Source organism: Haloarcula amylolytica JCM 13557, from assembly GCF_000336615.1.
Classification (GTDB): domain Archaea; phylum Halobacteriota; class Halobacteria; order Halobacteriales; family Haloarculaceae; genus Haloarcula; species Haloarcula amylolytica.
Window position 1 is genome coordinate 1 of the sequence record NZ_AOLW01000023.1, and the last position, 55,897, is coordinate 55,897.

Sequence of the window (55,897 nt, forward strand, 5' to 3'; positions counted from 1 at the left end):
GATGTGTATAAGAGACAGGAGCTGTGGGTACTGGGTGTGGTTGCGGGCCGCGACGTTCTCCGCGCCCGCGAGTTCGATGAGCGACGTGACGAAGGTATTGTTCGCCGCCACGTACCCCCCGCCAAGTGGGTACAGCGCCGTCGGTCGGTCTTCGGCGTCCGCGGTGACCTGCCGAACGGCGTCGACGTTCGCGTCCATCCAGGCGTTCGCTTCGCTCGCGCCTTCGCAGTTACCGGTCAGCCGACCGATAGTCGCCGTCTTCGCTCGAATATCCTCAATAGTTGTCGCAGCGGGGAGGTGATACACTGTGAGCCCGGCCTGCCGGAGCGGTGCCACGTCACCGGCGCTGGCGTTCGGCGCGATCACCAGGTCCGGGTTCGTGCCGACGACACGCTCGACGTTGACGCCGAAGCTCGCTGAGACGTTCGTTCGGCTCTCAGCACCGTCGAGATAGCCCGCATACTGTGTGAGTCCGACGACCTGAGAGCGGCCGCCGATCTCCCACATCGTCTGGGCGGCCGAGGGATTGGTCGTCGTCACCCGTTCCGGGCGCTCCTCGATAGTGACCTCGGTCCCGGTCGCGTCAGTCATCGTTACGGGAAACGAGCAGTCGTCCGCCTGCGTGTCGGCCGTTGCTGCGGCCGGAGCGACACCCGCGAACGAGCCGACGAGCAGGACAAAGACGCAGACGAGAGAAAGTCGTCGCATGCCCTATGCGGGTGTCAGGAGCAATAAATACTTATCTACTGCAACTGGGCTTTCATACATGCGTTTCGCGGGTCGGACCGTCGGGTGGTCGGTGGGACTCGTCGCCGTCCTCTGTGCCGTGGTGACGACGAGCGCCGGCATCGGTCCGGTGTGGATTCCGCCCGGAGTCGTCGGGAAAGTGCTGCTCAACGCCGTCGTCGTCCCGACGGGTATCTCGGTCTCCGGCCCCGCCGTCGACGTGACCACGGCCCATGTGTTTTCCTACGCCGTGAGCGACCTCCAGACACAGATCGTGATGCAGGTCCGGCTCCCACGGATACTGCTGGGCGCGGTTGTCGGCTTCTCGCTCGCCGCCGCGGGGACGATCATGCAGGGGATCTTCCGGAACCCGATGGCCGACCCCTCTATTATCGGCGTCTCCTCCGGCGCGGCGGTCGGCGCGGTCGGCTTCATCGTCGCGCCGGTCGTGATCCCGTTCGGACTCGGCCTCCGCGGCGCGGCCTTCGTGGGTGCGCTGGTCGCGGCCTTCGGCGTCTATCTCATCGCGACGCGAAACGGCCGCACGCCGGTCGCGACGCTGTTGCTGGCCGGCGTGGCGATACAGACGTTTCTCGGCGCGGTCGTCTCCTTCCTGTTGCTCCACAGCGGCGAGAGCATCCGCCGGGCGCTGTACTGGCTGATGGGCCATCTCAAGGGCGCGTCGTGGCCCGAAGTGACCAGCAGCGTCGTGCTCGTCGCCATCCCGTTCGTCGTGTTGCTCGCCTACGCACGCGATCTGAACGTCATGCTGCTCGGCGAGGAGGACGCTCAGAGCCTCGGTATCGAGGTCGAACGGACCAAGCGGGTCCTGCTCGCGCTGTCGGCAGTCATCACGGCGGCGGGCGTCGCCGTCGCCGGCATCGTCGGCTTCGTCGGCCTCATCGTCCCCCATGTGATGCGGCTTCTCGTCGGCCCGGACCACCGGATACTCCTCCCGACAGCGGCGCTCGCCGGCGCGTCGTTCCTCGTGGCGACGGACACGCTGGCACGCTCGGGCAGCGCCGAGGTCCCGGTCGGCATCGTCACCGCCGTCCTCGGCGCGCCGTTCTTCCTGTATTTGCTCCGGAAGCGGGAGGTACACGAGCTATGAGCGAGCAGCCCGCAGCCGACGACACGAACCCGGGACAGGACCGCACTGGACCGATGCTCGACGTGTCCGACCTCGCGGTGTCCTTCGGCGGTCAGTCGGTCGTCTCGGGTGTCGATTTCAGCGTCGACCGGGGCTCGCTCGTCGGTCTCGTCGGCCCCAACGGCGCGGGCAAGACGACCGTCCTGCGGACAATCAAGGGGACGCTCGACCCGGACATCGGAACGGTTCGCGTCGACGGCGAACCCATCCACAGGAAGTCCGCGAAAGCGGTGAGCCGCCTCGTTGCGAGCACGCCACAGGGCACTGCGCTGTCGTTCGACTTCAGCGTCAGACAGACCGTGGAGATGGGCCGGACACCGCATCTCGGCCGGTTCGACCGTATGGACGAGGCCGACCGGCGCGCCGTCGAGACGGCGATGGAGCGCGCGAGCGTCACCCAGTTCGCCGACCGGCCGTTCACCTCGCTCTCGGGCGGCGAGCGCCAGCGGGTCCTCCTCGCCCGGGCGCTTGCACAGGAAACGCCGGTCCTCCTGCTCGACGAGCCGACGGCGAGCCTCGACATCAACCACGCCGTCCGCACGCTCGAACTGGTCCGAGCGCTCGTCGACGACGGGAAGACGGCCGTCGCCGCGATACACGACCTCAATCTGGCCGCCCGGTACTGCGACGAACTGGTGTTGCTCGCCGGCGGCGGTATCCGCGCCGCGGGCCGCCCCGCGGACGTGCTCACGAGCGACACGCTCGGTGACGCCTTCGACGCGGAGACGCTGGTGACGACCCAGCCCGGCACCGACGCACCGCTCGTGACGCCGCTGCCCGAGCAGGAGTCGGTCGCCCGTCGCGTCCACGTCGTCGGAACCGGCAAGCCGGCGGCAGCCGCCGTTTCAAAACTCGTCGGGGCTGGCTGCCGGGTCAGCATCGGCGTCGTCCCCGCCGGAGATATGGCCGCCGAGCGGGCGGCAGACCTCGACTGCGAGGCGGTCACGGTCCCGGCCTTCGCCGGTATCGACGACCCAGCCCGACAGCACGCCGTCGACCTCGCCAGTGCCGCTGATGCCGTCGTGGTAGCGGGCGAAACCGGTGATGGAAACAGCACGGTTCTCGAAGCCGGCAACGCCCGACTCGCCGTCGAGACAGATGAGAGCGCTCCCGCGAGCAACGCTCGCGACACCGTGCCGCTGACTGCGCTCCCTGCGGCAGTCGCGTCCCTCCCATCCGCGGAGGAACGCGACGCGACACGGCTGCCCGCGCAGTCCACGACTGACTGAAAACAGCAACACCGATACTTCTCGTCCACGTACCCCGCCCGTGGACGACACGATCGCGTGGCTCCGGGACCGTCCGTACTACGAGGGACAGATCGTCGACCAGCGGACGATACCCGGTCAGGACGCGAAAACCGCGGACTGTGAGGTGACTGACCGCCTCGCCAGCGTTCTCGACGACCAGGGCATCACGGACCTCTACGCTCATCAGGTGGACGCAATCGAAGCGGTTCGGTCCGGTGACAACGTCGTCCTCGCGACCGAGACGGCCAGCGGCAAGAGCCTCGCCTACACCGTGCCGGCGTTCGAGCGGGCGCTGGACCGACGGGCCACGACGCTGTATATCGCGCCACAGGTCGCGCTCATCAACGACCAGACCGAGACGCTATCGGAACTGGCCCAGGGGCTCGGCTTCGCCTCCGGGGTCTCCGTCGCCCAGTACACCGGTCGGCAGTCGAAATCCGAGAAGGAGGCCATCCGGGAGCGCCAGCCCACCGTGTTGCTGACGACGCCGGACATGCTCCACTACGGCATCCTCCCCCACGCCCACCGGCTGTGGGACTGGTTCTTCCAGCGCCTCGAAACCGTCGTCATCGACGAGGTGCACGGCTACCGGGGCGTGTTCGGCAGCCACGTCTCGCTGGTGATGCGTCGCCTCCAGCGGGTCGCCGAGCGGTTCGACGCCGGCGGCGATAGCAGCGAAAGCAACGGCAGCAGAGGCGACAGCGCAACAGCGGGCGGCCCGGAGTGGGTCTGCTGCTCGGCGACCATCGGCAATCCGGTCGAACACGCGGCGGCCGTCACCGGCCAGCCCGAGCAGTCGTTCGCGCTGGTCGACGAGGACGCCAGCGCCAGCGGGCCGCGCCACTGGCTGCTGTGGAACCCGCCGGAGTACGAGGGCGACGGCTGGGGGAGCGGCCGCCGGAAGTCGAATCACGTCGAGACGAAACAGCTGTTCGTGGACCTCGTCGAGCGGGGCCTCCAGACGGTCGTCTTCGCCGGGTCGCGCCAGACCGCCGAGCGGTACGCCAGCGACAGCGCGGATGAACTCCGGAGCCGCGGCGAGCACGCCCTTGCCGACAGCGTCGGCGCGTACCAGGCCGCGCTGACCGACGACCGCCGACGCGAACTGGAGCAGGGCCTCCAATCGGGAGACCTGCGGGGCGTCTGGTCGACCAGCGCGCTCGAACTGGGCGTCGACGTGGGCGGCTTAGACGCCGTGTTGCTGGACGGCTACCCGGGAACGCGGATGCGGGCCTTCCAGCAGGCCGGACGGGCCGGTCGCGGCACCGACCCCGCGCTGGTCGCGCTGGTCGGCGGCGAGGACCAACTGGACCAGTATGTCCTGCGCAATCCTGACGCGCTGTTCGAGACGGGGGCCGAGCAGGCCGTGACCAACCCCGAAAACGAGCAACTGCTTCCGGATCACGTCCATGCGGCCGCCTGCGAGAACTGGCTCTCGCCGACCGACGACCGCTACTTCGGCGAGACGTTCCCCGACGTGGTCGCTGACCTCGAATCAGCCGGAAAGCTCGACCGACGCCAGACCGACCAGGGGATGCGCTGGCTCGGCAACGGCAGCCCCCACCACGACATGAACCTGCGGACCGTCGACGACGGCGAAGTGAAACTCGTGGCGAACGGCGACGTGATAGCGAAGCTCTCCGTCGAAGACGCGCTGCGGGACGCTCATCCCGGCGCGATCTATCACCACCAGGGCCGGCGCTACGAGGTGACTGACCTCGACCTCGATGCGGGCGTCGCCGAACTCGACCGGACGTGGGCCGACTACTTCACCCGCGTCCTGCACGACAAGACCATCACCGTCGAGGCGGACCTGGCGGAGCGGCGACTGCCGACCCGCGAGGACGTGCCGGTCCGGTTCGCGTCCGTGACGATGCGCAAGCAGATCACCGGCTACGAGCGCCGCGACGGCTCCTCCGGGGAGGTACTCGGCCAGCGTTCGCTCGACCTGCCCGAGACCACACTGGAGACGAAGGCGCTGTACCATACGGTGCCGTCGGACCTGGAGAGCGAGATACGGCAGGGAGCGTACGGAGCCGAAAGCGACTCCGGTGGCGAGAGCGAGAGCGGAAACGATGGTGGAGGCAGTAGCGGCGGTCAGCCCGGCAATGCAGCGCCCGACGGCGGCGGCGAGCCTGGCGACTTCCCGGGAGCCATCCACGCCGCCGAGCACGCCATGATTTCGATGTTCCCCTTCGAGTACCTCTGTGACCGCGGCGACATCGGCGGGCTATCGACGCCGCGTCATCCCCACACCGGCGAGCCGACCATCTTCATCTACGACGGCTACCCCGGCGGCATCGGCCTGACACGAGCCGGCTACCACGACATCGGGCCGCTGATGGACACCACGCTGTCGATGCTGACTTCGTGTGACTGCGCCGACGGCTGTCCGGCCTGCGTGCAGTCGCCCCACTGCGGGAACGCGAACGACCCGCTCGACAAACACGGCGCGATACATCTACTGGACGGGCTGGTAGCGCAGTAGCGTGACCGCCCGGTGGAAAAACCGCCTCAGGAGCCGTCCGTTGCCGTCAACAGCGTAACCCCGACTACCGTCCCCGTCGGCTCGTTGTCCTCAACCCACACGTCGCCGCCGTACGCGTCGACCAGCGTTCGGACGAGGTAGAGGCCGACCCCGGTACCGTCACTGTCCGGGCGTTTCTCCCCGCGCTCGAACACCGCCTGTTTCTGCTCGTCCGGGATTCCCGGTCCGTCGTCGGCGACAGTGACGTGGACCACGTCACCGTCGTCGATCACGTCGACGACAACCGACGGTGTTGCCGAGTCGTTGTGCTGGACGGCGTTGGTCAGGACGTTCCGAAACACGGAGGACAGGAGTTCGTCGGCTTGTATCCGTATCGACGAGTACTCGTCCGGGACGGTGACCTGTGCGTCGCTGTACGTCGCTGTGATATCCTCGGTCACCGAGGACAGTACTGGTCCAAGCGCCACCGGCTCGGTCTCCCAGTCCGTCTGTCGCATTACCGTCGCGAGATCCCCAGCCGTCTCAAGCAGTTCCGCGGCTGCCTGGCTACTTTCCCGAATCCCGTCGACGTGTTCCAAAGCGTCGCCGCTGCACTGGTCCCGGAGCAGTTCCGCCCGGCCGCTGATGGTCTGTAAGTGGTTCGTGAGGTCGTGGCGGACGATCTGGTTCAGCAGGTCGAGGTTGTCGCGCTGCCGTTTCAGCTCCTGCTCGCGCTCGATCCGTTCGAGGGTCGAGAGCACGTTCTTCCCGAGGATGTCGGCCAACTGCGTCTCCCGCTCGGTCGGTTCGGATCGCTCATCCGTCCCGGCTGTCAAGAGCCCGTACTCCGCGAGTGGGACAGTAATACCGCCGTGGAGTGGCGCGTCGGACGCCGCTTTCTCTTCATCAACGAGGACCCGCTGCGTCTCGTCACTCTCGTAGTGGTCCCACAGCCAACTCCCGCGCTCGTGTCGCAGTACCTGTCCCGGATCATCCGGAACCTCGACGTGCTCTCGAAGCGGGTCAGAGATCGCCTCTGCTTTGAGCCCGCTATCAGTTGCCTCCCAGAAGACACTGAACGGGAAGTCGAGAATCGCTGTCGCAGTCTCGACAGCGGTAGTCGCGACTTCGGACTGGTCCTCGGCAGTCATCAGCCGTCGCGTCGCCACGTACAACTCCCCGATCTGGTCGTCCGGAGCCACCGGACAGGAGGGGAAATCGGAGTCCATCCCCATTTTCACCTAGTTAAATTGACCTGAATATAAATGTTCGTCTCGTGTGTGACAGAGACACACCCCGGCGCGGCCGTCGAGACCTGTCCCTCGCAAACCGCCCATTTGCGTTCGATTTCCGGCCCCGATCACAGCGGCTAGCTGAAGTCTTCTAGTCGTAACTGATCGGGGTGGATACCGTCCGGTTCGCTCGCGCCGAGCAGACGAGGGAGTGCTGTGTTCGCGAACGTCATGCCGACGACGAGCAGTATCGGGGCGAAAAAGAGCCCGTAGAACCCCAGCACGACGGGGCCGAGCGTGTACGCGAGCATCAGGAGTCCGACGTGCGTGCTCTCGCCGCTGAGCAGCGGCCGAAGCAGCAGGTCCGGAATCGTGTCGACGACGACCACCGCGACGAGGAGGAATCCGAGCACGTACGCGAGCAGCGAAGACTGCCCGTCGAGCACCACCGGGAGCGCGGTGAAACCGGTCAACGGGAGGTAGATTATTTTCATCCCAACGACGGGAATCAAGCTCGCGATACCGGTCAGCGCGCCGGCGAGCGTCGGATACGGGACCTCGACAGCCGCCGGCGCTACGACGTTATAGCCGGTGAACGCGGCGATGGCGATGAGCGAAATCGCCAACACGTTCAGGAGATTGCCGAACAGTACCGCTTCCAGTTCCTCGTCGACAGCTTCGAGGTACTCGCGGATGATAGCACCGTCGTCGAACCGGAGCAACCACTCACGAATGCGCCGCCCGTCCACCAGAAGGTAGTACGTGACGATGGTCGTGATGAACAGATTGAGCACGAACTGGGAGGCGACCGAGGTAAGCACCATCGCGTTCTCGCTGAGGAAGTCGACGAACGGCGAGAGCTGTCCCGACTGGTAGGCGCTGTACAGCCCCTCGACGGTGAGGTCCGGCACGGACTCCGCGCCGTCAAGCCAACTGACGTGCGTCGCGGCCACGTCGACGAGCGCGTACTGGGTGACGAACTGCCGGGCTTCGACAATGAGGAGGACGGCCGCATAGCTGACGAGCAATAGGAGCGGAATCGCCAGCGATGCCATGACGATGACCGCACGCACCCGCGCTGGAAGGCGGAGCCTGCGCAGGGAACTGTAGTACCGTCGCGTCGAATAATAGAGGAACACGGAGACGGTCAGCGCCGCGATGAACTGATATGCGAGTACGCCGACCACCACCGCGACAGCGAGGCCGAAGAGGGCAACGACGAAGCGCTTCTCGTTCATATACGTACCAGATTATGAACAGTTATAAATATACGGGCGCTGGGAACCTCGCAGACAACGCGGGGCCGGACACGGTCCCGAGCGGTGGCTACTCGGTTCGCTCGTGCGCCGGCCCGACGCTGTCGTGGACGCCGATGTCGCCGGAGAGTTCGTGCTGGCTCGTGTCGCTGAGATCGATGCCCTCGGCGCGGCAGTCGGTCTGTACCTGCTGGATGAACGCAGCCCTGACTGACGCGAGTCGGTTCCGCCGTTCGTTGGGGATCCAGATCCGGCCTGTCAGGATGACCGCCGTCGACGCGAGGTCGCTGACTCTAGCTGTCGGAGCCGGCTTCTCCGAGACGTGGTCGAGGTCGCGGGCGGCGTTCTCGATGATGGCCTGCGCGGTTTCGATGTCGTCGTCGTAGCCGATACCGAACTGATAGGAAATTCCGATAGGCCCAGTCGAGGTCTGGTTCGTCACCGCACTCGTCGCCAGCGCCGTGTTCGGGACGATGATGCGCTCGTTGTCCAACGTCCGAATCCGGGTTACCCGCAGGTCGATGTCGACCACTGTGCCCTGCATCCCGTTCCAGGCGATAGTGTCGCCGACGTTCAGGTCCGGGTCCGTCACGATGAACGCGCCGGCGACGAAGTTCCCGAGGACGTCCTGTGCCGCCAGCCCCACCGCAAGCGTGATGCCCGCCGCCAGCAGGGTCGACCCCGCGAGTGCACCCCGGAAGCCCGCGACGCTAGCGCCGATGACCACCGCGAGGATGACCGAGATTAGGTGGACGGCGCTGGTCAGCGCACTGGCGACTGTCTTGTTAGTCTCGGTTCGTGACAGCAGCCATCGGACTGCTGGCACGACGACTAGCCGGCCGATAGCGTAGAGGAGCGCCGCGACGGCGAGGAACTGCGCCCCGTCTATCGCGAGTTGTCCGTACGCCGAGACGATGTCGGTATCCAGGCCCACCGGGAACTGCATACCGTCTGTCGTAGCCCAACGGACATGAAATCAGGGTGTCACGTCGGTGCTGGTGGGGACCACGGCTCCGCCTGCTGTTCGGAAGTCCGGGGACCTTGACCATAGGGGAGGGGCCCTTGCTCACGGTTCCTGTCGTCACCGTTCACATAAAACGAGGCCTCTCACTCCGTTCGAGCCCTCGCTGCTCACGGTCCCTGTCGTCACCGTTCACATAAAACGAGGCCTCTCACTCCGTTCGAGCCCTCGCTGCTCACCCGACGCGCTCGTTCAAAATCAACCTCACTCGGCGAATTCCGATTCACCGAGTTGGCTCGCGCGGCGGTGCCGCGCGTTACCCAACTCGTTCGTTCAAAATTAGCCTCGTCTTCGTCCCCACAACTTCCTCCAACTCACGCGCCTGCGTGATGAGCCCGTTGACTGCGTCGGTGTCGGCGGCGTCGACGACGACGACGATATCCTCCTCGCCGGAGACTTGCCACACGAAATCGACCTGCTGCCAGTCAGCGATGCGGTCCGAAACCTCGGCCGTGTCGACGTTGACATCGACGCTGACCTCGATCATCGCTTTCACGTTGCCGGTCCGCGTCGCGACAGTGAAGCGTTCGATAACACCGTCCTCGACCAGTCGTTCGACGCGGTTTCGCACGGTCCCTTCCGACGTGCCGACCCGGTCCGCGATCTCAGTATACGGGGTTCGGGCGTCCCGGCGGAGTATCGAGAGTATCTCTCTGTCGAGGTCGTCCATCGAGATGTGACAGTATCACCGGCCGTGACTTGAGGATTACGAAATTCGAAACTCGTCTTCGAAAGCAACCCTTATGGCCGACTATAGTGTACGCATCTCGTAATGGCTGACGCATACGTGGCAATCGAGGGCGACCGCGTCATCGAGGCGCGCGCTCGCGCTCCGGGCACCGCCCGTGGCGAACTGGTCTTTACAACAGCGTACACCGGGTACGAGGAGAGCCTCACCGACCCGTCCTACGAGGAGCAGGTCCTGACGTTCTCCTACCCGCTCATCGGGAACTACGGCGTCCGAGAGGAGCGCTTCGAGTCGGACCGCGTCCACCCGCGTGCGGCCGTCGCTCGCGAGATGACCGACGACGTAGCCGAATGGCTCGAATCGGAAGGCATCCCGGCCGTCGACCACCTCGACACGCGCGATATCGTGACCGAAATCCGTGACGAAGGGGCGATGAAATGCGGGATCGCCGCTGGCCCGGACGTGACCGAGCAGGACGCGCTCGACGCGCTCCACGAGTGCAAGCACATGTCCGACCACACCGACATCGGCGCGCAGGTCTCTGTCGACGACGTAGAGGTCCACAACGAGGGCGGCGACGGTGCAACGGTCGCGCTGGTCGACTGTGGCGCGAAAGGCTCCATCGCCGAGTCACTCGTCGAACGCGACGCCGAGGTTCACGTCTTCCCATACGACGCCAGCGAGGACGACGTGGCCGCCGTCGCCCCAGACCTGCTGTTCATCTCGAACGGCCCCGGCGACCCCGAGAACTTCGAGCAGGCCGGCGAACTCGTCGAGACCTACGTCGGCGACGTGCCGCTCGCGGGCATCTGTCTCGGCCAGCAGGTCGTCGCCAACGCGCTCGGCGGCGAAACCGAGAAGATGGAGTTCGGCCACCGCGGCGTCAACCAGCCTGTTCGTGACCTGCGCTCCAATCAGGTCGTGATGACGACCCAGAACCACGGCTACACCGTCGCCGACCCCGGCGACAAACTCGACGTGACCCAGGTCAACGTCAACGACGACACGCCGGAAGGGCTGGAAAACGACGACCTGAACATCATCACGCGCCAGTACCACCCCGAGGCCAACCCCGGCCCGCACGATTCGCTCGGCTTCTTCGATGATGTGCTAGGGATGGCGGGGGAGTAGGGAGAGCCCGAGCGTAGCGAGGGGTCTCCGGACACCCGAACGGTGAGTGGTAACGAACCGTGAGGAGAGCGAGGGGCGCGACTGAAAGGAGCGGCCCTCGGAATTGCGAGCGGCGACGGTAGGAGCCGTGAGCAGGGAGAGCCCGACCGTAGGGAGGGGTCCCCGGGCTTCCGAGCGAGGGCTCGAACGGAGTGAGAGGCCTCGTTTTATGCGAACGGTGAGCGATAGCGAACCGTGAGCGGCGCGGTTCGGAGCGAGCGTAGCGAGTGAGAACCGGGTAATTCAGTCGCTGTCGTCGTCGATTGGCTGCCCGCGATAGTACGTCGTCTGGTCGCTGTCAGTAGTTTCGGTCGTGGTATCCTGCGGCGCGACGGGGCGGCCGCGGTACATGACCCGGTTGGCGGTGTCGTCGCCGTCGATGGCGTCCGGGCTGTCCTGCTGATGGTTTTCGATGAACTCGGCGGCCGCGTTCAGGGTTGTCTTGTCGGTCTTGCGGTGCACCCAGCAGTGATACATCTTCCGTGGGGTGCGGAGCGCGAGGCGGTGCGCACGGAACCCAGTCTTGGTGGTAACGTCGGCAACCGCCTCGTGTGGGACCTCGATGACTTCGTCGTCCTCGTCTTTCCCGATGAGGCAGAGCGTCCGGCGGCCGGTAATCAGAATGACCGTCCGACGGTCGCCGACCGGCGAATCAGTCTTGCGTTTCGTCCCGCGCCCGATGCCGCGCTTCCCGTTGGTCAGGAGATACGCCGGGGCTTCCGCGCCGTCGAGGTACGTCAGCGGAGGGTTGTTCAGTGGTGGTGACTCGGAGAACCGGCTCTCGTGTCCGGCGAGGACTGCCGTCGTTACCGAGCTACCGGGAGCCATCTCCGCAACTGTCTCCGCCCGCTCGGTGACGTCTTCTATCATCGGCTTCCCGGAGCGGCGACAGCGATTGCAACGCGATCCATACAGCTAGTGCCACAGCCCCGGAAATGAGTGTTACGAACGTGCCATTATTGACCCAGAACAGGACAGATAGGCACCAATATATGAATATTGATTATCTATAGCCAGTATATCGGTGCGATAGTACAGAGTTGTAATGGTGGAGGGGAGGGCGTTCACGGCGAGCAGTCATCACACCCCCACGGCTCAGAACTCCTGTCTGACGCCGCTGAACTCGAACCGTGCGCCGCCAGCCTCGCTCTCGGTCACGGATACCGACCAGTCGTGTGCCGCCGCGATCTCCTTGACGATAGCGAGCCCGAACCCGGTGCCACCGTCAGTGGTGGTGTAACCGCTCTCAAACACCGTTTCGTGTTGTTCAGCCGGGATACCGCCGCCGTCATCGGCGACGTAAAAGCCCGAATCGGTGAGATCACCGACCTCGACAGTGACGGCCGGGCCGCCGTGTGTCACGGCGTTGTTGATGAGGTTCTCGAGGAGTTGGCGAACGCGGCTCTCGTCGGCGTAGATCGTGCTCTCGGCAGTGACTTCGAGAGTGGCATCAGACGTCTCGACGGCATGCCAGCAGGACAGCGCAGTCGATTCGAGGTCGAGCGGCTCCGTTTCGGAGACCGTGTCCCCCTCACGGGCCAGAGTCAGCAGGTCCTCGATGAGTTCCTTCATGCGGTCGATGGCACGGAAACAGCGGTCGAACTGCTCGTCGTTGCCGGTGTCTCTGGCGAGGGCGAGCGAGCCTTCGAGGACGCTGAGCGGGTTCCGGAGGTCGTGGCTGACGATGCTCGCGAACTCTTCGAGCCGGTCGTTCTGCCGCTCCAGTTGCTCGCGGTACTCGATGCGGTCGGAGATATCCCGGGAGATAGCAACGAGTCGGTCGATCTCCCCGTCAGCGAAGATCGGTGTCACCTGTGTCTCCCAGACGCCGGTCGGGTGGAGGTCCCGCTCCTCGAACGTGATGGTTTCGCCGGCCGAGACACACCGCTCGTAGTGGTCGGCGATTCGACGGCCGGTGTCCGGGCTGGCAGCCTCGATTGGGGTCTGACCTGTCAGTGACTCGGTTTCGAATCCGCTCTGTCGTTCGTAGGCCTCGTTCGTCCGGACGTAGCGGAACGTCGGATCGTCCGCCGGGTCCTCGATGTCGACGAGCGCGATGGCGTCGTTCGTGTTCTCGAACACCGCCTCGTACTCGTCGGTGAGGCGGGCCAACTCCCGCTCGCGCCGTTTCTGTTCGGTGATGTCGGTCGCAACGACACAGAGGGCGTACGGCTCGCCGTCCTCGTCGAGTATCGGCGTCTTCCGCGTCAGATGTGTCCGCTCCGTCCCGTCGACAGGAATCACTGTCTCGACTTCGACGGTCTCTCTCTGTTCGAGGGCCCGCTGATCGTCGGCGTGGGTCTGCTCCGCGATGTGATCCGGAAGAATATCGTAATCGCTCATGCCGACGACGGACTCGTCAGCGTCGACCCCGTAGAGCTCACGGGCCGCGCTGTTGATGAAGAGAAAGCGACTGTCGGTGTCTTTCATCAGGATGTACGTCGGCGCTGTATCGAGAATGACCTGCAGTTTGCGGCTCGTGTCTTCGAGGGCCTGTTTCCGTTCTTTGTGGTCGGTCACGTCCTGATGGATCCCCACCGCACGTACCGGGTCGCCGTTCTCGTCGCGTTCGAACACCTTGCCGATGTCGCGGATCCATCGGTAGTCGCCGGTATCCGTCTTGAGCCGGTGGTCGNAGCCCGCTCAGAGATGTGTATAAGAGACAGCCGTCTCACCATCGAAGTGGGCGTTCAGTGCTTCGTAGGTCCGCTCGCGGTCTTCGGGGTGGATCAGTTCGTCCCAGGTGTCTGCCGACGGCTCGAGTTCGTCGAGCGAGTAGCCGAGCATATCGGCCCAGCGCTCGTCGAAGGTGACCTCGTCCGTCTTGACGTTCCAGTCCCAGACGCCGAGTTCGGCACCTTCAAGCGCGAGTTCGTGGCGTTCCGTGAGCGTTCTGAGCTCTTGCTGCCGGTCGAGTCTGGAAAGCGCCTCTTCGGTGTTGGCAGCGAGAGTCCGCATCAGTGAGATCGATGCGTCCTCGAATGCATCGGCATCGGTCGATGCGGCGATCAGCACGCCGTGGTCGCCCAGTGGGATCAGAATCTCGCTGCTGATGTCGGTGTCGGGGTTGTAGCGGCCGGGGTTAGTGGAGACATCGTCGAAGACGCGCAGTTCGCCGGATTCGAACACCTCCCAGACGAGGCTGTCGCCCTCGCGAAACGTCGGGTGCTCGTCGATGATCGCCTGTGCCTGGTCGGTCACTGCAGTCGGTCTGAGAGCGTCGGCCGACTCGTCGGCGAGAAAGACAGCGCTGAGCGGCAGCCCGAGCAGGTCGCGTGCGGTTTCGACGACCAGTTCGGCGACAGCCTCGCGTGACTCAGCGTGCATCAGCTTCCGGGTCGTGTCGTGCAGCGCCTCGATACGCTGCTGTCGCTGCCGGCGCTCCGTTATCTCCCGAAACTGTGAGAAGATCGCGACGGTCTCCCCGTCTTCTCGGATGGTGCGGTTGTGCCACTCACAGACGATCTGCTCGCCGTCGCCGGTCTCGATATCGAGCACGGTATAGTAGCCACCGCTGGCTTCCTGTAGGGCCGTGATCGTCTCTTCGACCGCATCCAGCGCCGAGTCCGGAACGAGCGTCTCGAACTCCTTGCCGACGAGGTCCGCTTCCCCACGCCGGAGAATCTCCTCGCCTTTCTCGTTGACCTGAACCACCTCGAAGCTCTCGTCCCATTCGATGACGCCGAGCGGTGACTTATCGATAAACAGCGAGAGCCGCTTCCGGCTCGCATCCAGTGCCCGCTGTGACCGGTACTGCTCGACCGCGTTGGCGATGCGGTTGGCCAGAATCGTGTACTGGTCAGTGCCTTGCTGCTTCTGGAGGTAGTCCGTCACACCGGCCGAAATCGCCTCGCTGGCCACTTCCTCGGAGCCTTTCCCGGTAAAGAGAATGAACGGGAGGTCTTCGTCGACGGCCCGGACGGATTCCAGAAACTCGATGCCGTCTTGGCCGGGCATATCGAAATCCGAGACGACGCAGTCGATGGGCTCCTCGCTGAGCCGGGTGAGCCCCTCGCTCGCCGATGTTGCCGAAATCACGTCGAAGCGGTCGTCGGTACGGCTGAGAAACGCCGCCGTCATCGACGCGAACTCGGGGTCGTCCTCGACGTGTAGGACACGTACTGCATCGGCCATGGAGAGTATATGAGCGTGTCCAACGAATAAGTATTTGTGCCGATCTGTTCGAGTGACAGGAATCGGTGCCGCCGCGGTGAGCGGTCTGCTTCCGCGGCTAGCCGGCGTTACTCAGCGCCCCACTCGCGCTGGGTCTTTGGCCGTTCGTCGATGGCCTGGACGGCGAGTGGCTGGTCGGCGGAGTTGATGGCTTCCAGCGCCGCTTCGGCGCTCTCGTGGGTCGAGAAGTACGTCACGGTCTCCTCGACGCAGGCTTCCAGCACGTCGCGGTCGCGGGAGAGGACGAGGTCGACCTCGCCGCTCTGGATGGCGTCGATGATAGCGTCGGTGTCCTCGTAGTCGTCGAAGTCCTGCACGTCGAAGTGCTCCTCGAAGCCGAGGATGGGCAGGTCGACGATGGCCGTCCCCTCAAGCGGGATTGCCTTGCCGACGGCCATCTGGGCCTTCTGGTAGGCCTTGCCGAAGGAGCCGGCGGTCCCCATGACCTCGCCGGTGGATTTCATCTCCGGGCCGAGACGCGGGTCCGAACCCGGCAGGCGGTCGAAGGGCAGCACGACTTCCTTGACGGAGACCTGCTCGGGAATCTGCTCCTGCACGTCGAGTTCCGACAGCGTCGCGCCGGACATCACCTTGGCGGCGATCTTCGCGATCGGGACGCCGGCCGTCTTGGAGATGAACGGAACGGTACGGGACGAGCGCGGGTTCGCTTCGAGGACGAACACCTCGCCGTCGCGGACGGCCAGCTGGACGTTCAGCAGACCGACGGTGTCGAGCGCGTCGGCGATGTCCTCGACGACCTCGCGGATACGTGGCATCACGTCCTTGATTTCCTGTGACCGCGGCGGAATCATACAGGCGGAGTCGCCCGAATGGATACCCGCCGTCTCGACGTGTTCCATCACGCCGCCGATGAGGACGTCGTCCTCGTCGGCCACGGCGTCGACGTCCAGTTCGACGGCGTCGGCGAGGAACTCGTCGACGAGGATCGGCTTGTCCGGGCTGACGCGGACGGCTTCCTCGATGTACGTTTCGAGGTCGTCGTCGTTGTACACCACGTCCATCGCACGGCCGCCGAGCACGTAGCTCGGGCGCACGAGGACGGGGTAGCCGATGTCGTGGGCCAGGTCCAGGGCTTCCTCCTTGGAGGTCGCGGAGCCGCCTTCGGCCTGTGAGATGCCGAGTTCGTCCATCAGCTTGTTGAACCGGTCACGGTCCTCCGCGAGGTCCATCGCGTCGACGGAGGTTCCCATGATCTCGCAGTCGAGGTCGCGGCGCTGGAGTTCCTGTTCGAGCGGGTGACCGATGTCGACGGAGGTCTGGCCGCCGAACTGGACCATCACGCCGTCGGCTTCGGTCGCCTCGATCACGTCGGCGACTTCCTCGGCGGTGACCGGCTCGAAGAACAGCCCGTCGGAGGTGTCGTAGTCCGTCGACACCGTCTCGGGGTTGTTGTTGACGACGTGGGCGTCGATGCCCAGGTCCTCCAGTGCGCGGACCGCGTGGACCGAGCAGTAGTCGAACTCAACGCCTTGCCCGATACGGATGGGGCCGCCACCGACGACCACGACGCTCTCTAAGTCGGGGTCGATCTGGAGTTCGTCGCGGTCGATACCCGACAGCGGGTCCCGCGTCGAGTAGTAGTACGGCGTCGTCGCCTCGAACTCACCGGCACAGGTGTCGACGAGCTTGAAGTCGCGGTCGGTCGTCTCCGTCTCGACGGTGTCGACCGTGACACCGGAACCGTCCGTGGCTGCCTCGACTTCCGGTTCGTCGCCGCCGTCCTCGTCAAGGTCCGCCGGGAGCCAGGAGACGTGCGTGTCGTTGAACTCACCGCCGGCCAGCGCGGTGATCTCCTGGTCGGTGAAGCCGGCCTGTGCGGCGGTCTCGTAGTCGCCCTCGCGGGCGGCGTCGGCGGCGTCGGCGACCTCTTTGAACCGCTCGACGTACCACTCCTTGATGTCGGTGATATCGACGACTTCCTCGACGGTGTAGCCGCGGCAGAACGCCTCGAACATCGCGTAGGGGCGGTCCGGCGTCGGCTTTTCGAGGTACTCCGTTTCGAGTTCCGCGTCGTCGATTTCGTCGAAGTCGGCAGCCGGGTTGTACTCCGAGGAGCGAAGCGCCTTCAACAGGCTCTCGGGGAAGGTCCGGCCGATAGACATCGCCTCGCCGGTGGATTTCATCGCCGTCGAGAGTTCGAACTCCGTGTCGCGGAACTTGTCGATGGGCCAGCGTGGGACCTTCGTCACGACGTAGTCGATAGCCGGCTCGAAGGCGGCGGTCGTCTCGCCGGTAATCTCGTTGTCGATCTCGTGGAGACGCTTGCCGAGCGCGACCTTCGCCGTGACACGGGCAATCGGATAGCCGGTCGCCTTCGAGGCCAGCGCCGAGGAGCGGGAGACGCGCGGGTTCACCTCGACGACGCGGTACTCGCCGCCGGGCGTGCCGTCGTCGTGCCAGGCGAACTGGATGTTACAGCCGCCCTGGATGCCCAGATCGCGAATGACTTTCAGCGCGGAGTCGCGCATCTCCTGGTGGCCCTCGTCAGGGATGACCTGCGAGGGGGTGACGACGGTCGACTCCCCGGTGTGGATGCCCATCGGGTCGATGTTCTCCATGTTGCAGATGATGATACAGGAGTCGTCGGCATCGCGCATCACCTCGTATTCGAGTTCGACCCAGCCGGAGATGGACTCGGTGATGAGGACCTCGTTGTTGCGCGAGAGGCGCAGGCCCTTGCGAACGCGTTCGATGAGTTCGTCCATCTCGTCGACGACACCGGAGCCGGAACCGCCCAGCGTGTACGTCGTGCGTGCGATGACGGGGAGCCCGCCGACCTCGTCGACAGCTGTTTCGACGCGGTCTACGAGCGATTCCTCATCCAGGTCGGTGACCGACTCGCCCTCGTCGAGCGTGATGGTCGTCGAGCGCGGCACCGGTTCACCGATGTCCTCCATCCGCTGTTTGAACAGGTCGCGGTCCTCCGTCGCGTAGATGGTGTCCAGCGGCGTCCCCATCACGTCCACGTCGTACTCGTCGAGGACGCCCTCCTCGGCGAGTTCGGCCGTGACGTTCAGGCCGGTCTGGCCGCCAAGGCCGGCGATGACGCCGTCGGGGTCTTCTTTCCGGATAATCTCAGAGATGGCTTCGGTGTTGATGGGTTCGAGGTACACCTTGTCGGCCATCTCCGGGTCAGTCATAATCGTCGCCGGGTTCGAGTTCACGAGCACGACGCGGGCACCCTCTTCCTGGAGGGCGCGACACGCCTGTGCGCCGGAGTAGTCGAACTCGGCCGCCTGTCCGATCTTGATCGGGCCACTGCCGATGAGCAGGATTGTACGGTCCTCGTCCGCTGTCATTGTACGAGCGGAGTCTATACATCGTAATAAGCCCGGCGAAACAATGCGAAGCTCGAAGCCTAATTTCGAATATCGTAACGTATGTGTGTCACACGATTGGCTGTCTCACAGCGGAGCCACAAGTTAGAATTCCGACGGCAGCGGTGCTGAGAGCCGTCAGTTGTCGCGGTCGGGAACGCGATACCGGTAGGGCTGGCCCTGAATGACCTCGACCTCGCCGGACTGCGCACGGCGACCCAGGACTGTCGCGACACGGTGGGCGCTCCCGAACGCCTCGTCGTGTTCTTCGAGGAGGTCACATATCTCGCGGGCCGTCAGCGTGCCGTCGGCGTCGGCTTCTTCGAGCACTGTCAGGATGCGCTCGAACTCTCCCTCACGTATAGCCATACACAGTTACAACACCGCAACCATCATATAACACCGTCAGACAACAGTCAGACGGCTGATTTCGGGAAATCGACCGACAGCGGCGTGTCACTGGCTGTCGGACAGTTCGAGGTCGCTGTCTGTCGCGTTCCCCCAGCGCTTTCGGACCCACGTCGGTCGGGAGACGGTTGTCTCGCCGACTGCAGAGTACCGGATTTCGTAGCTCACCAGGGAGTTCCTGGAGCGGTCCCAGTACGATACCGTCAGCGACTGGACGAGCCCGTCCGGCCGCACAATCGCCTGCACGCTGTAATTGTCGGCTGGTTCGAACGCCGCCGGTGGGTCCGTGGCCGTGAGTATCACGGGGCAGGTGTCGCAGTTGTCCCTCGGGCGCTCGGCGCTGACGTTCGTTGCGAGGTAGGCTTCGATGAGTCGCGCAGGGTCGGGGTCGAGTACCCCGCTGACCGGGGTTGGCCGCCTCGCTGCGGTCCAGGCTCCCTGTGCTCGCTTGTCGTAGACGTAGCGTCGGTTCCCGTTGGTGTACACCCGCCTGGTGTAGTTCTGGTCGACGATTTCGGTCCGAAACTGGTAGTGATACCTGTCGTCGACGACGAGCGAGACGATCTGCGTGCCCCATTCCAGCGACAGCCGCATCCCCAGCACGTACGAGCGGGTCCGCGTCGCGCGCCGGTGGGCCGCCGCGAGTCGCCTGGCGTCGACGGCGTCCTCGGTCAGGGCGGGTTCGACCCGGCCGTCCTGAGACTGCTCGGGGACCGGAACTGGCGTCACCGTCTGTCGCTCCGCCCCGCCGAAAGCTCCACAGCCCGCAAAAAGCAAGAGCACGAGCAGGATCACCACACGACCCGCCATGCATGGGTGTGCGAGCCAGACCCACTAAGTACTCAGGTCGCAGTCGGCCTCAGATTGCGGTGTCCGACCGGCCGTCGAAGTTCCGCTCGTCCCGGTACTGCTCGACGAACGCGTCGACGTCGAACTGAAGCATCTGCTCCTCGAACTCCGCCATCACGTCGTCGTCCTCGGCGTGGCTGATAGCGTGTTCCATCAGTTCCACGAGCAGTTCGACGACGATTTCGTGGAGGCGGCGGGAGTCGAAGTCGCTCACCCACGCCAGCGAGAAGCCGACCGACCCGTCCTCGCTGGTGTCGGCGGCGACGACTTTCTCCGGGAACTCCTCCATCACGACACCCATCAGGTGAACGGTGGTGAACTCGTCGTAGTCGTCGTTGGTCTCGATGGTCGCGTGTAGCACCTCGGTGAGAAACTCCGGAACGAAGCGTGCCAGCGGGTGTGGGTCCAGCACAACGGCGTGTGTCTTCCCGCAGTCACACGCGAACTCCCGCATGCCCAGATGGAGGTCATGCGTGTCGACGCGTTCGCCACAGGCCAGTTCGAGTTCGGACTCGCGCCCGCCGGGCACGCGCGGTTCAGCCATTATCCGTAATTGGTCGCTCCCGTGGTTAAAGGCCGCGATACGAACCGCAGCGGCCTAGAGCCCGCCGACGGACTCCGTCTCGTGGGCGACATCGTGGTCAGACTCAGTCGCTTGGAGATATGCGACAGTCGTCACAGCAATCGAGAACACGCCGACGACACTGGAGAGAACCGTCGATACCGTCGTCAGGACCATCGGTGGTAGCGATATCGGGAGGAGGCTGAAAGCCCCCCCAAGAACGAATCCGAGCACCGCGAGCACAACGGCAAGGACAAACGCGGCGAGGAGGTTGTCGGTGACGATACTGACACTGTTGCTGATTGATTCGATAATTCCGCTGTCGTTCAGCGCAATCTCCTGTCGGACAAAGAAAAACAGGAGTGCAAACACCAGTCCGGGGATAATAAGCAGAACAAGGCCGACGCCCACTGCGATAGTAGTGAGAATGCCGGCTGCGATCGCGATCCCAACAGTTTTGCCCAGTCGCCGGCCCACGTTGTCGGGAATCGGTTCACGGTCATCGCTGGCAAAGGCACGAATCGCGACGATGTTCAGCGCTTCGTTGACCACAAACAGCACGAGCGCGCCGACGGCAGCAACTGCAAGCGGGAGGTCGAGTGCCAGTGGCGTCCCGCCAGCCATTGCCGCCTGATTGACCTGTGCATCGCTCGGCAATTGCCCCAGGAACAGTTCTGTGAACGCCTGTGAAAGCGACGCCCAGACGACAGAGCTGAGCAATCCATAGACGATGAATACGCCGGCAAACACCGCCCCGCGCTCACTGAGTAGTTCGTCGATACCGTCTTGGAAGGCACGGCCGATTTGGAGGGCCATACACACCACCCATAACCGGGAAAATATAAAACTACTCGACTTGTTGTCAGCCGGAGATGTCCGCGCCTACGGCCAGTCGTCGCGCTCCTCGTCCGCGTCGGTTGTCGCGTCCGGCGTCTCCGGTTCGCCGAGGTCCCAGTCGGCCGCCTCCGCGGCCTGCGTGACGGGGAGGTACTCCCAGCCCGCCGTCTCGGCGAGGTCGGCGTCCTCATCGGTTCCGCCGACGAAGACGTGCCGGTCGGTGTCGAACTGCTCTTTGACGTTTTCGAGGCTCTCCTCGCGGCCGCGCGGCCCCGAGAAGAAGTCCTGTCTGATCCGGTGTTTCCGGGTGAAGTTGGTCACGACGTAGGTGGGCTGTTCGGAGATGACGCCGACGTACTCGGACCACTGGCGCGCGTCGTTGAACACGCTGTCGGGGTAGGCCAGTTGCTTGAGGGCGTCGAGGTCGAACGCGAGTGTCATATCGCCGCTGCCGCCATCCATACGCGACTCTCCGCCTTAGGGCGAAAAAAGAGCGTCGTTCTCCTGCTGGCAGTTACTCGCGGTGCTGGTCCGCCTGTGCGAGGCGGTTGGCCTCTTCCTGCACTGCGGCCATCTCGCTAGTGGCCTGACGGTCGCTCTGGCCGTGACTGTAATTGACCGACGCATCGAGCAGCGAGCCGGCGAAGCTGGCGTTGTCATCGGCTGCCGTGTCTGCCCCACCCGACTGGCCGTCACGACGGGTGAGCCGGGCAACGATGCTGGAGAGGGCGTCACGCATACGCGTCACTACGTCCGCAGCGCTGAAAAAGATCGGTGTCGGCGGGCCTTATTCGGCCGGGGCGGGCGTCTGTGCCTTCACTTCTTCGAGGTCCACTTCCTTCTCCAGCAGCAGTTCCTTCTTCTCCGCGACCTGACGCTCTTCGCGGATGAGCTGTTTGAACGCCGACTGCTGTGAGAGGTCGCCGATCAGCACGCCGCCGATGAGCTGTCCGTCCTCGAAGGCGAGACGCCGCCACTCGCTGTCGGAGTACTTCCGTTCGGCCTCGTCGTCGCCGCGGGTCGGGTGCCCGAAGGAGAGGAACGGGAAGTCGAAGTGCGTGATGGAGTACGAGGAGACCCAGCGGAACTCCTTCTCCTCGGCGTCTGCGACCATGTTGGTCCCGGCGACCGACCCCTGCTCCTTGGCCGAGCCCCACGCGCCGTTTTGCGCCTGGGAGTCGAGGATGGTGTCGTAGAACTGGGTGAGGTCGCCCGCGGCGTAGATGTCCTCGATGTTGGTCTGCATATACTCGTCGACGACGACGCCGTCGTCGAGTTCGAGCCCGGTTCCGTTGAGGAACTCGGTGTTGAAGTTCAGGCCGATAGCGACGCCGGCCCACTCGCCGTCGTAGTGGTTGCCGTCGGGGTCGACGGCACCGGTGACGTGGCCGTCGTCGTCGACTTCGAAGTGGTCGACGCCGGACTCGAAGACGGGTTCGACGCCGTTCTCTTCGAGGGCCTCGTGGATGATCTCCGCGCCGTCCTCCGAGAGCGCGTAGCGCCACCAGCGGTTGCCACGCATCAGGTACTTCGCGTCGATTTCCTGTGCGGCACAGACCGCCGCGAGGTCGATCCCGAGCAGTCCCGCCCCGACGATGATGCCCTGGTCGGACTCGTCAGCGTGCTCGCGGATGCCACGCGCGTCCTGGAACGTCCAGAAGTGGTGGATGCCGTCGGCGTCGCTGTTCTCGACCGGGAGCTGTGCCGGCGTCCCACCCGTGGCCACCAGCAGCTTGTCGTACTCGTAGGTATCCCCCTTGTGGGTGTGGATCTCGTGAGCGTCGGGATCGATGTCCGTTACGTGGGTGTTCAGCTGCAGGTCGATATCACGCTCGTCGTACCACTCCGGCTCGTGGATGGAGATCGGCGCTTCCGGCAGCTTCCCCTTGGCGAACTCCTTGATGAGGATCCGGTTGTACAGTGCCTCCCCCTCGTCGGTCAGGACTGTGACCGACGCGTCCGGGTCCGCTTCCCGGATTGTCTCGGCTGCGGACGCACCCGCGATGCCGTCACCGATGATTACGTGCGACGTGCTCATGTACGGGCGGTACGAAATCAGGCTTAATGTGGATTGCTATCTGCGTATCGTTTGCGATAGCGCACTGAAGACACCGATAGTCGGGGATTTGAAGGCGCTGTAGCCCGTATTCGTGACTGAAATGAAAATATACCAGAACCCGCGCCACTGGGCGAGCAAGAAGGCGCTGACCACACCCGGCGTCCGGTCGGTGGCCAACTACGGGCTGGTGAAACTCCACACAAAGATCTTCCTCGGGAAGGCCGACGAGGCCCACCGGGAGGAGCGGCGTGACCACCTCGACGACTTCTTCGACGCCACGATGGACACCTACGTGGCCGCGCTCCAGGCGGAGTACTCGGAGGCCGAGGCCCGGGAGATCACCCACATCCAGGCGAATTTCGACTTCTACAACCACGGCTGGACGGAGATGATGGAGTTCCCGGCCGACGAACTCGAAGCCCACTACGAGCGGTACGCGGATTTCTTCGACGCCCACGGCATCACCATCGACGACCCGCTCGGGACGTTCCGCCCAGCCGGTGGCGTTGCCGACGCACCGTCGACGCCGGAGCGGCTGGACGAGCCGGAACACCCCCACGCCGTCGGTGGCTTCGCCGACGACGTCTACGTCGAAACCGAGGACGGCGAGATGATCGTCGGCGGCGGCCGCGAGGAACCGGACGACGTGAGCGCGGCCGACGCGCCGGTCGTCGACGAGGACGACGTGGAAAGCGCGGCCGGCGACTGATTCGGGCGACACACCGAATTGGGCTTTCCGATAGAGAACAGATTTGAGGGCAGCAGAGCGCTCAGCGGCGGGCTTCCGAAAGCGGCGAATCGTCGGTTTTCGTCGCCGCTGACGGGTTGCGTGCGATCCGATCGGCGCACTCGAAGCCCGCGACGATACCGCCGTTGAGCGAGCGCTCCGGATACTGGGCACGCGAGGCCATCCCGGCGTAGTAGAGACCGTCCGCGACGGCGTCGCCGAGGTCGTAGGGGATGACCATGTCCAGATAGCCGCGCTCGTACACCGGTGCCGTCCGGGGGTTGCGGCCCGTCCGAATCCAGTTGACGGCGTCGCGGTCGAACTCGGGGAAGAGGGATTCGATGCCCTGCAGCCACGTCTCGGCGACTTCGTCGTCGGTCTGTTGCCAGATGGCTTCGGATTCGTCCTGGATGTAACGAGCGACGTACAGCAGATGCTCGCCGCCGTACCGCTCGGCGGAGACGAAGTTCGTGTGTTCGATGAGCGCGCCGAAGGGGGCGTCGTCGGCGATGTTCAGCCAGTACGTATCCAGCAGGGGTTCGTCCATACTGATGACCGAACACACCGTCCCCTGGAAATCGATATCGCAGGTGTAGCCGGTCAACGCCTCCAGTACGTTCGGCATCGCCGCGACGACGACGTCGTCGGCTTCGTGAACCGTCGTCTCGGTTCCGTCCGTGGCCGTCAACGACGAGACGGTCCCGCCGCTCGTATCGACCTCGGTCACGCGCGTGCCCGTGGAGATATTTTCGCGGCCGACGGCGTCGACCAGCGCGTCGAGCAGTCGGCCGAATCCGCCGTCGAAGTAGCCCAGAATCTCGCCGTTCAGGATGTCCCGCTCGCCGCGAAACTTGACCCGCCCGAGCAGCCACGCGGCGCTCACGTCGTCTTTCCGGTCGCCGAACTTCGCGTCGAGCAGCGGCTCGAAGAAGTTCTCGTAGACGCCCCGGCTGGTGTGCTCGACGACGAACTCCTCGATGGGAACGTCCTCGAAGTCCTCTAAGCGTTCGTAGGTGTCGAACTTCGGGACGCCGCCGCGAACGTCGATGTCGAGGACGAGCATCCCCAGCCGGAACGTGTCGTACAGCGAGAGATGCGGGTACGAGAGGATCTCCCAGGGCTTGTCCATGGAGTGGACGACGCCGTCGACGTAGTAGGCGTTCTTCCCGATGTGCCACTCGACCGCGTCACCGAGGCCCAGGTCCTCGGCGAGTTCGACGATGGTTTCCTCGGATTTCGAGAGGTGGTGATAGAACTTCTCGATGGGGTCCCCGGCCGTCTCGTAGGTCGCTGCCAGGCCGCCCAGATCCTCGCTCGCTTCGAACACACGGACCTCGTGGCCGCGTTGCTGGAGCCGGTACGCTGCCGAGAGGCCGGCGATACCGCCACCGACGACGCCAATCATACCCCGACCTATCAGCGGTCGTGGGATTTAGTTTGCGCTTCGGTCGCCGCCGTCTCCGTGTCGTCGGGTCCGAAGTCATCTTCCGCCTCATCACCCGTCACCGCCTGCTGGAATTCGAGGATCGCGACGGTCCCCGTCGGGTGGTTGTCCTCGAACCAGAGCGTCCCGCCGTACAGGTCCATCATGACTGAGACGAAGTAGAGGCCGAAGCCGCCGGCGGTCTGGTCGGGGGAGAGCCCGCGTTCGAACACCGTCGTCTTCAGTTCGTCGCTCATTCCGGGGCCGTCGTCGGCGATACGGACCTGCAGCCAGTCGCTGGCCTGCTGGACCGAGACGGCCACTTGCGGGGTGTCGGCGTTGTTGTGGTCGACCGCGTTCCGGAGGATGCTCAGGAGGACCTCTTCGAGCAGTGCGTTCGCCTGCACGCTGTAGTCTCCGACCAGTTCACAGGAGACCGATACCGACTCGTACTCGACCCGGAGCGACTCAATCGAGCGACGGAGCGTGGCGTTGAGGTCGACGGCGTCCAACCGCTCAGCTTCGCTCGCCGTCACGGTGTTGTTGATATCCCGGATCGTTTCGCTCATCTCCGTGAGCTTCCCACACCAGTTGCTGATGCTGTCGAGATGCCGTCGTTTCGACCGCGGCACGTCGGTTCTGATGTGCTCCGCGCGGCCGCGGATGACGACCATCGCGTTGTGCAGCGAGTGTCTGAGGACGCCGTTGAAGAACTCGATCTGCTCGCGGCGTCGCTGGACAGAACTTCGGCTCTGGCGGAGTTCGCGCTCGCGTTCGACCTGGTCGAGGGCTACCTGCGTCGTCTGTGCGAGAATCGCGGCGTACCGCCTGTCCTCCGTGGCGAGGGTGCTGTCGTGGGACGTAATCGCCATCACGCCGTGGGAGCCAAGCGGCAGCATCAGCGCGTTGTCCAGTGGGTCGAGTCCGTCCTTATCGAGCGAGACGGCCTGTATCTCACCGGTTTTGTACGTCTTCCAGAGTTTGCTTTCGGGCTCGTCCGTCGGCGAGGCGTACAGCAGTTCGTCCTCGACGTGTTCCGCAATCGATTCGCTAATGACGGCCGGTTCGAGGATGCCGTCGTCTTCGAGGAACACGCCCGCCGCGTTCTGGTCGAGGACGGCCGTCGCGAACTCGACAGCCATCTCCGCGACCGCCTCGGCGGTCTCGGCCTCGATGAACTGCTGGGTCGCGGCCTGCAGCGCTTCGAGTCGGTCCTGACGGCGCTGCTGGCCGGTCACGTCCCTGAGAACGACGAGCCGACCGCGTTCCGTCCCGGACTGGTCGGTGAGGCTCGTCGTCTGTGGGTTGTAGTACGTGAACGAATCTCCGAACGAGAACACCTCGCCACGCTCGATGTGGTCAACGAGCCCCGGGACGAGGTCGTCAAGTAGCTCTCCGTCGGGGTCCGGGTGATCCAGCGCGCTGGCCGCCGCGGCGTTGTAATCAATGATGACACAGTCGTCGTTGAGAGCGATGACTGGGTCGGGGAGGTTGTCGACGAGGGTGTCACCCGACAGCGTCGTCACAGACAGCGATTCGTCCTTGAACAGTACCCAGCCGACGAGCACCGCGTTGAGCGAGAACGCTACCGGCGTGAAGTCGATGGCCGGGTGCGGCGTGTAGCCGAAATCATACAGCACAGCGACGAATATCGGAAGGCCGGTTCCGATAATGATCGCCGCTGTCTGTCGCCGATAGACGTTCTGCGACCGGAACAAGAACTCGATCAGGAGTGCGTATCCGAGCAGTAACAGCCCGTAACTGACGGCGAGAAGTACCGCGAACGTGGGACCGCGCTGGATGGCGACCAGCGTCGTACCGAGCTGAGTGACAGGCACGGCCGCCACTTCGACGAGGTCGTGTGCCTGGTCCGTCAGCAGTAATAGCACGTCCGCGTTCACCACGAGAAACAGCGAGACGAGAGACGATGGCCGAAGCCACGACTGTCGGCCGGTGTAGACGAGCGCGAAGACGACCCAGAGCCCGATGACCTGCATAGCGGCGGTTCGCGACAGCAGGTACACTGTCCTGACAGCGGCGGGGTCCGAAACGACTATCTGCCATATCGAGATAGCACACCAGCAGCCCCCAGCGACCGCGAGCCAGCCGTACTGGCGAGCGCCGGGGACATCCTGGTTTCGGGCGGCGACGACAGCGATTGCGAAACCGATGAGCGCCCCACCCGCGTTCCCGAGGATGGCGACCGTGGCGATGTCGACATCCATATCGATACCTATTCCAACGTCAGGTTTCCCTGTATTATGCCTTTGGGCCGCGTTCTCAGTACTGCGAAACGGCCACAGTGTCGGTTCGCTACCTTTTTGCCTACACTGCTGAAATTCGCAGGCATGCTGACAGTCCGGGCGCCGGCTACCAGTGCGAACCTCGGGAGCGGCTTCGACGTGTTCGGCGTCGCACTGGAGCGTCCGGCCGACGTCGTCCGTCTGGAGAAGGCCGACCGGGTCACCATCGAAATGACTGGCGCTGGCAGCCAGTATATCCCGGAGGACCCCGACAAAAACACCGTCGGCGCGGTCGCCGAGGCGCTTGATGCGCCGGCCCACATTCAGATAGACAAGGGTGTCCGTCCCGCATCGGGGCTTGGCTCCTCCGCGGCCAGCGCCGCCGCGGCGGCCGTCGGGCTGAACGAACTGTACGACCGCGGCTACTCCCGCGAGGAACTGGTTCCCATCGCCGCCAAGGGCGAGGCCGTCGTCTCCGGGGACGCCCACGACGACAACGTCGCCCCCTCGATAATGGGCGGGTTCACCATCGCGACTGACAAGGGCGTCACGCAGGTCGACGCCGACATCCCCCTCGTCGCGTGTCTCCCCGACATCGTCGTTTCCACGCGGGACGCGCGCAACGTCGTCCCCGAGACCGCCCGCGTCGATCAGATGGTAGAGACGGTTGGCAACGCCGCGTCGCTGACGACGGGGATGCATCGCGACGACCCCGAACTCGTCGGCCAGGGGATGCACGACACCGTCGTGACGCCGGCCCGCGCGCAACTCATCGACGGCTACGAGCAGGTCCGCGAGGCCGCGCTGGCGGCCGGAGCCACCGGCGTCACTATCTCCGGAGCCGGACCGACGGTTATCGCCGCCTGCGCCGAGGAAGACCGCCGGAAAATCGCGAGCACGATGCTCGACGCTTTCGGTGAGCGCGGCGTCGACGCCCGCGTGTACCAGACCCGAATCGGCGGCGGCGCTGAAGTGTTCTGAGACCGTCCGCAGGTCCGAGCCGGCACCTCTGCGAGTAGCGGCTGGTTCCGTTTCGAAGGCAGTCGTCAAGGAGTCTGAACGAGCATTCCCGTCAGCGCGACGGAGAACTACCCCGCTGGGCGACGAGATGTCTGTACTGCGTTATAGCACTATGTACTGCTATTAGTAACAACAAGGCGTCTCGCCGAGCTACCTGAACTATCAATGGCATCTCAGACGGGGCACGCGCTTCCAGCAGCATACGACGCGCTCAACATCGGCATCGCACTGTACGACCCCGACAGTGGTGCTATTCTGGACGGCAATGAACGGCTGGCAGAGATATTCGGATACTCGGTTTCGGAGTTGCGCGAGCGGTCGATCAGCGAGTACACCGCAAACACATTCGTCCACTCTGTCGCCGATTTCAGGTCCCGGTTGCAGGACAGCGCCGCGGGCGAGTCGCGCCAGTTCACCTGGCGGATCAAACGGGCGGACGGCGAGCTCATCTGGGCCCGGATTCACCTCTCGGAACGGGTCGTGTCCGGGGGGACGTACGTCTGTGCGGAGATCCGTGACATCACGGAGTACTTCGAGACACACCACCGCGAGGAGCTCCTCTGGCGGATACTGCGACACAACCTGCGGAACGAAGCGACAGTCATCGCCGGAAACACGGCTCGTATCACAGCTTCAGCCGGGACTGAGGCCGTGCGGGACGCCAGCAAGACGATTCGGTCCCGCGTCGAAAACCTCACAAACATCGTCGAATCCGTCAAGCAGATCGAACGGGCAGTCGCGCGCCCCGGCACAGACTACACTCGCTGTCACGTCACGCGCAGGGTACGAGGTATCGTGAACACCATCCTGACCGACTACCCTACTTCAGAGATTACCGTTACCGAACGGGCGGAGCTGTGGGTAGACAGCAATGACGCATTCACATACGCACTTACCCACGCCATCGAGAACGCAATCATTCACAGTGAGGCTGTCACCCCGTCAGTCGAGGTACGCATCGGTCCGTCACCGAACACCGGCCGAGTGGAGATTTGCATTCGTGATTCGAACCCGCCGATTCCAGATACGGAGATCAGCGCGCTCTTCGACCCGACGCAGGCCACAGAAACGGCGCACGGTACCGGCGTCGGCCTGTTCGTCATGAAGTGGTGTATCGAGTCTCTCGGCGGTGAGCTCCGATTCGAGCGGAGCGGTGACGGGAACGCCGTCTTCTTCTATTTACCGGCGCGGGACCCGCCGGACGACCAGCAGTAGCGCGCCGGTCCTCGACTACGGGACGTGGTCGGGCAGATACTCAAACCGAGAAGCCAAAGACGAAAGGCAGGTCAGCCGCCCTGAATGTACTCGTTGCGAGCGTCGTGGAGCACTTCCTCAGCGTGACCGTCTGGGTCCGAAAGGTCAGGGTCGTAGACGGACTTGACTTCGCCGTCGGCCAGCACGAACGTCCGGCGGTCCGTCCGGCCGCCGCTGGTGTCCAGGCCGAACGCTTCGGCCACGGTCCCGTCGGGGTCGGCCAGCAGGTCGTACAGCAGGCCTTCCGCCTCGGCGAACTCGTCGTGGGTCGCCACGTCGTCCATCGAGACGCCGTAGACGGTGATACCGCCCTCGCGGAACTGCGGGAGGTGGTCCTGAAAATCGCGGGCTTCAATGGTACAGCCGCCGGTGAAGTCCTCCGGGAAGAAGTACACCACTGTTGGCTCCTCGAAGTCAGGCGAGACTGTTTCGCCGAACTGGTTCTGTGCGCTGACCTCGGGTGCTGGCGCTCCGGGTTCGAGCATATCATCGGTTGGTCGGCGGGGCCTACACACCTTTGGGTGGCGGCAGCACGACCCGACGGCAGGATTTGGACAACCATTTAACCGACCCGGGGGATACCAGAGATATGTCGAATCCGCGAATCCTGATTCTCGGGCCGCCGGGAGCCGGCAAAGGGACCCAGAGCGCCAACCTCGCCGAGGAGTACGGCGTCGAACACATCACGACCGGAGACGCGCTCCGGGGGAACAAGGACATGGACATCAGCGACATGGACACCGAGTACGACACGCCCCGCGAGTACATGGAAGCGGGCGACCTCGTGCCGGACGCGGTCGTCAACGCCATCGTCGACGAGGCGCTCTCCCAGGCCGACGGGTTCGTACTCGACGGCTACCCGCGCAATCTCGACCAGGCCGAGGAACTGGAAGGGATGACCGAACTCGACGTGATCCTCTCGCTCGACGTGTCCCGCGAGGAACTGGTCGACCGACTCACGGGCCGGCGGGTCTGTGACGACTGCGGAACGAACTACCACGTCGAGTTCAATCAGCCCGAAGAGGACGGAGTCTGTGACGACTGTGGCGGCGACCTCATCCAGCGCGACGACGACAACGAGGAGTCCGTCCGCAACCGACTGGACGTGTTCGACGACAACACCGCACCGGTCATCGACCACTACGGGGACCACGACGGCTTCGTCGCCGTCGATGGCGAACAGACCCCCGACGAGGTCTGGAGCGAGATTCAGGACGCCGTCGACGCACAGACGGCCTGAGACGCGACGGAACCGCCGTTCGAGGCCGACATCGTCGAGACAGTCAGAGTAAAACGTTGATATGCCGTCGCACCTCAAGCACACACAATGGCACGTACCGCGCCGAAGGTAGAACGACTCGCCGAAGACGGCGAGGCAATGACTGATGCGCTCTCGACGGTACTCGCTGCGGCCGAAGAGAACGGGACCGTCACCTGGAGCGACGTGAGCGACGACCTCACGAGCGGCGAGTGGGGCCGGCTCATCGAATCCGGCCTGCTCATCGACGCCGACGGCGAGGGGTTCGTTATCGACGATCCCGAGGGCGTCCGCGAGGCACTCGAAGAGTCCGACGCCGAGCCCAGCGACGATGACGACGACAGCGGCTGGTCGAAGTGGGACAAGCTCGCCGGCCTCGGGACGCTCGGCCTGTTCGCAGGCTACTCGATGACCTCGGTCCGCGACGTTATCGCAGGCGGGGTCATCGACATTGTCCTCGGGCCGCTCAACGATATGCTTCCCTTTTATGTCGTCATCCTGGTGCTTGCGATCATCACCGGCACCACCTCGACGATTCTCCAGGACAACCTCATGGATATGTCGGGGATGGGCGACCACCAGGAGAAGATGGAGGACCTGAAAGAGCGCCGCAAAGCCGCGAAGGAACGCGACGACCAGGAGGCGCTTGACCGTCTGGAAGAGGAGCAGATGGAGCTGATGACCGACCAGATGGGGATGTTCAAACAGCAGTTCCGCCCGATGGTGTGGATCATGCTGGTCAACATCCCGCTGTTCCTCTGGCTCTACTGGATCGTCTTCGGAGCCGGCGTCGAGGCGAGCCCAGTGATCACGCTGCCCATCTTCGGTGAGGTCGAAGCGTGGCGCAACGGCGTCGCCGGCCCAGTTCAGGCGTGGATCGTCTGGTACTTCCTGTGCTCGCTGTCGTTCACCCAGATCATCCGGAAGGCGCTCAACGTCGAGACGACGCCGACCGGGTAGGCGCGAAGAGACAGCCCTTTCTATCGGGGCCTCCCGAACACCTCTATGTTGATTACCGTCTCCGGCCCGGCCGGCAGCGGCAAGAGCACACTTGCCAAGAGCCTGGCCGACGCCCTGAGCTACGAGCACGTCAGCGGCGGGGACATCTTCCGCTCGCTGGCCGAGGAACGCGGGATGACGCCGCTCGAACTGAACAAAGCAGCCGAGGAGGACGACCAGATCGACCGCGATCTGGACCGCCGGCTCCGGGATATCGCCGCCGAGCGCGACGACCTCGTACTGGAGTCCCGTCTCGCCGGCTGGATGGCGGGCGAGTACGCCGACATGAAACTGTGGCTGACCGCGCCGCTCGATGTACGCGCCGACCGCATCGCGACGCGGGAGAACAAGCCCTTCGAGCAGGCAAAGACTGAAACCCGGGAGCGCGGCGAGAGCGAGGCCCAGCGCTACAGCGACTACTACGACATCGATTTCGACGACCTCTCTATCTACGATCTGGCGGTCAACACCGCCCGCTGGGACCCGCAGGGCGTTCTGAGCGTGACCCTGCACGCCGTCGAATCGTACAGCCCCGACGGCGACGAAGGGAAGGCACCGGTCGAGAACATCCGGTACGAGTTCTGAGTCGATGACGCTCCGTGCCCCGCCCGACGACCGGGACCTGGACTCGCTTCGCTCCTTCGGCGTCGTCAACCTCGACAAGCCCCCGGGACCCTCGGCCCACCAGGTCGCGGCCTGGATTCGCGACGCCACCGGCCAGAACCGGGTCGCCCACGGCGGGACGCTCGACCCGAAGGTGACGGGCTGTCTGCCCGTGTTGCTCGGCGACGCCGCCCGGATGGCCCAGGTGTTCGACGACGCTGTCAAGGAGTACGTCACCGTGCTCGAACTCCACGACCAGGCCCCGGCCGACATCACGGACATCGTCGCCGAGTTCGAGACCGAGATTTACCAGAAGCCGCCCCGGAAGAGCGCGGTCAAGCGCCAGTTGCGCTCGCGGCGGATTCACGCGCTGGATATCCTCGAACAGGCCGAGCGCAGACTGCTCCTGCGGGTCCGCTGTGCCTCGGGGACCTACATCCGGAAACTGTGTCACGACATCGGGCTGGCGGCGGGTACGGGCGCACACATGGGCGACCTCCGCCGGACGGCGACCGGCACCTTCGACGACGCGTCGCTGTCGACGATGCACGACCTCGTCGACGCGCTAGCCTTTGCCGACGAGGGTGACGAGGGGAAACTCCGCGAGATTATCCAGCCGGCGGAGCGCGCGCTGGTCCACCTGCCGCGGGTCACGATTGCACCGAGTGCTGCTCGGGAAGTCGAAGACGGTGCGCCGGTGTATGCGCCGGGTGTCATCGAAACTGGGCCGGCCGAAGCCGGCGACGCGACGCCCGAGACGGGTTCGCAGGTTGTCTGTGTCACGCCCGACGGCACTGCGGTCTGTCTTGGAACGCTCGTCGGCGACCCGGACGCCGACAGCGGCCTCGTTGTCGAACTCGACCGCGTGCTGGTGTAGGTCGTCGTTCCGGGGCCAACGTCGATAATTCCGGGTCAGGTACTCATGAGCCGCGGGAAAAGCTAAGAACGCTTCACGCATAGTACTAGTATGGACCGATGGGTCGACCCCGACGAGGCTGACCCGGCGCAGTGGCGTGGAACAGGACCGTACGACGACCTGCGCCGGGGCGAGGAGACGGTCTCAGTGCTCGAACGCGCAAGTCGGACGCCACTGCCGTATCAGTACGAGATCGATATCCACCATGACGACGACGTCGCCGAGCAGTTCCGGTCCAGCGAATACAAACACGCACGTATCGTCTACAACAGCGGCGTTGACGCCAACCGACGGATCAAGCTCCTTACCCGCGGAGTGCTGTGGGGTGGCGACGAACTACACCAGCGGTTTCAGGCGCAGTACCGTCGACCGCCGCCACCCACTGAGACCGTTCCGTTCGGTGAGTATACCGTCTGGACCCGGTACCAGTACGGGACCATCGAGCGAACAGACGACGGACTAACGTTCACTGAGAGCGAGGCGAACCCGGACGAATCGCTCCAGGAACTCGACTGGGCGACCCTTTTCGACCCGGTCCGAGAACGGCTCGCAGAGTTGGAACTGGTCCGGAACCCCTCCTTCGCGAAATACCGCTTGAAAGAACTCGGTGAGTGGACTGCCTATCGAACGCGGTTCCAGTACGACCCCGGCGCGTTCGCCATCGGTCCCTGATTAGGGGACCTATAATAAATCGGGATGGGCGGTACACAACGTCATGAAGCACCTACTAATTGCGGTCCCGCTTCAGCCCGGTGGCGGGTTCCTCGAACTAGCGCTGCTGTTTCTCGTCCTCGCCGTCGTTGCTGGGCTGGCCGGCCTGGGGGGCATGGCGGGGCTCAGCATGCGAATAGCGAAGATACTCGTCGTCGTGTTCCTCGTCCTGATGGTCGTTAGCTTCCTCCTGTGACGCCGGCTTCGGTGGGTAGTGTCACCGCCACACCGTTTCTGAATCCTTTTATCCATGTGACGACTTCTATCGGGTATGACCGAGCAGGACGCAGCCGACGACACGGCCGCGACGGAGGAGTCGACCGCGAGCGAGGCGCAAGCGGACGGCAACGTCGACGCGGATTTCGAAGACGCCCCCGAGGACGTCACCGCAGACGAGGTTGACCTGGGCGAGTTCGACGTCGACGACGATCTGGTCGACCGGGTCGCCGAATCGGACCCCGAAGACATCGCTCGGGAACTCTCCGCGCTGCGGACGCGCGCAGACAGTCTCGAATCGCAGGTCGAACAGCAGGACGGCGACATCGAGGAGCTAGAGGAGAAGCTCAAGCGCAAGCAGGCGGAGTTCCAGAACTACAAGAAGCGGATGGACAAGCGCCGCGAACAGGAACAGAAGCGCGCCACCGAGGACCTCGTGACGCGCCTGCTCGACGTTCGGGACAATCTGGAGCGCGCGCTCGGACAGGACGAGGACACCGATATCAGGGGCGGAGTCGAGTCCACGCTCCGGCAGCTTGACGACGTGCTCGACGCCGAGAACGTGAAGGTCATCGACCCCGAGCCGGGCGGAGACGTCGACCCGACACAGCATCAGGTGCTCGCCCGCGTCGACAGCGACCAGCCGGACGGAGCCATCGCCGATGTCCACCGGCCGGGCTACGAGATGGCCGACAAAGTGCTGCGCGAGGCACAGGTAACCGTCAGCGAGAGCGAGGAGTAGCGGGCGACCACGACGGTATAGCGGTCGTATTGCGGTACATTAAATAATCACCGGTCAGGGAACGCCACCGAGTAGAAAAACGCCCGGAGGAGGCCCCTTTGTCCGTTTTTCCGATCAGTACATCTAGCAACTTTTAACCGGCCCAATCCGCTATGAGCGGGTAAGATGGCGAGCAACAAGATTCTGGGTATCGACCTTGGGACCACGAACAGCGCGTTCGCGGTCATGGAAGGTGGCGACCCCGAAATCATTGTCAACGGCGAAGGCGAGCGGACGACACCCTCTGTCGTCGCGTTCGACGACGGCGAGCGACTCGTCGGGAAACCGGCGAAGAACCAGGCAGTAAAGAACCCCGACGAGACCATCCAGTCGATCAAGCGCCACATGGGCGAGGACGACTACTCGGTCGAACTGGACGGGGAGGAGTACACGCCGGAGCAGGTCTCGGCGATGATCCTCCAGAAGATCAAACACGACGCCGAGGAGTATCTCGGCGACGAGATCGAGAAGGCCGTCATTACCGTCCCGGCGTACTTCAACGACCGACAGCGCCAGGCGACCAAGGACGCCGGGGAGATCGCCGGCTTCGAGGTCGAACGCATCGTCAACGAGCCGACCGCGGCCGCGATGGCCTACGGCCTCGACGACGAGTCCGACCAGACGGTCCTCGTGTACGACCTCGGGGGCGGCACCTTCGACGTCTCCATCCTCGACCTGGGTGGAGGCGTCTACGAGGTCGTCGCGACCAACGGGGACAACGACCTCGGTGGCGACGACTGGGACCACGCCATCATCGACTACCTCGCCGACGAGTTCGAGGCCGAACACGGCATCGACCTCCGCGACGACCGGCAGGCCCTCCAGCGGCTGACCGAAGCCGCCGAGGAAGCCAAGATAGAACTCTCCTCGCGCAAGGAGACCCGCATCAACCTCCCGTTCATCGCGACCACGGACGACGGGCCGCTGGACCTCGAACAGAAGATCACGCGCGCGAAGTTCGAGTCCCTCACCGAGGACCTCATCGAGCGCACCGTCGGCCCGACGGAGCAGGCGCTTGCCGACGCTGAATACACCAAAAGCGACATCGACGAGGTCATTCTCGTCGGTGGCTCGACGCGGATGCCCCAGGTGCAGGACCAGGTCGAGGAGATGACCGGGCAGGAGCCGAAGAAGAACGTCAACCCCGACGAGGCCGTCGCGCTGGGCGCGGCCATCCAGGCCGGCGTCCTGAGCGGCGACGTGGACGACATCGTCCTGCTCGACGTGACGCCGCTGTCGCTGGGTGTCGAGGTCAAGGGTGGTCTGTTCGAGCGGCTCATCGACAAGAACACGACCATTCCGACCGAGGAGTCGAAGATCTTCACGACCGCTCAAGACAACCAGACGCAGGTCCAGATCCGCGTCTTCCAGGGCGAGCGTGAGATTGCCGAGGAGAACGAACTGCTCGGCGCGTTCGCGCTCTCCGGCATCCCGCCGGCCCCCGCGGGCACGCCCCAGATTGAAGTGTCCTTTAACATCGACGAGAACGGGATCGTCAACGTCGAAGCCGAGGACAAGGGCTCGGGCAACAAGGAGGATATCACCATCGAAGGCGGTGCTGGCCTCTCCGACGACCAGATCGAGGAGATGCAACAGGAGGCCGAACAGCACGCCGAAGAGGACGAGCAGCGCCGCGAGCGCATCGAAGCGCGCAACGAGGCCGAAGCGTCCGTCCGCCGTGCCGAGACGCTCCTCGACGAGAACGAGGAGGAGATCGACGAAGACCTCCAGTCCGACATCGAGGCGAAAATCGAGGACGTCGAGGAAGTCCTCGAAGACGAGGACGCCACGAAGGAAGACTACGAGGAGGTCACCGAAACCCTGAGCGAGGAACTGCAGGAGATCGGCAAGCAAATGTACCAGGACCAGGCCCAGCAGGCCGCCGGCGGTGCCGCGGGCGCTGGTCCGGGCGGCGCAGCCGGGGCCGGCGGAGCCGCTGGACCAGGTGGCGCAGCAGGCGGCGCTGCAGAGCAGGGCGAGGAGTACGTCGACGCCGACTTCGAAGACGTTGATGAAAACGACGACGAGTAAGTCGTTTTCATCAGCCCGTCAGACGTAGTCTGACGACGTCGACGACGAGGACGAGGACTAACAGGACGAGGCCGAGTCGTCGGCTCGGAAGATGAGCGAAGCGATATCTTCCGGTGTTTCGAGACGTGAGCGGAGCGAACGTCTCGAAGACGAGGACGAAGAATAAGTCGTTTTCACCAGCTCGTTAGACGTGTCTGGCGGGCTCGCAACGGTGAACGGCACATATTTTTTGAGTGCCGGAAGTGCTGAAGCTGAATCCACGGGTCTGGGGAGCGTTGTCGGATTCACGAAGCGGTCGGATTGGGTCAGTAGGAGTATCTGTTCAGTACATGGCTGCGTTCCATCATGTTGAGTTGACAATCGCTGTGAGCGGGCACATCGCTGTTCCGATCCTCCTAACCAAGGAATCGGAGTATTAGTAGGGATCGCCTAGCGCAGGTAACCCTGATAATCAAAACAGTATAAGATAATGAAAATAGCGCATATATATCAGATAGTCGAGCGTACGGCCGCACAGTGAGCAACCAGAAACAGATACAAGCGCAGCGGCTGAGCACCCACCTCGACGCGGTGCGACACGAAGACCGTCGGCAGATACTCTTAGCGATACGTGACACGGAGCGGTGGCGGCCGTCCATCTCGGAGTTCGACGGCGGTCGGACACCAGTGGGCGAGCCGGCAATCCCGGCGGACCTCTATCACCGGCATCTCCCGAAGTTAGCGGAGATAGGGCTCATCGAATGGGACCGGGAGACCCACTGGGTAACACGCGGCCCGGAGTACGAGCAGGTCCGACCGCTCCTTGCGTTCCTCTCCGAGAACTACGACGAGTGAGAGATAGGGAGGGCAAAATCCCGAACTGCGTTGTTCGCTAATCCTGTTCGAGTGGCGTCATTTCCACGACGCCCTGCGAGAGGAGGCGGCGCGCGATGACGATGAGTCCGTTTCTGAGTCCGGTCGCGAAGATGGCCTGTTCGTCGCCAGTCTGCGGGTCAATTGAGCTGACGAGCATTGCCGACCGATCGACGAGCAGGAGCCGGCCGACAGCAGCGTCTTCCTTCGGTGTCATCTCGCCGCGGAGCCAGTCCAGTTCCGACAGGAACGCGGTCGCGCGTGGGATTTCCTGTTCCACGCGGTCCCGTATCGAAGTGGACCCGCTTCCGACGATAAGGTCGATATCCGAGTCGATGGAATTGAGTTGCTCGATCAGTGGCTCGGTGAGGACCGCGTCGGAACCGATGACGAGGACCACTTCGTTGGTCGTGTCGCCGATGATTGCCGCGGCACGGTTCTCGATAGCTTCGGACCCGGTGAGCGACCAGACCTCCTGTAGCTCGGCCTCGTCGTCGTCGTCGGACTCGATGCTTCCCATCTCGCGTAGCGCGGACTGGAGGCGTTCGACGCGCTCTTCGTACTGATCGCGGAGCGTTTCGGTGGCCTCGGAGAGCGGGACGGCCCGGAACTGCTGGGGACTGGAATGCTGGACCTCGACCAGCCCCTTCGCTTCGAGAATCCGGACGGCGTCGTAGACCCGCGTTCTCGGGACCTCCGTCACCTCGCTCAGTCCCTTCGCTGTACCGCTGGACATCCGAGAGAGTCCGACAAAACATTTCGCCTCATACTCTTTCAGGCCCAACTCCTGGAGTAAACTTACTGCTTCTTCGTGTGTTGCATCAGATGTCATGTGTCCCAACCTTCATCTCGGTGGAAGCCGAGGATGTGTAGAGAGATGACGCCCACAGGTAAAAGACGTTGTTACTGTAACACTGTCGGCTCTCGTCTCAGTGAGCGTTGTTCGACGAACGATCCATAGCGTATTGTGACTGAAGGAGCCTCCAGCGGTTGTAATCGACGATCTGCGTCGAAGTTATTTCAACGTGACATCTATGTTTACTCAATTAATCACACAACTGTTATACATGGGTCCTGACTATGAGTAGTTGGCACGCAGCAATCTATGTGTCCCAACCACATCTGCTGCGTGCTATTTTCAAAAGATCGGTCCGACAGGCTCTGAGCGGCGCGTCCAGAACGTGGTTTCCCCGAAGCAGATCGCTGTAAGATGGAACTCAGCAGTCATCTCGCTGCCCGTATTTCGACCCCAGTGTTCACTCTCGGTGGAAACAGTTCACTCCGAAAAGCAAGTTCATCGGATAGCTATTGTATCAGCCTACGGTTATAAAATGTAACCAATACCGTGTATTCACAGACATGTAACCGGTGTTCACTCCGATATTAGATAGCTGTATTATACATCACATATCCAACTGATGAATTGACAGTAGAATTAATATGATAGATAGACATATTTCCAGTAATGAGTGGGTCCGACAGGCGGCCCGACCGGACATCTGACGACCCGGACACCCTCCACGCGGAGTTCGACTGGGACGTTGTCTCACCGTCAGTCGCAGTGATGCAAACGGTCGCGACCGCGGCTGACCGAGAGGCCATAGAGCTATCGCCCCTCATCGAAACGCTCGATCCGGACGCGCTTGACGAGCTATTTGTCCATGCGTCAGGTCCGGACAGAGCCGTTTCGCTCTCGTTTCAGCTGGACGACTACGCTGTGACCGTGACCGGATCTGGGGACGTGTATGTCCGCACCGGGCCCGTCCGTTCGTGACCGTTTGCAGGACAGGCACACCACCGACGGCGGCCGGTGACGCTTCCCGGAGACGCTCTAGCGGGCCCGCCTGTGAGGTGCAAACAGTCAGCCAGTCTCGTTACCGAGCGTCACTGTGTCGAGCGTCGTCGTCCGCTCGCCCGGCGCGCCAAGTGGCCGACCGGTCCAGCGAACCGCAACGGTATCGCCGCTGTCGAGGAAGAAGCCGACGGAGACGTCGCCGTCGAGGTAGTTACCGTCGCCGTCCGAGTCCACGCGCGGGTCGTCAAGAACGATTGTATCGTCAGATTCGACGGGTAGCTGGTCCGCCCCGGCCCACGTCAGCGTGGTCGAGCGGTTCCGGTCGGCGTCGGTGACGACGAGTGTCAGCGCGTGCGTGCTGGTGTCCGTGAGTCTGTCCCCGCCGGCGTGGGTAAGCGTGACCGCCCCTGCCTCGGCGTCGAACTGGCCGTCGATGGTGACCGACGGGGACGCCGTCCGCAGGTCCGCGCCGGGGCCGACGACGAGTGCGGCCAGCCCGACAACGGCCAGCGCCGCGAGCCCCCAGACTGCGACTCGCTCGACCGTGACGAGACCCCGGTGACCACGCGACGACTCAAGATTCATTGCCCGAATCCTCCCCCGGCACGGAAATAAGCGCCCCGGTACGGGTCGAACACTACTAGTCGGCAACCCGTTCTTTTGAAGTAGCTCAATCGTCTAAGCCTCGTACAACGAATGAGTCAGGATTTCTACGAGATACTGGGTGTCTCTCGGGACGCCTCCGAAGACGAGATCAAGGAGGCTTATCGAGAGAAAGCCCGGGAATACCACCCGGATGTGAGCGACGACCCCGACGCCGAGGAGAAGTTCAAGCAGGCGAAAAAGGCCAAAGAGGTCCTCACCGACGAGGAGAAGCGCCAGATGTACGACCAGATGGGTCACGAGCGCTTCGAGCAGGCTGAGAAGCGTGGCGGCGCTGGCGGTGGCGGCGGCCGCGGCGGCATGGGCGGGGACCCGTTCGGCGGCGGCGCTGGCGGCTTCGATATGCAGGATATCTTCGACCAGTTCTTCGGCGGCGGTGGCCGCGGCGGCCGTGGCGGCAGCCGACGGCGACAGGGCCAGGACCTCCAGACCCGACTGGAGATCGACCTCGAAGAGGCCTACGACGGCGCGACGAAGCAGCTGAACGTCACCCGGCCGGAAGCCTGCGACGACTGTGACGGGGCCGGGCATCCGCCGGGAGCCGACTCCGAAACCTGTCCCGAGTGTAACGGCCAAGGCCAGACGACGCAGGTCCAGCAGACGCCGATGGGACGGGTTCAGCAGACGACGACCTGCCGCCGGTGTGACGGCGAGGGGACGCTGTACGACGAGACGTGCTCGACCTGTCGGGGCAACGGCGTCGTCCAGAACGACGCGAGCCTCGAAGTCGAGGTCCCGGCCGGCATCGCCAACGGGCAGACGCTCCGGATGGAGCGCGAGGGCGCACCCGGCGAGAACGGCGGCCCGAACGGCGACCTGCTCATCGAGGTGAGCGTTCGGGACCACCCGGACTTCGAGCGCGACGGCGACGACCTGCAACACCAGCAGGCCATCTCGTTTCCGCAGGCCGTCTTCGGCGACACTATCACCGTCCCGACGCTGGACGGCGAAGTTGAGGTCGACGTGCCCAGCGGCACCCAGAGCGGCGAAGTGTTCCGACTGGAGGGCAAAGGAATGCCGCGACTCCGCCGACGCGGCAAGGGTGACCTCTACGTACAGGTGCAGGTCGTCACGCCCGACAGCCTCAACGCCGAACAGAAGGAGGCCCTCGAACAGTTCGCGGAGGCCGGTGGCGAGGAGGTCGACGTCGAGGAAGGCTTCTTCGAGAAACTGAAGAACTCGCTGTAGTCAGTCGCCACTCGCCGGCGTCCCGTCTGAGCCGGACTGACCCTCGTATTTCGCCAGCGCCGCCGAAAGCGCAGCGTCAGCGTCGACATCAAGTTGTTCACACAGCGCGAGCAGTGCGAACAGGGCGTCGCCGAGTTCGTCCTCCCGTAGCGACAGCGCCGTCGAGTCGGTACCGTAGCCGGTCGTTTCGTTGACTTCGGCCGCGATGTCGCCGAGTTCGGCCACCACATCGAGTAGCCGGTAGGCTGGCGGCGTGTCGATATCGTTGTGCCTGAGCACGTCGGCGACTTGTTGTTGCCTTTTCATTTCTAGAGCGTGGAGGAGGCCACTTATATCGGCTTTGTGGCCGCGCTGTTTTTCATCGGCGGGGCCGAACGACGACACATGCAGGTACTCGGTGACCTTGTCGCGCAGGCCCGCGACCGCGACGGTGTTCTCTTTCGCTCGCCGGAGCGGTCGACACCGTACAGCTACTCCGATTTCGCCACGAACGCCTGGAAAGGCGGGAATCTGCTGCGGCACTACGGCGTCCGGCATGGGACGCGGGTCGCCGTCGTCGTCGGCCCGAAAGAGCCGACCGACGAAGATCGGCCGGGCTACCTTCGGGATGCGCCGGACGCACTGCTTGCCTTCCTCGCGGCCGCACTCGACGGCGCGGTCGTCGATATGGACCCGCCGAATGCGGTCGATGCGACAGCACTGGTCGCACCAGCGGCATGGCTCGACCGCTACACGCAGGGGCCGGGAACGAAGGGATTAGCGTACGGCGGCCCAGTCGATGATCCCACCATCGCTCAGTTCGAGCGGGAGCTGTGGAGCGAGAACCCGCTCCAGCCGCCGGGCGAAGTCGCGCCCGAGGACGACGTGCTGGCGGCCGACAGAACGTACACACACGGCGAACTCATGGCCGAGAGCGGTCGTGTCGTCGCTGACTACGACATCGACGCGGAGACGACTGTCGCGCTCCGGGCACCGATGACGACTGCGGGTGCAGTGGTCGCCGGACTGCTCGCACCGATGCGGGCCGGTGCGACGGTGGTGTTCGGTGGCGACGAGACCGCGGACATCGCTGTCGCCGATGGAGATGCACCGGAAGAAACCGTTGTTCGGCCGGGCGACGCAACGCCGTCGTAGTGCCTGTTAGACGACCGTAACCGGTGTGCTCAGTGGGTACGCGGTACTCGCCGTGTTGGTGCGGATGAGGAGCGCACTGGGATCGAACACGAGCGGAACCGCTAGTCAGTCAGCTGACCAGACGCTTTTGCTTTCTTAAAGAATTTATTTGTCCGGCTACAAGGGAAAGTATGGATTTTGACTTCGCGACCGCAGTAGCCCCACTCGTTGTAATTGTCGCCGTCGCGACGGTGGCACTCACGTTTATGATGGGTCGCTCGACAGTGTTTATGATGGTGCTACCCTCGATGATCGTATTCTCGGTCGTTGCGTTCTTCTTCGGGATGAAACACGGCGAGTTCCGCGCCAGTCCGTAGCAGTCCGGTCCACACGGTCCGCGAGATCAAGTTGCCGCACTCCCGAATTGCTTCGGTTCTAGTCCTCCCGGTTACCGGTACTGCCGCGTGTCGACTTATTTAGGCTGTGTGAGGACGCTCCTGTCAGCGGACTCTGTTTCACGGCGTCCGGCAAGTGCCTCATCGGATTCCATTCCGGTCAGTCACTGGATCCGGGGTCGTCTAAACGTTGGCTTTGCGGTTACTCTGTCGGTCGGACGAAGTCCGCAAGCGTCACCAGTAGCCCGAGCACCCACCCCAGCGGGATGGAGATGCCGAGCCAGATGATGACGTAGGCGATGCCTTCCCGCTCGAAGTTCTCGATGAAGAACTCCGCGACACCGACAGCGGCCAGCACCTCGTAGAGGAACCACCGGGACAACGAGTCGCTCGCGGGAATGACGACCGAGGCGACGGTCGTCGAGTACAGCGCTGCGACGACAGGCGGCAGGAAGATGGCCGTCATGGCGAACGGATACGCCAGCGCGACTGTCGTCCCGCGGCCGCCGACCCGCCGGAACGTGACAGCCAGTGCGGCCGACAGCGTCGCAACGCCGCCGGCGACAACGACGGCGGTGAACCCACCCGACACGAGGTCGATACTCCCCGGTTCGAGTCGCGCGAGAGCCGCCAGGCCACCCCAGGCGACGACGGAGAGTAGAACGACGCCGACGACGCCCAGGCGGGTCGCCGTGCCGTCGATGCGACGGGTCTGGTAGCGCAGGACGACGCCACACAGTACCAGCGGATACACCAGCGCGATGACTGGGACCCCGAGCGCAGACCAGAGGCGATAGAGGGCCAACCCGACCGAGGAGTCCGGCGTCCACGTCCCGAGGACGGTGTCGTTAGCGTTTCGCTGACGTGGATACACGAGTTCCATCCACGTTTCGTGTAATCTATTGAGGTCGATACGGATCCCGCCGACGACCCCGTGGCTTCCGGTAGACATACCGGTGATTTCGTTCTACCGGCGTTAAATGTTTCACGGCAGCCGTGGCTGTTGTGATATGCTGTGAAGAGTACTGCCCCGATTCGAAACCGACATATTCAGGACGGGGAGTCACAAACGGTCAGGTATGACAGACGGTAGAGCGGACGTGTCCCGTCGGGGCTTCCTGCGGACGGCGGCAGGGGCCACGGCTGCGTCGGCCGCAGCAGGCACCGCGACCGCACAGGAAGGCACCGAAGGCGGCGACGGTGGCGGAGGCGGCGGCGAGCCGGACTACGGTGGTTTCCTGGATCAAGTCGGGAACTTCGACGGGTCGACCGTCGATGAGACCGGGAAGGACACAGTGACCGTCGAAGTCGGTGTACAGGCCAACGGTGGCGCGTACGGGTTCGGTCCGGCTGCCGTCCACGTCGACAACGGCGCGACCGTCCAGTTCGAATGGACGGGCGAAGGCGGCGGCCACAACGTCGTCTCGGACGGCGACGGCCCGCTGGACTCCGGCAGTACGACTTCCAGTGCCGGCGTCAACTACGAGCACACCTTCGAGGAAGACGGCATCTACCCCTACGTCTGCGTGCCACACGAAGGACTCGGGATGAAGGGGGCCGTCGTCGTCGGGACGGACTACCCGACGAAGTCCTCCGGCGGCGGTGGTGGCGAGAGTGCCGGCCCGCCGGAAGTGCCAAACAGCGCGAAAACGCTCGGCGTCGCAACCTCGTTCGTGATGGTCGCGACGCTCGGACTCGCGTACTTCTTCATCCGGTACGGCGGCGACTACGAGACGCCCGAGTAACGCGCCGTCGCCGCGTTACACCGAATCCGGACCGGCGTGAATCTTCAGGTCGACGTCCCGTTCCTGCCCTTCGAGGTCCTCGACGACGCGTTCGACGATTTTGGTCGCCTCTTTGCGGATGAGCGGCTTGACTTTCTCGATGACCCAGTCCATCGAAACGAGTCGGGGGAGGTCGACGGCATTGTCCGAGGCCGACCCGGGGTCGAACGCGACGTGAAACCGCACCCGTGACGCCGTCTCCACGTCCGCCGGGACGCCGTCCGGGTCAGGCTCGACTGCCCAGTACCCTTCGGCGTCGATGTCCTTGACGATCCGCCAGTCGATGCGCGTCGGCGGCGAAACATCAGTCACCGCCGACCGAGCGGTGTAGGAGAGCTTCCACCACGAAAACACGAGGTCGTAGTTCGTCCCCGGCGAGCCGTCGCCGTCCTGTACCACGCGGTCGAGATACTCCGAGTATCGTGCGTAGCCCGGAAAGTCCAGCAGAAACTCGTAGACCTCTTCGGGTGGGACGTACACGACCGTGCTGACCTCGACTTCGTCCACGTCTGTGACACCGGATGTACCGAAGGTAAACTTTCGGGCTGGACCCCCGGCCGTGGCCGCGTTTTTTGCCGAAACATTTCTACAGAGCATAATTACGAACAGAAAATATTATCATCCTGTATTGGATACAGAGGAAGTACCATGAGTGCATCCGATATCCAGTCCGCTGATACCGACAGCGAGCACGAGACCAGCGGGTGGGACGCCGTCCGCGATCTCCCGCCGAGCGCGAAACTCGTCGCGAAAGTCCTGGAGTACAACGACACCCTCACTCAGAGCCAACTCGCCGAGGAGACGCTGCTGCCACCGCGGACGGTCCGGTACGCCCTCTCCCGCCTCGAAGACGTCGGTGTCATCGATTCCCGGTTTTCGTTCTCCGACGCCCGCAAGCGGATCTACACGCTCCGGGTCGAGTAGCCACCCGACACGCCTCACGTCGAGTAATCGAACCCCGTATTCCGCGCCAAGAACCGTTTCACCGCTCCTTGTCGCCCGTTGACAGTGTGAGGACAACGTTGATTAGTCAGCCTCACAAGACATCTGATATGAAAGTCGTCCTGATTGGTGTCGGGCAGGCTGGTGGGAAAGTAACCCAGTCGCTTGCCCAGTTCGATTACGACATGGGGTTCGACGCTGTCCGGGGGGCCCTCGCCGTTAATACGGCGCGAGCCGACCTCCAGAACCTCGATATCGACACGGCCCTCATCGGACAGGACCGCGTGAAAGGTCACGGCGTCGGCGGTGACAACGAACTCGGGGCCCAGATCATGCAGGAGAACGCCACCGAGGTGCTCGACGAACTCGATGGGCGCATCACGACCGAGGCCGAGGCCATCGTCGTCGTCGCCGGACTCGGCGGTGGCACTGGCTCCGGCGGCGCACCGATGCTCGCCCGCGAACTCAAGCGCATCTACGAGAAGCCGGTGTACGTCCTCGGCATCCTCCCCGGCCGGGACGAAGGCGGTCTGTACCAGGCGAACGCCGGTCGCTCGCTCAAGACCGCCGCCCGCGAGGCCGATTCCCTCCTCCTCGTCGACAACGACGCCTGGCGGGGCAGCGGCGACAGCGTCGCTGCCGGGTTCGAACGCGTCAACGACGCTATCTCCCAGCGCGTCGGCCTGCTGTTTGCTTCCGGCGAGGCTGTCGAGGGAGTCGGTGAGAGCGTCGTCGACTCCTCGGAGATCATCAACACGCTCAGGGGCGGCGGTATCGCCTCCATCGGCTACGCCAGCGCCGAGGCCAGCGAGGACGCCGGTGAGAACGTCAACACCATCACCAGCGTCACCCGGAAAGCCCTCCTCACGAGCATGAGCCTGCCCAACGCGGTCAAGGCCGACTCGGCCCTCCTCGTCGTCGCGGGCGACCCCGAACGCCTCTCGCGGAAGGGCGTCGAACGAGCGCGCCGCTGGGTGGAAGACCAGACCGGGAGCATGGAGGTCCGGGGCGGGGACTTCCCGCTCGGCTCCGACAAAATCGCGTCGCTCATCGTTCTTTCGGGCGTCGAACGGTCCGAGCGGGTCGACGAGTTCATGAAGCGCGCCCGCGAGGCGGCTGACTCCCAGGGCGGGACGACCGACCCGGACGAGTTCACAAACGACAAACTGGACGGACTGTTCTAAGCTGTTTTCGGCGCAGATACCGGAATCGATCGACTGAGACGGCAGCCTCAGGCGAGGCTGCTACCGTCGAACTTCGCGCGGTCGAAGTCGTGGTCGAGCAGGTCGAGAACGGTCGGCGCGATGTCGTAGAGATCGGCGTCTTCGATGCGAACGTCCGGGTCATCGACCAGAAGCGTCGCGTTGTCGAAGCTGTGCATCCCGTTTCGCGGTCCGACGCCGAAAACGTCCTCGGAGCCTTTGAATCCGGCTTTCAGGTCGAAGCCGTGGTTCGGGACGACGGTGAGATCCGGCGCGATGTCGTCGTGGTCGCCGCGGAAGGCGTCTTCCTTGGTCACGACACGGTCGGCGACCTTCTTGCCGTCCGGGCCTTCAAGCGATTCGAGTTTCTCCTTGAGATCCGCACGAACGGACTCGTACTCGGATTCGGGAACGCTGCCGTTCGGCTCCCGGCCCTCTAAGTTGATGTAGAACCGTCCTGGGATGAGCGAGTACGCCTTGGTGTCCTCGCTGATATCGCCGAGTTCGGAGTGGTCGTCGGTCGCGTAGTCGAGCCACCCTTCCTCCTGGAGCCACTCGTTGAAGTGGACTTCGTAGTCAAGGGAAGTGAAACCGTGGTCCGAGGCAACGACCATCGTCACGTCGTCGGGGAGTCGGTCGCGCAGGTCGCCGAGATAGGCGTCGACCTGCTTGTAGAACTCGAAGAACGCCTCCTGGTTCTCGCCGTCGCGCTCGTAGTCTTTGAACAGGAAGTGGTTGACACGGTCAGTGGTCATGAACACCCCGAAAAACAGGTCCCAGTCGTCCTGCTCGACATAGTGTTTGAACGCTTCGTAGCGTTTTTCCAGCGTCTTGTGGGCGTCCTCGACGAAGTCGCTCTTGTCGTCGTCGTGGCCGAGTTTGGCGTTGACGTCGATCCGGTAGTCGCTGTCCTGAAGGTGGTCCCGGAGTTCGTCCGGGTAGGCGGCCTTGTCCACGCCCGGTGAGAGGAAGCCCGACACCATCCGCTGGACGTTCCGCTGTGGCGGGAAGGTGACCGGCACGTTCAGAACCGTGGCATTGCGGCCATCGTCGGTGACGCGGTCCCACAGGCGCGTCGCCTGCACGTCACGCCCCATCGGGACGTAGGTGTCGTAGGAGCCGACCTCGCGGTCCTGGAAGCCGTAGACGCCCGTTTGTCCGGGGTTAACGCCGGTCGTCAGCGCCGGCCAGCAGGCGCTAGACTCGGGCGGAACGATGCTGTCGATGGGGCCGGCGCTTCCGTCCGACGCCATCTCCGTGAGGTTCGGGAACACGTCGGGGTGTTCGTCGATGAGGCTAAACGGTACGCCGTCAATGCCGAAGAAGGCAACACGCGGTGCGTCGTCGCCCTTCAATCGGTCGAATAATCCCATACGACCCGTTAGTCAGGTCAGGAACAAGAAACTTCTTTTCGGAGCCGCGTCACCGAAAGCGGCAAAACCATCGATACAGCCCACGATCAGGACGACTGGTCCGCGTTCTCCGGGACCACGGTCAGATGTGCGATTCCGGGTGTCGACCGCCGCTCGACTCGCGGAACGACAGTCGTGTGGTCCAGCGCCGCGTCGGTGTCATCAGTAGCCATACACGTATCGATAGTGGTTACACGGGCAAAAAATTACCCATGCTCATACATAATCGGAGACACCTGCCGGTATTACTTCTGGAAATACGGCGGCGGTGGAACAAAACCGCAAAAATGTGGTCCCGGAAGCGTCAGTTGAACTCTTCGTCGTACAGTTCCTGGGCGTGGACGATAGCGTCCTTTGCAGCTTCTTTGTCCTCCCAGCCCAGCGTTTCGACTTCTTTGCCTTCTTCGAGGTTCTTGTAGGTCGAGAAGAACTCGTCAATCTCGTCGAGGGTCTGCTGCGGGATGTCGTCGAGGTCCTCGATGTGGTCGTAACGCGGGTCCTCGACCGGAACTGCGATGACCTTATCATCTTGCTCGCCGTCGTCGTCCATCTTCATCAGGGCCACGGGGCGGGCTTCGATGACACAGCCGGGGAACGTCTGGTCTTCGACGAGGACTAACACGTCGAACGGGTCCTCGTCGTCGTAGTACGACTGCGGAATGAAACCGTAGTCAGACGGGTAGTGAACGTTCGAGTGGAGAACACGGTCGAGGACGACACCAGGGATGTCCTTCTCGTATTCGTACTTGTTACGCTCGCCTTTCAGGCACTCGACGACAGCGTAGATCTCTTCGGGCGGGTTCGGTCCGGTTTCCAGGTCTTCCCAGAGGTTCGTCATCACCGGCGACTGCGCGACGCCGTCAAAAAATCTTTTCGTAATAGCCACAGCTATTGGGTATTATGCGCTATATAACCCAATAATATCTAACTATAGATATATTCTTAGATTACACTTACTACCTGTAAACGACAATCTGAAAGCAGATTAATCGGAAACTCAATTTAACTGAATCCACATAATATAAATTTCTCGATATTATTGTACCTGCTAGTTGTGTGGTGGTTAATGCCCCACAGCAGGCGTTGTGCGCCAGAGTTAACAAGTGTTAAATAGCTTGCTGACATTTACCCAACTATGTCAGAGGCACAAACAGTTACTGACAGTCCGGGCATCGCAAAAGAGCTTACCGCTTTTCAGCAGAATATCCTGGTAATACTCGCTGAAGAGCCGCGGTATGGTCTCGCTATCAAGCGCGAACTAGAAGAATACTACGACGACGAAGTCAACCACGGTCGCCTGTACCCGAACCTCGACGACCTCGTCGAGATGGGCCTCGTCGAGAAGAGCGAACTCGACAAGCGAACGAACCAGTACTCCCTGACCGAGTCGGGCAAGGACGCAGTCCTCGACCAGCTCGGATGGGTGTTCGGAAAGTTCATCTCCGATGACGGTCGAGCCGACGAACTCCGTGACCTGATCGCGGCGCAGCAGTAGACTCGCATCTGGGCACCTGCGAACTACTGTTAATCAATTCTTAATGCGAACCAAACGCTGACTACCGGCGGGTATACCGAACGGTTACGCGTCGGGGACGCGGCCACCGGCTTCTTCCACAGTGAGACGGATCGACTGGTCGAGGGCCGACTGTTGTTCCGCAGTTGGCCACGCGTTCCGTCGGACGTAGTCGTCCCGAAACTCCTGAATTTCGTCCGGTGTCGCCTCCGAGATGGGCTTCGCGTAGTGGTTACCCATGAAATCGGCGAGCAGTTCCGCGTTGGCGCCGTGTGTCTCACCGTGTGCTTCGGTCACAGCTTCGACGACGGCTCGGTTTGCAGCGTCGATTTCCGCCCACTCGTCCGGGTCGCCGGGACCCGAAAGCCGTATCTCGACGCCACGGTCGATGTCGTCGACCCGCTCCGGACGGATGACGCCGTCATCGACCCATTCGACGGGATGGCAGACGAGCACGTCACCCGTCTCGTCGTTCCTGATGCGGGCAGTGTAGTCGTATTCGGCGAGGATTTCGTCTCGTTCGGTCCTGTAGGCGCCGGCCTCAGCATCGTCGACCGCCTCGCGAGCGAGTCTGGTCAGCCGTTCGGCCCGTTCGGTCACGTCTGTCGGCAGGTCAGTCATCGTCGAGTGCGTCGTTTGCTAGTTCGTCCGCACGGTCGTTTATTTCCCGCGGAACGTGCTCGATCTGCCAGTCGTCGAAGTCGGTCAGCAGTTCGCGCACGCGGACACGGCTTTCGCGCAGGTCTGGGTCGTTCGTATCCCACTCGCCACGGACCTGTTTGACGATAAGCTCTGAGTCACCCCGAATGTGGACATCGTCGAATCCGTAATCGCGTGCGACTTCGACCGCGCGGATGAGCGCTTTGTACTCCGCCTGATTGTTCGTCGCCGTGCCGATCGTCTCCCCGCCTTCCGCGACGATTCCGCTGTCGTCGACCAGTACGTAGCCGACCGAGGCCGGTCCCGGGTTGCCCCGCGATGCGCCGTCAAAATACGCATGGACGCGACCGCCGTCATCGCCGCGCAATAGCGCCTCGAGTTGTGCAGTCCCCTCACCCTGTACGACGACTTTTCCGTCGTAGGCGACCGCCGTCGCGCCGCCGTATTCGACGCGCCAGCGCTCGTGGTCGGTGTTTCCCTGTTGAATGTCGAGCCCCGCATCCGCCAGACGCTCGCGGGCCGTCGTCTCGTCGCATTCGATGACCGGCATTGTCCGAGGGTGACTGACCCGTCGGTATAGACGTTGTGGTCGGCCGGTCAGTTTCCGGCGTTTCTGCTGATTCGCTCGGCACCGGTCTGTCGACCCTCTTCACCGCCGAGTACCCGACCGAGAACACCGACCAGCCCGCCGACGGTGACAACGGCGCCGGCGGCGAACATTATCGACAGGATTGGGTCGACGGGTTCGATGAGGATGGGTGAGAGAAACAGGACAATCCCGGACAGTATGGCTATCGCCGCTGCAACGGGGCTTACCTGTTTCCCTGACGAGACGCGGTAGGTGGAGTGTGCGAGCGTGAGGGCCGCGAGTTCCCCGACGAGAAGGTTGACGAGCGCCTGCTGGTACGCGACGGGAATGACAGCAGAGACGAATACGACGACCATGCTGACCAGCGTCGCGCCGAGCAGGAACCACTTCGTTGTATCTACCATGATTTATATCACCTGTTGTTACTCAATCCAACCCTGTAAGAGTTGCTCTCCCACGGACCGCCGGAAAGGTTCTTATCGGGGAGGACCGAAAGCGTGACAGATGCAACTCGACGAGTTCATCGAGGGGTTCGAGGAGGACGAAGCCGCACAGCGGCGCCGCCTCGCGGCGGAGAAATCCTACGCCATCACGGACCACCTCGAAGACGTCGAGCGGCAGTTCGAGGACGCGGTGCAAGGGGATTCGCTGTTCGGATCGACAGCCCCGGAGATATTCGTCGGCCGGTCGGGGTATCCCAACGTCTCGACGGGCCTGCTCTCTCCGGTCGATACCGACGCCGCCGCTTCCGGGTTCGCGACCAGCGGCGACTGGTACCAGGAGGGACTTGGTATCGAGGACGTCCTCCAGCGCCGGACCGGCATGGTGAACTCCACCCAGACGACATCAGTCGATTCCGTCAGCGCCGGTGGCGGGCGGGGCGGTGGCGGGGTTCACGATGTCTGGAACGGCTTCGTCGGCGTCCAGCGTGAAGTCGCTATCGCGGACCATCCCGTCGACGTGGAGGTGGGTCTCGACGGTACCCCTGAGATGGATGTGAGCTTCGACGACGTCGGGACGCCGACGGGGCCGCGAGCCCACGCGACCGGTGCCGACCTGGCGGAGAACCCCCACGTTCCCCGACCCGTCGAAAAGACGCTGTCGGACGACGACTGGCGCGCGGAGGGTGCGATGGCGTATCTGTACCGCCGTGGGTTCGACGTGTACGACATCAACACGATCCTCTCGGCGGGCGCGCTCGGGCAGGCCAGCGAGCGGTCACTGGTGCCGACGCGGTGGTCGATCACCGCCGTCGACGACACGGTCGGGCAGTACGTCCGCGGGACGCTACGCAACGCCGACACCATCGACAAGCCGGAACTGTGGTACAACGAGTACATGGGGAACCGCTACTGGGTCGTGCTCGCACCCGGGCGCTGGGAGTTCGAACTCGTCGAGATGAAAGCCCCCCAGAGCGTCTGGAACCCACGCCCCGAGACGGGCTACTACATGTCCAGTGCTCACGAGGGCTACGAGGGGCGGACCGCCTACGTCGAGGAGACTGCAGGGGCGTACTACGCGGCACGACTCGGCGTCCTCGAACACCTGCAGGAGCGCGACAGACAGGCGAAGTGTCTGGTGCTGCGGGAGATCACCGACGACTACTGGGCCCCGGTCGGCGTCTGGCAGGTACGCGAGGGCGTCCGCAACGCGTTCGACGGCGAGCCAGGGACCGCCCAGTCCTTCCGGGAAACGCTGACGGCCATCGCCGACCAGCTCCCCGTCACTCTCGGGCAGTTACGACGCAAGTCCGAACTGGTCGCCGGGCTCCAGTCGCAGTTAAGCGATTTCTAACAGCGCTTCGCGTTGCGGTAAACGACCCGTACCCAGCAACCGTTATCGGCGTCGCCCGCTGTCACCGTCGTCGTCCCAGGCCGAAGTGCCGAATCCGCTCTCGTCGGTGTCGTCGCTCCGGCCCGAATCGTCGGCGTAACTATCACTCACCGGGTCGTTCACACCCGAGGTGGTCCCTGCCGTGGATGGGCCGGACCCGTGTGTCCCGCCAGTCGAAGTCGTGGGTTCGAGCGGCGGTTCGCCGTACTCCTCCTCGTATGCGTCCGCGAAGCCACGCCCCCAGATGTACATAATCGCTGACTGGCCGACGAACGCGAGGAACGGAACCGCCAGATAGCCGACAATGGTGAACCCCAGAACGGTCGCTCCAACGGAGACGATGATGTTGACCGCAAACGCCATCACCACGGCCATCAGCATTGTTCGACTTGTCCCGACAGACGAGAGCACATCACGGTCAAAGCCCGCAGCGATACTATCAGCCCGGACGAAGTTCCCTGTCGCAACGGGCAGTATCACTGCCATTGCGAGAACGCCAATAAAGTAGAGCAAGGCAGCGACGAGCACGCCGACGAGCAGCAGTCCCCCCGAATCGCCGAGTCCGCCGGCGATCACCAGCAGACCCGGGATAGCAAGCGCGAGTGTGAGCACCACCCCGTACCCCATAACGACGACTGTATGTCGGACTCCGTCGACAGTTATCTCGACCAGATCCAGTTCGTCCCAGGCCGGCGGCGTGTCAGTCTCGCCCCTGAGGACCCGGCGCATCACTTCGAGCATATATCCCTGGAACGTGAACAGCGGAACGAGCAAAAAGCCGAAAAACAGTACGACGCCACCGAGGGCGACGCGTTTGACCCAGTCATCGCCCTGTGTCTGGTAGCGAAGTGCGTCTTCTATCATGTCCAGTCAGTCTTAAGATAGGTTCAAATAAGTTGTGTAATCAGTGAAAGCTGCGATCCAGACCTCGCAGCTCTCGGACCAATTCAGTACGGGCAACGGCGTGGCTCAGGTACTATCGGTGCTGTGTGGCGAAACCTCGACGAACGCCGGGGTATCGACTGGCCCGGCACAGACTGGGCATCCAACAACCAACAGGCGGTCTCGAACGCCACCGTCGACCGTTGCACACGCATCACAGTTCGGGCACGTGAAGCGGTACTCCGGCATGTACTCAGGCACGGACTTGGATAGCCGAAGGAACTGCCCCCTCAATGTGGAGGGGATATAGGTGCGCGAGGCGGCACCGCCGCGGGTCGGCTCGCCGACCACTGGTGCCGTACAGTGGGGAGCGTCTCGGATATATAGACCACAATAGCGGTCTTAGGAAGGGTTATTCCGCTCGCTCGGAACTATTACGCGATGACTGATACGCCCCTGAAGTTCGGATTCGTCTGTGTCCAGAACGCGGGCCGAAGTCAGATGTCCGCAGCGTTTGCCAAGCGAGAACGCACCCGCCGCGGACTCGAAGACGAGGTCGAAATCCTGACCGGCGGCACAGACCCCGCGGACGAAGTGCATCCGGAAGTCGTCGAAGCCATGCAAGAACTGGGCATCGATCTGTCTGACCGGGTCCCGCGACCGGTCTCGGACGACGAACTCAACGGCTGTACCGTCGTTGCGACGATGGGATGTTCGACGCTCGAACTCGACGCCGACGTCGCAGTGCGCGATTGGGCGCTAGACGACCCACACGGGCAGTCGGTCGAGCGGGTGCGGGAAATCCGCGACGAGATAGAGAAGCGTGTCGCCGACCTGTTCGACGAGTACACCGGATAGCTACCACTCGACGTACGTGAGATACTCGACCTGTTCGTACTCCAGTAACCACGTCCCGTAGCTGTCCGTGACCTCGATTCCCTCGTGCTCCCGAATGCGGTCAGTGACCGACTCGAAGGCTTCGTTGTCCTCGAAGTAGCCGCCGTCGATGGCCTCCTCGACGACCTCTCGCTCGGCTTCGGAAAGGCCTGAAAGGGTGAACAGGTACTGGTCTCGAATCTGGTCGGCGAACGAGTCGACATCCGATGCGACTTCCGTCGCCTCGTACCGGTATTCGGTCTCTGTTGTCGTTCGTGTACTGACCGTAACCCGATAGCGGTCGCCGTCGTGGACGATAATATCGTACTGGCGCTCCGGAACGAACACCGACCCGTCACCCACTTCCTCGGCGGTTCCGTACCCGACACCCACGTCGTACCCGTCCCCGGTGGGTGGGTTGTCATCCGAGATGATCGGATCAAGGCGCTGGCGGTCCGCCGTCGGTAGCTCTTCGTAGGCGATATCGCCGATCTCAGCCGTCGAATCAGCCGGATCGAAATCGATTCGGACCTCGTACACCGTCACGTCGCTGCTTTCGAGTGCCGTCTCCGAAACTTCGTAGAAGGCATCGTCGATCCGGACGGTATCGGTCTGGTCGAACAGTTCGTATCGCCCCCGGCGCATCGCAGAACCGTTTTCGACGGCCTCCGAGGCGACCGTGTACTCCGCCGACTCGGGGCTGGGCGACATCGAAACCTCGTCGGCGATGTCGGCCGCTGTCGCGTCGTCCATGTCAAGCACGACGGCGGGATGGCCGCAGCCGGCGACAGCAACCGAGAGGAGGGCTGTTCCGCTCGCGAGGAACTGGC

Annotated in this window: 57 protein-coding genes and 1 pseudogene (1 of these 58 cut by a window edge); 26 read left to right on the forward strand and 32 right to left on the reverse strand. The window is 63.6% G+C overall.

The genetic code is table 11. The features are described from left to right. A partial coding sequence (locus tag C442_RS11930; protein WP_008310769.1) for a helical backbone metal receptor occupies positions 1-708 on the reverse strand: 708 nt, incomplete at its 3' end. A 58-nt stretch (positions 709-766) separates the two neighbouring features. Here C442_RS11930 and btuC point away from each other — a divergent pair. From btuC to C442_RS11945, 3 genes are read left to right on the forward strand one after another with little or no spacing between them, the layout of a single operon-like run. Then, on the forward strand, positions 767-1,837 hold the full coding sequence (gene btuC / locus C442_RS11935; RefSeq protein ID WP_008310771.1) for a vitamin B12 ABC transporter permease BtuC: 1,071 nt from the start codon (positions 767-769) through the stop codon (positions 1,835-1,837). Then, positions 1,834-3,105 (forward strand): ATP-binding cassette domain-containing protein, encoded by a 1,272-nt coding sequence (locus tag C442_RS11940; protein WP_008310772.1) that lies wholly within the window; start codon positions 1,834-1,836, stop codon positions 3,103-3,105. The genes btuC and C442_RS11940 overlap by 4 nt, the downstream gene beginning before the upstream one ends. 40 nt (positions 3,106-3,145) lie before the next feature. Further along, complete coding sequence (locus C442_RS11945) at positions 3,146-5,614, forward strand: DEAD/DEAH box helicase (RefSeq protein WP_008310774.1); 2,469 nt, start codon at positions 3,146-3,148, stop codon at positions 5,612-5,614. Positions 5,615-5,640: 26 nt separating this feature from the next. On the opposite strand, the gene C442_RS11950 is transcribed toward C442_RS11945, so the two are convergent. From C442_RS11950 to C442_RS11965, 4 genes are all read right to left on the reverse strand, one after another. Beyond that, on the reverse strand, positions 5,641-6,828 hold the full coding sequence (locus C442_RS11950; RefSeq protein WP_049942964.1) for a sensor histidine kinase: 1,188 nt from the start codon (positions 6,826-6,828) through the stop codon (positions 5,641-5,643). A 134-nt stretch (positions 6,829-6,962) separates the two neighbouring features. Further along, a complete protein-coding gene (locus C442_RS11955; RefSeq protein ID WP_008310778.1) occupies positions 6,963-8,063 on the reverse strand; it encodes an AI-2E family transporter in 1,101 nt (366 codons plus the stop codon). Between the two features lie 88 nt (positions 8,064-8,151). Continuing rightward, positions 8,152-9,027, reverse strand: coding sequence for a mechanosensitive ion channel family protein (locus C442_RS11960; protein ID WP_008310780.1), 876 nt, complete (start codon positions 9,025-9,027; stop codon positions 8,152-8,154). Positions 9,028-9,358: 331 nt separating this feature from the next. Then, the gene (locus C442_RS11965) at positions 9,359-9,772 is read right to left on the reverse strand and encodes an Lrp/AsnC family transcriptional regulator (protein WP_008310783.1); all 414 of its coding nucleotides are present in this window, start codon (positions 9,770-9,772) and stop codon (positions 9,359-9,361) included. A gap of 102 nt (positions 9,773-9,874) precedes the next feature. Here C442_RS11965 and carA point away from each other — a divergent pair, with 102 nt between their 5' ends. Beyond that, positions 9,875-10,921: a glutamine-hydrolyzing carbamoyl-phosphate synthase small subunit gene (gene carA / locus C442_RS11970; protein WP_008310784.1), complete on the forward strand. Its 1,047-nt coding sequence runs from the start codon at positions 9,875-9,877 to the stop codon at positions 10,919-10,921. Positions 10,922-11,203: 282 nt separating this feature from the next. Here the strand turns inward: carA and C442_RS11975 are convergent, their stop codons facing one another. From C442_RS11975 to C442_RS12020, 10 genes and pseudogenes are all read right to left on the reverse strand, one after another. After that, positions 11,204-11,830, reverse strand: coding sequence for a hypothetical protein (locus C442_RS11975; protein WP_008310786.1), 627 nt, complete (start codon positions 11,828-11,830; stop codon positions 11,204-11,206). 225 nt (positions 11,831-12,055) lie between these two features. After that, a pseudogene (locus tag C442_RS23080) lies at positions 12,056-15,094 on the reverse strand (PAS domain S-box protein). 107 nt (positions 15,095-15,201) lie between these two features. After that, positions 15,202-18,453 carry a carbamoyl-phosphate synthase large subunit gene (gene carB / locus C442_RS11985; protein WP_008310791.1) on the reverse strand — a complete coding sequence of 1,084 codons (3,252 nt, stop codon included), beginning with the start codon at positions 18,451-18,453 and terminating at the stop codon, positions 15,202-15,204. A gap of 156 nt (positions 18,454-18,609) precedes the next feature. Next, positions 18,610-18,840, reverse strand: coding sequence for a hypothetical protein (locus C442_RS11990; protein ID WP_008310792.1), 231 nt, complete (start codon positions 18,838-18,840; stop codon positions 18,610-18,612). 87 nt (positions 18,841-18,927) lie between these two features. Then, on the reverse strand, positions 18,928-19,689 hold the full coding sequence (locus C442_RS11995) for a hypothetical protein (RefSeq protein ID WP_008310794.1): 762 nt from the start codon (positions 19,687-19,689) through the stop codon (positions 18,928-18,930). A 49-nt stretch (positions 19,690-19,738) separates the two neighbouring features. Further along, entirely contained in the window at positions 19,739-20,272 is a 534-nt protein-coding gene (locus C442_RS12000) for a DUF5815 family protein (protein ID WP_008310796.1), read from the reverse strand. Positions 20,273-20,326: 54 nt separating this feature from the next. Continuing rightward, positions 20,327-21,106 carry a hypothetical protein gene (locus C442_RS12005; RefSeq protein ID WP_008310798.1) on the reverse strand — a complete coding sequence of 260 codons (780 nt, stop codon included), beginning with the start codon at positions 21,104-21,106 and terminating at the stop codon, positions 20,327-20,329. Positions 21,107-21,172: 66 nt separating this feature from the next. Further along, entirely contained in the window at positions 21,173-21,589 is a 417-nt protein-coding gene (locus C442_RS12010; protein WP_008310801.1) for a DUF7124 domain-containing protein, read from the reverse strand. A gap of 52 nt (positions 21,590-21,641) precedes the next feature. Further along, positions 21,642-21,866, reverse strand: coding sequence for a hypothetical protein (locus tag C442_RS12015; RefSeq protein WP_008310803.1), 225 nt, complete (start codon positions 21,864-21,866; stop codon positions 21,642-21,644). Positions 21,867-21,914: 48 nt separating this feature from the next. Further along, the gene (locus tag C442_RS12020) at positions 21,915-23,165 is read right to left on the reverse strand and encodes an NAD(P)/FAD-dependent oxidoreductase (protein ID WP_008310804.1); all 1,251 of its coding nucleotides are present in this window, start codon (positions 23,163-23,165) and stop codon (positions 21,915-21,917) included. Between the two features lie 121 nt (positions 23,166-23,286). Here C442_RS12020 and C442_RS12025 point away from each other — a divergent pair, with 121 nt between their 5' ends. Next, positions 23,287-23,895 (forward strand): DUF6149 family protein, encoded by a 609-nt coding sequence (locus C442_RS12025; RefSeq protein WP_008310805.1) that lies wholly within the window; start codon positions 23,287-23,289, stop codon positions 23,893-23,895. Between the two features lie 61 nt (positions 23,896-23,956). Here the strand turns inward: C442_RS12025 and C442_RS12030 are convergent, their stop codons facing one another. Beyond that, positions 23,957-25,318, reverse strand: a complete 1,362-nt coding sequence (locus C442_RS12030; RefSeq protein WP_008310806.1) for an NAD(P)/FAD-dependent oxidoreductase — start codon at positions 25,316-25,318, stop codon at positions 23,957-23,959. Positions 25,319-25,329: 11 nt separating this feature from the next. Further along, the gene (locus tag C442_RS12035) at positions 25,330-27,561 is read right to left on the reverse strand and encodes a sensor histidine kinase (RefSeq protein WP_008310807.1); all 2,232 of its coding nucleotides are present in this window, start codon (positions 27,559-27,561) and stop codon (positions 25,330-25,332) included. 123 nt (positions 27,562-27,684) lie between these two features. Between C442_RS12035 and C442_RS12040 the strand changes: the two genes are divergently transcribed. After that, positions 27,685-28,560: a homoserine kinase gene (locus C442_RS12040; RefSeq protein ID WP_008310808.1), complete on the forward strand. Its 876-nt coding sequence runs from the start codon at positions 27,685-27,687 to the stop codon at positions 28,558-28,560. A 204-nt stretch (positions 28,561-28,764) separates the two neighbouring features. Then, positions 28,765-29,814, forward strand: coding sequence for a PAS domain-containing sensor histidine kinase (locus tag C442_RS12045; protein ID WP_008310809.1), 1,050 nt, complete (start codon positions 28,765-28,767; stop codon positions 29,812-29,814). A gap of 71 nt (positions 29,815-29,885) precedes the next feature. Here the strand turns inward: C442_RS12045 and C442_RS12050 are convergent, their stop codons facing one another. Next, a complete protein-coding gene (locus C442_RS12050; protein ID WP_008310810.1) occupies positions 29,886-30,338 on the reverse strand; it encodes a peroxiredoxin in 453 nt (150 codons plus the stop codon). A gap of 104 nt (positions 30,339-30,442) precedes the next feature. On the opposite strand from C442_RS12050, the gene C442_RS12055 reads away from it, so the two are divergent. From C442_RS12055 to C442_RS12095, 9 genes are all read left to right on the forward strand, one after another. Continuing rightward, positions 30,443-31,093, forward strand: a complete 651-nt coding sequence (locus C442_RS12055) for an adenylate kinase (RefSeq protein WP_008310811.1) — start codon at positions 30,443-30,445, stop codon at positions 31,091-31,093. An 87-nt stretch (positions 31,094-31,180) separates the two neighbouring features. Beyond that, positions 31,181-32,071, forward strand: coding sequence for a DUF106 domain-containing protein (locus C442_RS12060; protein ID WP_008310812.1), 891 nt, complete (start codon positions 31,181-31,183; stop codon positions 32,069-32,071). 45 nt (positions 32,072-32,116) lie between these two features. Next, positions 32,117-32,695 carry a (d)CMP kinase gene (cmk, locus tag C442_RS12065; RefSeq protein ID WP_008310814.1) on the forward strand — a complete coding sequence of 193 codons (579 nt, stop codon included), beginning with the start codon at positions 32,117-32,119 and terminating at the stop codon, positions 32,693-32,695. Between the two features lie 4 nt (positions 32,696-32,699). Next, complete coding sequence (locus C442_RS12070; protein WP_008310816.1) at positions 32,700-33,590, forward strand: RNA-guided pseudouridylation complex pseudouridine synthase subunit Cbf5; 891 nt, start codon at positions 32,700-32,702, stop codon at positions 33,588-33,590. A gap of 90 nt (positions 33,591-33,680) precedes the next feature. Continuing rightward, a complete protein-coding gene (locus tag C442_RS12075) occupies positions 33,681-34,301 on the forward strand; it encodes a hypothetical protein (protein WP_008310818.1) in 621 nt (206 codons plus the stop codon). Positions 34,302-34,344: 43 nt separating this feature from the next. Beyond that, the gene (locus tag C442_RS12080) at positions 34,345-34,536 is read left to right on the forward strand and encodes a DUF1328 family protein (protein ID WP_008310820.1); all 192 of its coding nucleotides are present in this window, start codon (positions 34,345-34,347) and stop codon (positions 34,534-34,536) included. 75 nt (positions 34,537-34,611) lie between these two features. Next, on the forward strand, positions 34,612-35,298 hold the full coding sequence (locus C442_RS12085) for a nucleotide exchange factor GrpE (protein WP_008310821.1): 687 nt from the start codon (positions 34,612-34,614) through the stop codon (positions 35,296-35,298). A gap of 165 nt (positions 35,299-35,463) precedes the next feature. Continuing rightward, positions 35,464-37,368, forward strand: a complete 1,905-nt coding sequence (gene dnaK / locus C442_RS12090; protein WP_008310826.1) for a molecular chaperone DnaK — start codon at positions 35,464-35,466, stop codon at positions 37,366-37,368. A gap of 516 nt (positions 37,369-37,884) precedes the next feature. Beyond that, positions 37,885-38,202 (forward strand): DUF7344 domain-containing protein, encoded by a 318-nt coding sequence (locus tag C442_RS12095; RefSeq protein ID WP_008310829.1) that lies wholly within the window; start codon positions 37,885-37,887, stop codon positions 38,200-38,202. Positions 38,203-38,239: 37 nt separating this feature from the next. On the opposite strand, the gene C442_RS12100 is transcribed toward C442_RS12095, so the two are convergent. Beyond that, on the reverse strand, positions 38,240-39,052 hold the full coding sequence (locus tag C442_RS12100; RefSeq protein ID WP_049942965.1) for a TrmB family transcriptional regulator: 813 nt from the start codon (positions 39,050-39,052) through the stop codon (positions 38,240-38,242). Positions 39,053-39,685: 633 nt separating this feature from the next. On the opposite strand from C442_RS12100, the gene C442_RS12105 reads away from it, so the two are divergent. Then, positions 39,686-39,994 carry a HalOD1 output domain-containing protein gene (locus C442_RS12105; RefSeq protein ID WP_008310833.1) on the forward strand — a complete coding sequence of 103 codons (309 nt, stop codon included), beginning with the start codon at positions 39,686-39,688 and terminating at the stop codon, positions 39,992-39,994. Positions 39,995-40,081: 87 nt separating this feature from the next. On the opposite strand, the gene C442_RS12110 is transcribed toward C442_RS12105, so the two are convergent. Continuing rightward, positions 40,082-40,600, reverse strand: coding sequence for a hypothetical protein (locus C442_RS12110; RefSeq protein ID WP_008310835.1), 519 nt, complete (start codon positions 40,598-40,600; stop codon positions 40,082-40,084). Positions 40,601-40,711: 111 nt separating this feature from the next. On the opposite strand from C442_RS12110, the gene dnaJ reads away from it, so the two are divergent. After that, positions 40,712-41,866, forward strand: a complete 1,155-nt coding sequence (dnaJ, locus tag C442_RS12115; protein ID WP_008310836.1) for a molecular chaperone DnaJ — start codon at positions 40,712-40,714, stop codon at positions 41,864-41,866. Here the strand turns inward: dnaJ and C442_RS12120 are convergent, their stop codons facing one another. After that, positions 41,867-42,250, reverse strand: a complete 384-nt coding sequence (locus tag C442_RS12120) for a MazG-like family protein (protein ID WP_008310837.1) — start codon at positions 42,248-42,250, stop codon at positions 41,867-41,869. Between C442_RS12120 and C442_RS12125 the strand changes: the two genes are divergently transcribed. Beyond that, a complete protein-coding gene (locus tag C442_RS12125; RefSeq protein WP_008310838.1) occupies positions 42,251-43,000 on the forward strand; it encodes a hypothetical protein in 750 nt (249 codons plus the stop codon). A gap of 170 nt (positions 43,001-43,170) precedes the next feature. Next, on the forward strand, positions 43,171-43,356 hold the full coding sequence (locus tag C442_RS12130) for a DUF7333 family protein (RefSeq protein WP_008310839.1): 186 nt from the start codon (positions 43,171-43,173) through the stop codon (positions 43,354-43,356). 220 nt (positions 43,357-43,576) lie between these two features. Here C442_RS12130 and C442_RS12135 read toward each other — a convergent pair whose 3' ends face one another. Beyond that, positions 43,577-44,326 carry a hypothetical protein gene (locus C442_RS12135; protein WP_008310840.1) on the reverse strand — a complete coding sequence of 250 codons (750 nt, stop codon included), beginning with the start codon at positions 44,324-44,326 and terminating at the stop codon, positions 43,577-43,579. Between the two features lie 127 nt (positions 44,327-44,453). Between C442_RS12135 and C442_RS12140 the strand changes: the two genes are divergently transcribed. Further along, positions 44,454-45,119, forward strand: a complete 666-nt coding sequence (locus C442_RS12140) for a halocyanin domain-containing protein (protein WP_008310841.1) — start codon at positions 44,454-44,456, stop codon at positions 45,117-45,119. A gap of 15 nt (positions 45,120-45,134) precedes the next feature. Here the strand turns inward: C442_RS12140 and C442_RS12145 are convergent, their stop codons facing one another. Beyond that, positions 45,135-45,665 carry a type II toxin-antitoxin system RatA family toxin gene (locus C442_RS12145; RefSeq protein ID WP_008310842.1) on the reverse strand — a complete coding sequence of 177 codons (531 nt, stop codon included), beginning with the start codon at positions 45,663-45,665 and terminating at the stop codon, positions 45,135-45,137. A 141-nt stretch (positions 45,666-45,806) separates the two neighbouring features. Here C442_RS12145 and C442_RS12150 point away from each other — a divergent pair, with 141 nt between their 5' ends. Both C442_RS12150 and C442_RS12155 read left to right on the forward strand, forming a co-directional pair. Continuing rightward, positions 45,807-46,082: a MarR family transcriptional regulator gene (locus C442_RS12150; RefSeq protein WP_008310844.1), complete on the forward strand. Its 276-nt coding sequence runs from the start codon at positions 45,807-45,809 to the stop codon at positions 46,080-46,082. Positions 46,083-46,210: 128 nt separating this feature from the next. Continuing rightward, on the forward strand, positions 46,211-47,284 hold the full coding sequence (locus C442_RS12155) for a tubulin/FtsZ family protein (protein WP_008310846.1): 1,074 nt from the start codon (positions 46,211-46,213) through the stop codon (positions 47,282-47,284). Positions 47,285-47,331: 47 nt separating this feature from the next. On the opposite strand, the gene C442_RS12160 is transcribed toward C442_RS12155, so the two are convergent. The 3 genes from C442_RS12160 to C442_RS12165 all read right to left on the reverse strand — a co-directional run bounded on the left by C442_RS12160 (position 47,332) and on the right by C442_RS12165 (position 49,552). Continuing rightward, positions 47,332-48,675 carry an alkaline phosphatase family protein gene (locus C442_RS12160; RefSeq protein ID WP_008310848.1) on the reverse strand — a complete coding sequence of 448 codons (1,344 nt, stop codon included), beginning with the start codon at positions 48,673-48,675 and terminating at the stop codon, positions 47,332-47,334. An 86-nt stretch (positions 48,676-48,761) separates the two neighbouring features. After that, positions 48,762-48,887, reverse strand: coding sequence for a hypothetical protein (locus C442_RS22905; RefSeq protein WP_004593838.1), 126 nt, complete (start codon positions 48,885-48,887; stop codon positions 48,762-48,764). Between the two features lie 131 nt (positions 48,888-49,018). Continuing rightward, positions 49,019-49,552 (reverse strand): inorganic diphosphatase, encoded by a 534-nt coding sequence (locus C442_RS12165; RefSeq protein WP_008310858.1) that lies wholly within the window; start codon positions 49,550-49,552, stop codon positions 49,019-49,021. Between the two features lie 297 nt (positions 49,553-49,849). Here C442_RS12165 and C442_RS12170 point away from each other — a divergent pair, with 297 nt between their 5' ends. Continuing rightward, positions 49,850-50,209 carry a PadR family transcriptional regulator gene (locus tag C442_RS12170; protein ID WP_004518536.1) on the forward strand — a complete coding sequence of 120 codons (360 nt, stop codon included), beginning with the start codon at positions 49,850-49,852 and terminating at the stop codon, positions 50,207-50,209. Positions 50,210-50,293: 84 nt separating this feature from the next. Here the strand turns inward: C442_RS12170 and C442_RS12175 are convergent, their stop codons facing one another. Genes C442_RS12175 through C442_RS12185 form a run of 3 tightly spaced genes read right to left on the reverse strand, consistent with a single transcriptional unit; the run spans position 50,294 to position 51,880 of the window. Further along, the gene (locus tag C442_RS12175) at positions 50,294-50,848 is read right to left on the reverse strand and encodes a DUF7108 family protein (protein ID WP_008310863.1); all 555 of its coding nucleotides are present in this window, start codon (positions 50,846-50,848) and stop codon (positions 50,294-50,296) included. Continuing rightward, on the reverse strand, positions 50,841-51,437 hold the full coding sequence (rnhA, locus tag C442_RS12180) for a ribonuclease HI (RefSeq protein WP_008310865.1): 597 nt from the start codon (positions 51,435-51,437) through the stop codon (positions 50,841-50,843). The genes C442_RS12175 and rnhA overlap by 8 nt, the downstream gene beginning before the upstream one ends. A 47-nt stretch (positions 51,438-51,484) precedes the next feature. Further along, positions 51,485-51,880, reverse strand: coding sequence for a hypothetical protein (locus tag C442_RS12185; RefSeq protein ID WP_008310867.1), 396 nt, complete (start codon positions 51,878-51,880; stop codon positions 51,485-51,487). A gap of 100 nt (positions 51,881-51,980) precedes the next feature. Here C442_RS12185 and nreA point away from each other — a divergent pair, with 100 nt between their 5' ends. Further along, positions 51,981-53,270: a DNA repair protein NreA gene (gene nreA, locus C442_RS12190; protein ID WP_008310869.1), complete on the forward strand. Its 1,290-nt coding sequence runs from the start codon at positions 51,981-51,983 to the stop codon at positions 53,268-53,270. Positions 53,271-53,312: 42 nt separating this feature from the next. On the opposite strand, the gene C442_RS12195 is transcribed toward nreA, so the two are convergent. After that, a complete protein-coding gene (locus C442_RS12195) occupies positions 53,313-54,173 on the reverse strand; it encodes a DUF4013 domain-containing protein (RefSeq protein WP_008310871.1) in 861 nt (286 codons plus the stop codon). A gap of 105 nt (positions 54,174-54,278) precedes the next feature. Further along, complete coding sequence (locus tag C442_RS23230) at positions 54,279-54,440, reverse strand: DUF7560 family zinc ribbon protein (protein WP_152418459.1); 162 nt, start codon at positions 54,438-54,440, stop codon at positions 54,279-54,281. Between the two features lie 192 nt (positions 54,441-54,632). On the opposite strand from C442_RS23230, the gene C442_RS12200 reads away from it, so the two are divergent. Further along, positions 54,633-55,049: an arsenate-mycothiol transferase ArsC gene (locus C442_RS12200; protein ID WP_008310872.1), complete on the forward strand. Its 417-nt coding sequence runs from the start codon at positions 54,633-54,635 to the stop codon at positions 55,047-55,049. Here C442_RS12200 and C442_RS12205 read toward each other — a convergent pair whose 3' ends face one another. Then, positions 55,050-55,897, reverse strand: partial view of a hypothetical protein gene (locus C442_RS12205; RefSeq protein WP_008310873.1) — the 3' portion only. The gene runs 10 nt beyond the window's last position; only the last 848 of its 858 coding nucleotides appear in the window; the start codon falls outside the window, past its right edge; the stop codon is at positions 55,050-55,052.

Coding starts and splice junctions, on each gene's coding strand:
- btuC (WP_008310771.1), top strand. CDS start 767: ATGCGTTTCGCGGGTCGGACCGTCGGGTGGTCGGTGGGACTCGTCGCC.
- C442_RS11940 (WP_008310772.1), top strand. CDS start 1,834: ATGAGCGAGCAGCCCGCAGCCGACGACACGAACCCGGGACAGGACCGC.
- C442_RS11950 (WP_049942964.1), bottom strand. CDS start 6,828: ATGGGGATGGACTCCGATTTCCCCTCCTGTCCGGTGGCTCCGGACGAC.
- C442_RS11955 (WP_008310778.1), bottom strand. CDS start 8,063: ATGAACGAGAAGCGCTTCGTCGTTGCCCTCTTCGGCCTCGCTGTCGCG.
- C442_RS11960 (WP_008310780.1), bottom strand. CDS start 9,027: ATGCAGTTCCCGGTGGGCCTGGATACCGACATCGTCTCGGCGTACGGA.
- C442_RS11965 (WP_008310783.1), bottom strand. CDS start 9,772: ATGGACGACCTCGACAGAGAGATACTCTCGATACTCCGCCGGGACGCC.
- carA (WP_008310784.1), top strand. CDS start 9,875: ATGGCTGACGCATACGTGGCAATCGAGGGCGACCGCGTCATCGAGGCG.
- C442_RS11975 (WP_008310786.1), bottom strand. CDS start 11,830: ATGATAGAAGACGTCACCGAGCGGGCGGAGACAGTTGCGGAGATGGCT.
- carB (WP_008310791.1), bottom strand. CDS start 18,453: ATGACAGCGGACGAGGACCGTACAATCCTGCTCATCGGCAGTGGCCCG.
- C442_RS11990 (WP_008310792.1), bottom strand. CDS start 18,840: ATGGCTATACGTGAGGGAGAGTTCGAGCGCATCCTGACAGTGCTCGAA.
- C442_RS11995 (WP_008310794.1), bottom strand. CDS start 19,689: ATGGCGGGTCGTGTGGTGATCCTGCTCGTGCTCTTGCTTTTTGCGGGC.
- C442_RS12000 (WP_008310796.1), bottom strand. CDS start 20,272: ATGGCTGAACCGCGCGTGCCCGGCGGGCGCGAGTCCGAACTCGAACTG.
- C442_RS12005 (WP_008310798.1), bottom strand. CDS start 21,106: ATGGCCCTCCAAATCGGCCGTGCCTTCCAAGACGGTATCGACGAACTA.
- C442_RS12010 (WP_008310801.1), bottom strand. CDS start 21,589: ATGGATGGCGGCAGCGGCGATATGACACTCGCGTTCGACCTCGACGCC.
- C442_RS12015 (WP_008310803.1), bottom strand. CDS start 21,866: ATGCGTGACGCCCTCTCCAGCATCGTTGCCCGGCTCACCCGTCGTGAC.
- C442_RS12020 (WP_008310804.1), bottom strand. CDS start 23,165: ATGAGCACGTCGCACGTAATCATCGGTGACGGCATCGCGGGTGCGTCC.
- C442_RS12025 (WP_008310805.1), top strand. CDS start 23,287: ATGAAAATATACCAGAACCCGCGCCACTGGGCGAGCAAGAAGGCGCTG.
- C442_RS12030 (WP_008310806.1), bottom strand. CDS start 25,318: ATGATTGGCGTCGTCGGTGGCGGTATCGCCGGCCTCTCGGCAGCGTAC.
- C442_RS12035 (WP_008310807.1), bottom strand. CDS start 27,561: ATGGATGTCGACATCGCCACGGTCGCCATCCTCGGGAACGCGGGTGGG.
- C442_RS12040 (WP_008310808.1), top strand. CDS start 27,685: ATGCTGACAGTCCGGGCGCCGGCTACCAGTGCGAACCTCGGGAGCGGC.
- C442_RS12045 (WP_008310809.1), top strand. CDS start 28,765: ATGGCATCTCAGACGGGGCACGCGCTTCCAGCAGCATACGACGCGCTC.
- C442_RS12050 (WP_008310810.1), bottom strand. CDS start 30,338: ATGCTCGAACCCGGAGCGCCAGCACCCGAGGTCAGCGCACAGAACCAG.
- C442_RS12055 (WP_008310811.1), top strand. CDS start 30,443: ATGTCGAATCCGCGAATCCTGATTCTCGGGCCGCCGGGAGCCGGCAAA.
- C442_RS12060 (WP_008310812.1), top strand. CDS start 31,181: ATGGCACGTACCGCGCCGAAGGTAGAACGACTCGCCGAAGACGGCGAG.
- cmk (WP_008310814.1), top strand. CDS start 32,117: ATGTTGATTACCGTCTCCGGCCCGGCCGGCAGCGGCAAGAGCACACTT.
- C442_RS12070 (WP_008310816.1), top strand. CDS start 32,700: ATGACGCTCCGTGCCCCGCCCGACGACCGGGACCTGGACTCGCTTCGC.
- C442_RS12075 (WP_008310818.1), top strand. CDS start 33,681: ATGGACCGATGGGTCGACCCCGACGAGGCTGACCCGGCGCAGTGGCGT.
- C442_RS12080 (WP_008310820.1), top strand. CDS start 34,345: ATGAAGCACCTACTAATTGCGGTCCCGCTTCAGCCCGGTGGCGGGTTC.
- C442_RS12085 (WP_008310821.1), top strand. CDS start 34,612: ATGACCGAGCAGGACGCAGCCGACGACACGGCCGCGACGGAGGAGTCG.
- dnaK (WP_008310826.1), top strand. CDS start 35,464: ATGGCGAGCAACAAGATTCTGGGTATCGACCTTGGGACCACGAACAGC.
- C442_RS12100 (WP_049942965.1), bottom strand. CDS start 39,052: ATGACATCTGATGCAACACACGAAGAAGCAGTAAGTTTACTCCAGGAG.
- C442_RS12105 (WP_008310833.1), top strand. CDS start 39,686: ATGAGTGGGTCCGACAGGCGGCCCGACCGGACATCTGACGACCCGGAC.
- C442_RS12110 (WP_008310835.1), bottom strand. CDS start 40,600: ATGAATCTTGAGTCGTCGCGTGGTCACCGGGGTCTCGTCACGGTCGAG.
- dnaJ (WP_008310836.1), top strand. CDS start 40,712: ATGAGTCAGGATTTCTACGAGATACTGGGTGTCTCTCGGGACGCCTCC.
- C442_RS12125 (WP_008310838.1), top strand. CDS start 42,251: ATGCAGGTACTCGGTGACCTTGTCGCGCAGGCCCGCGACCGCGACGGT.
- C442_RS12130 (WP_008310839.1), top strand. CDS start 43,171: ATGGATTTTGACTTCGCGACCGCAGTAGCCCCACTCGTTGTAATTGTC.
- C442_RS12135 (WP_008310840.1), bottom strand. CDS start 44,326: ATGTCTACCGGAAGCCACGGGGTCGTCGGCGGGATCCGTATCGACCTC.
- C442_RS12140 (WP_008310841.1), top strand. CDS start 44,454: ATGACAGACGGTAGAGCGGACGTGTCCCGTCGGGGCTTCCTGCGGACG.
- C442_RS12150 (WP_008310844.1), top strand. CDS start 45,807: ATGAGTGCATCCGATATCCAGTCCGCTGATACCGACAGCGAGCACGAG.
- C442_RS12155 (WP_008310846.1), top strand. CDS start 46,211: ATGAAAGTCGTCCTGATTGGTGTCGGGCAGGCTGGTGGGAAAGTAACC.
- C442_RS12160 (WP_008310848.1), bottom strand. CDS start 48,675: ATGGGATTATTCGACCGATTGAAGGGCGACGACGCACCGCGTGTTGCC.
- C442_RS22905 (WP_004593838.1), bottom strand. CDS start 48,887: ATGGCTACTGATGACACCGACGCGGCGCTGGACCACACGACTGTCGTT.
- C442_RS12165 (WP_008310858.1), bottom strand. CDS start 49,552: ATGACGAACCTCTGGGAAGACCTGGAAACCGGACCGAACCCGCCCGAA.
- C442_RS12170 (WP_004518536.1), top strand. CDS start 49,850: ATGTCAGAGGCACAAACAGTTACTGACAGTCCGGGCATCGCAAAAGAG.
- C442_RS12175 (WP_008310863.1), bottom strand. CDS start 50,848: ATGACTGACCTGCCGACAGACGTGACCGAACGGGCCGAACGGCTGACC.
- rnhA (WP_008310865.1), bottom strand. CDS start 51,437: ATGCCGGTCATCGAATGCGACGAGACGACGGCCCGCGAGCGTCTGGCG.
- C442_RS12185 (WP_008310867.1), bottom strand. CDS start 51,880: ATGGTAGATACAACGAAGTGGTTCCTGCTCGGCGCGACGCTGGTCAGC.
- nreA (WP_008310869.1), top strand. CDS start 51,981: ATGCAACTCGACGAGTTCATCGAGGGGTTCGAGGAGGACGAAGCCGCA.
- C442_RS12195 (WP_008310871.1), bottom strand. CDS start 54,173: ATGATAGAAGACGCACTTCGCTACCAGACACAGGGCGATGACTGGGTC.
- C442_RS23230 (WP_152418459.1), bottom strand. CDS start 54,440: ATGCCGGAGTACCGCTTCACGTGCCCGAACTGTGATGCGTGTGCAACG.
- C442_RS12200 (WP_008310872.1), top strand. CDS start 54,633: ATGACTGATACGCCCCTGAAGTTCGGATTCGTCTGTGTCCAGAACGCG.